This window comes from Streptomyces sp. NPDC054786, from assembly GCF_053611685.1.
The window spans coordinates 5,132-60,982 of record NZ_JBSHAW010000050.1 but is presented as its reverse complement, the minus strand read 5'-3'; the positions used below and the strand labels follow the sequence as shown (position 1 = coordinate 60,982).

Genomic DNA, 55,851 nt, shown 5'->3' with positions numbered 1-55,851 from the left:
CTCCAACACCATTTTTTGTTTCTGGGTGTGGGTTTTTTTTTTTTTTATACCCCACCCCGGGCCGCCCGGCCCCGCCGGGCCCCGGCCGCACGTCACAAGAAATCCCGCCGCGACGGCGCGGCACCCCAGCGGCGAGGGACCGGCGGAACGACCGGCCCCGCACCGCCACGTACGACGCGGCTACGGCCGCTGGCCCCGCTTCACCTGCGGCTTCGGCAGCCGCAGCCGCCGCATCTGCAGCGTCCGCATCACCGCGTACGGCTTCACGCCCTTGAGGTTCTCGTTCGGGAAGCGCTCCTGCAGCCGCTTGCCCAGACGGACCCAGATCAGGACCGAGTCGAGCACGATCAGCACGATGATCACGAGCCACAGCAGCAGCGCGATGCTCTGGATCGACGGCACCCGGATCATGGTGAGCACCAGGATCACCACGGCCATCGGCAGGAAGAATTCGGCGACACACCAGCGGGAGTCGACGAAGTCCCGTGCGAACCGGCGCACGGGTCCCTTGTCGCGCACCGGCAGATACCGCTCGTCGCCGCTGGCCATCGCCTCGCGCTGGCGGGCCATGTCGACACGGCGGGCCTCACGCTGGGCCTTCGACGCGTCCTTGCGGTTGGTCGGTGTATGCGCACGGGAGCGGCGCTGCGACTGCGCAGCGCTGCGTTTGGGCGTCGGGCGGCCCTTGGGGGCCTGCGGATCGCGGGGCTGCTGGGGCTGGTCCGCGGTCACCTTGGCGGTCGCGGCCTGCTCATCCTTCGAACGGCTTCGGAACACAAAACCCAAGGGTACGTGCTCGCCGCGGGTGAGCCACGGTCCGACGGGGCACGATCCGGCAACGGCGTCCGCGGCAACCGGCGCCTGACCGGGCCGGAACCCCTGCCCTAACAGGACAGAGCAGACATCGTGCCGCTTGTCCGGACTCTCCCTACTCCTTGCGCGGGAGAGGATGAGCTCCCGATCGTCCTGGAGGAGGAGCGCATCAGGGCGCGAACAGTGCGGTAATGGAACCAGGGCCCGTACTGTGGGGTCTGTAGATGTGCTGGAGCCTAAGCCCGAGGCGACTCGGTCAGAAGGGGGCGCGCGAGGCCCATGAGCGATGGTGTCATGAAGCGGATGGGGATGATCTTCCGCGCGAAGGCCAACAAGGCCCTGGACCGGGCCGAAGACCCGCGCGAGACCCTCGACTACTCGTACCAGAAGCAGCTGGAGCTGCTTCAGAAGGTACGCCGCGGAGTCGCCGACGTGGCGACCTCCCGCAAGCGTCTGGAGCTTCAGCTCAACCAGCTCCAGGGCCAGTCCGCCAAGCTGGAGGACCAGGGCCGCAAGGCGCTGGCGCTCGGCCGCGAGGACCTGGCCCGCGAGGCGCTGAGCCGGCGCAGCGCGCTGCAGCAGCAGGTCACCGACCTGGAGACGCAGCACCAGACGCTGCAGGGCGAGGAGGAGAAGCTCACGCTCGCCGCGCAGCGGCTGCAGGCCAAGGTCGACGCCTTCCGTACGAAGAAGGAGACGATCAAGGCCACGTACACGGCCGCCCAGGCGCAGACCCGGATCGGCGAGGCCTTCTCCGGCATCTCCGAGGAGATGGGCGACGTCGGCATGGCCATCCAGCGCGCGGAGGACAAGACCGCGCAGCTGCAGGCCAGGGCCGGTGCCCTCGACGAGCTGATGGCCTCCGGCGCGCTGGACGACCCGACCGGTATGGCAAAGGACGACATCACCGCCGAGCTGGACCGGCTCTCCGGTGGCAGCGATGTCGAGCTGGAGCTGCAGCGGATGAAGGCCGAGCTCGCGGGCGGCTCGGCCGACCAGCAGGCCATCGAGAGCGGTCAGAACGGCGAGGGCCGGTCCGCGCCGCAGCAGGACCGGCCGCGTTTCGACAAGCAGTGACGGTCGGGGGCGGATAGCCTCGCAGAGATCGTCGGACCGGACCAAGGGAGACCGTCGTGATCGTACGGATCATGGGGGAGGGCCAGGTGAAGCTGGACGATGCCCACTTCGCCGAGCTCAACAAGCTGGACGATGAGCTGCTCGCCGAGATGGAGAGCGGCGATGAAGCAGGCTTCCAGCGCACCCTCGGTGCCCTGCTGGACGCGGTGCGCCGGCTCGGTACACCGCTCCCCGACGATGCCCTCGAACCGTCCGAACTCATCCTGCCGTCTCCGGATGCGTCCCTCGACGAGGTCCGGGAGATGCTCAGCGACGACGGCCTCATCCCGGGCTGAGTCCTGGGCGGCCCGGTCCGGTCACTCCACTCCAGCGCACAGCGCCCCGGCCCCTTGGGGGACCGGGGCGCTACCGTTTGCTCTTGTGAGCCTCCTCGACCCCCGCCCGGACGCGCCCCGCGCCGGCCGCTTCCAGTGGCACCGGACGCATCCGCTCGCCTTCGACGCCCTCCTGGCGGTGGCCGTCTTCGCGTGCATCCTGTGCGGCGCGGTGGCCGACCCGCACGGCCCGCACGGACCGCGGTTCGGCGCTCACCACCTCTCCGCCACGACCGTGGTGCTGGCCGCGCTGGCCTGCGCCGCCCTGGTCCTGCGCCGTCGGCTGCCCCGTACGGTCCTGGCCGTCACCGGCTCGTGCACCATCGTCGAGCTGCTCGCCCGCTCCAGCGACCCGCGCGCCCCGGTGGCCGCCTCCGCGGTGATCGCCCTCTACAGCCTGGCCTCGCGCACCGACCGGCCCACCACCTGGCGGATCGGCGCGCTGACCGTCGTCGTCCTGACCGCCGCCGCGATGCTCTACGGCCCCCGCCCCTGGTACGCGCAGGAAAACATCGGCATCTTCGCCTGGACGGGCATGGCCGCGGCCGCCGGCGACGCGGTCCGCAGCCGCCGCGCCTTCGTGGCCGCCATCCGTGAGCGCGCCGAACGCGCCGAGCGCACCCGCGAGGAGGAGGCCCGGCGGCGGGTCGCCGAGGAGCGCCTGCGGATCGCCCGTGAGCTGCACGATGTCGTCGCCCACCACATCGCCCTGGTCAACGTCCAGGCCGGTGTCGCCTCGCACGTCATGGACAACCGTCCCGACCAGGCCAAGCAGGCGCTGGCGCATGTCCGCGAGGCGTCCCGCTCGGCGCTGGAGGAACTCCGCGCCACCGTCGGCCTGTTGCGGCAGTCCGACGACCCCAAGGCGCCGACCGAGCCCGCGCCGGGCCTCGGCGTCCTCGACCAGCTCGTCGACGGGTTCGTCCGCGCCGGGATCCCCGTCGATCTGGAGATCCCGCACACGCCCCGGCCGCTGCCCGCCTCCGTCGACCTCACCGCCTACCGCGTGGTCCAGGAAGCGCTGACCAACGTCCACAAGCACGCCGGCGAGGGGGCCCGCGCCACGGTGCGGATCCTGCACTCCGACACCGCGCTGACCGTGACCGTCCTGGACGACGGCGCGGGCCGGGCCGGCATTCCGCGGCAGAAGGGCGGCGACCGGCCGCCCGTCGAGCCGGGCGGGCCGGGCGAGCCGGAGGACAGCGGCGGCGGCCATGGCCTGATCGGGATGCGCGAGCGGGTCTTCGCCCTGCGCGGCACGGTGGTGACGGGCTCGCGCGCGGCCGGCGGCTTCCAGGTGCGGGTCACCCTTCCGCTGCAGACCGTCCGTACGGGGGAGTCGATATGACGATCAAGGTGCTGCTCGCCGACGACCAGGCACTGCTGCGCAGCGCCTTCAGGGTGCTGGTCGACTCGGAACCGGACATGCGGGTGGTGGGGGAGGCCTCCGACGGCGCCCAGGCGTACGAGCTGACCCGCGCGGAGCGTCCCGATGTCGTGCTGATGGACATCCGGATGCCCGGTGTGGACGGCCTGGCGGCCACCCGCATGATCACTGAGGACCCGGAGCTCACCGATGTCCGGGTGGTCATCCTGACGACCTTCGAGGTCGACGACTATGTGGTGCAGTCGCTGCGGAACGGGGCCAGCGGCTTCCTCGGCAAGGGCGCCGAGCCGGACGAGATGCTGGGCGCGATCCGGGTCGCTGCGGCCGGGGAGGCGCTGCTGTCGCCGGTCGCGACCAAGGGCCTGATCGCCAAGTTCCTTGCGCAGGGCGGCAGTACGGGGGACGGCGGGCCCGGCGGCCGGGGCGCCGAGCGGCTGGCGACGCTGACCGGCCGCGAACGTGAGGTGCTGACCCTGGTGGCCGGCGGGCTGTCCAACGACGAGATCGCCGAGCAGCTCGCGGTCAGCCCGCTCACCGTCAAGACGCATGTGAACCGCGCGATGGCCAAGCTGGGCGCCCGCGACCGGTCCCAGCTGGTGGTCATCGCCTACGAGTCGGGACTCGTACGCCCACGGGTGCAGTGAGGGTGGAGCATCCCGTACTCCCAACGCGGTACGGGCACCGGCCGGAAACCGACCTGCGAGCGAGGAAAACCGGCCAGGGCATGGCGGAAGGTGTAAGTGGGCCCGGAAAAGGCCCCGCCGACCGTTTCAGAACAGAAGAGAGACCCCACCCATGTCCTGGCTGTCCCGACTCAGCCTCGTACAACGGGGCCTGATAGCGCTGATGTCGATCGTGGCGATCGCCTTCGGCGCCATCGCGATCCCGCAGCTCAAGCAGCAGCTCCTGCCGTCCATCGAACTCCCGATGGTGTCCGTGCTGGCGCCGTATCAGGGCGCCTCCCCCGATGTCGTCGAGAAGCAGGTGATCGAGCCGCTGGAGGACGGTGTCCAGGCGGTCGACGGCATCAAGAGCGTCACCTCGACGTCGAGCGAGGGCTCGGGCGTCATCATGGCGCAGTTCGACTACGGCAATGACTCCAAGCGCCTGGTCGCCGATGTCCAGCAGGCCGTGAACCGGGCCCGCGCGAAGCTCCCCAAGGACGTCGACCCGCAGGTGGTGGCCGGCTCGACGGACGACATCCCCACCGTCGTCCTCGCCGTCTCCTCCCAGGACAAGGACCAGCAGACACTGGCCGACCAGCTGAACCGCAGCGTCGTGCCGGACCTGAAGAACATCGACGGCGTCAGCCAGGTCATGGTGGACGGCGTCCAGGACCGGATCGTCGCGGTCACCCCCGACGACAAGAAGCTCGCCGCCGCCGGGCTGACCTCCCAGGCGCTCGGCCAGGCGCTGGAGGCCGGCGGTACGTCGGTGCCCGCCGGTTCGTTCGCCGAGGGCGGGCAGAGCAAGACCGTCCAGGTCGGCGCGGGCTTCACCGCCGTCAAGCAGATCAGGGACCTGTCGATCGCGCCGTCCCCGGCAGCCGGTGACTCCGGTGCGGGTGCGAGCGCCGGCCGGCCGGCCGGGCCGGTCCGGCTCGGCGATGTCGCCACCGTCAAGGAGGAGTCGGCCACCCCGACCGCGATCACCCGCACCGACGGCAAGCCCAGCCTCGCTGTCCGGGTGACGATGGACCAGGACGGCAGCGCGGTCGCGATCTCCGACGCGGTCAAGGACAAGCTGACCAAGATCCGTCAGGACCTGGGCAAGGGCACCGACGTCACGGTCGCCTCCGACCAGGGCCCGGCGGTCTCCAAGTCGATAGAGTCGCTGACCACCGAGGGCCTGCTCGGCCTCGCCATGGCAGTCATCGTCATCCTCGTCTTCCTGCTGAGCCTGCGCTCGACGCTGGTCACCGCGGTCTCCATCCCGCTCTCGGTCGTCATCACCCTGATCGTGCTGTGGACCGGGGACCTCTCCCTGAACATGCTCACCCTCGGCGCCCTGACCATCGCGATCGGCCGCGTCGTCGACGACTCCATCGTCGTCCTGGAGAACATCAAGCGGCACCTGGGCTACGGCGAGGAGCGCCGCGAGGCCATCCTCTCCGCGGTCAAGGAGGTCTCCGGAGCGATCACCTCCTCCACCCTCACCACGGTCGCGGTCTTCCTGCCGATCGGCGTGGTCGGCGGCATGGTGGGCGCCCTCTTCGGCTCCTTCTCGCTGACGGTCACCGTCGCCCTGCTGTCCTCCCTGATCGTCTCCCTGACGGTCGTACCGGTCCTCTCGTTCTGGTTCCTGCGCGCCCCCGAGATCCCCGAGGGCACCACACCGGACGACCTGCGCCGCGCGGCCGAGGAGAAGGAGACCGCGAGCCCGCTGCAGCGCCTCTACGTCCCCGTCCTGCGGTTCGCGACCCGCCGCCGGGTCACCAGCGTGGTCATCGCCGTCGTCATCCTCCTCGGCACCTTCGGCATGGGCCCGCTCCTGAAGACCAACTTCTTCGACCAGGGCGACCAGGACACCCTCACCGTCAAGCAGGAGCTCAAGCCCGGCACCAGCCTGGGCGCGGCCGACAAGCAGGCCAAGAAGGTCGAGAAGCTGCTCGCGGCCGACGACGACATCGCCGACTACCAGGTCACCGTCGGCTCCTCCGGCTTCATGGCGGCCTTCGGCGGCGGCACCGGCGCCAACCAGGCCTCCTACCAGCTCAAGCTGAAGGACGCCGCGGACTCCGGCAAGGTCACCGATGACCTGCGGGCCGGTCTCGACAAGCTCGGCCCGTCCATCGGCGACACCACCGTCACCGCGGGCGGCGGCTTCGGCAGCCAGGACCTGAGCGTGGTCGTCAAGGCCGCCGACGGCGACGTCCTGAAGAAGGCCGGCGAGCAGGTCCGTAGGGCCGTCGCCGGCCTCGACGACGTCACCGACGTCCAGAGTGACCTCGCCCAGAGCGTGCCGCGGATCTCCGTGAAGCCCAACGACAAGGCGGCCGCGGCCGGTTACAACCAGACCACCCTCGGGGGCGCGGTCGCCCAGGCGGTCCGCGGCACCACCAGCGGCAAGGCCGTCCTGGACGACACCGAGCGCGACATCGTGATCAAGTCGGCCCACCCGGCCACCACCGTGGCCGAGTTGAAGAACCTGGCGATCCCGACCCCGGGGGGCCCGGCCAAGCTCAGCACGCTCGCCACCGTGCAGACCGTCCCCGGCCCGGTCCAGATGACCCGGATCGACGGGGCCCGTTCGGCGACCATCACCGCCAAGCCGACCGGCGACAACACCGGCGCGGTCAGCGCCACGCTGCAGAGCAAGATCAACGCCCTGAAGCTGCCCGAGGGTGCCACCGCCGAGATCGGCGGCGTCTCCCAGGACCAGACCGATGCGTTCTCCTCGCTGGGCCTGGCGATGCTGGCGGCCATCGCCATCGTCTTCATGCTCCTGGTCGGCACCTTCCGTTCCCTGATCCAGCCGCTGATCCTGCTCGTCTCGATCCCCTTCGCGGCGACCGGCGCGATCGGCCTGCTGGTCGCCACCGGCACCCCGCTGGGCGTCCCGGCGATGATCGGCATGCTGATGCTGATCGGCATCGTGGTCACCAACGCCATCGTGCTGATCGACCTGATCAACCAGTACCGGTCGCAGGGTTACGGCGTCGTCGAAGCGGTCGTCGAGGGCGGCCGCCACCGGCTGCGCCCCATCCTGATGACGGCGCTGGCCACGATCATGGCGCTGCTCCCGATGGCGCTGTCCATCACCGGCGACGGCGGCTTCATCTCCCAGCCGCTCGCCGTGGTCGTGATCGGCGGTCTGATCACCTCCACCCTGCTCACCCTCCTCCTCGTCCCGACGCTCTACGCGATGATCGAGCTCCGCAAGGAGCGCCGGGCGAAGAAGAAGGCCGCGAAGCGGGCCGGTAAGGCCGGCCCGCAGGCCGAGGAGACCGACCGCGCACCGGAGCCGGCGGGCGTCTGACGCCGACGATGCGCTGACGCGAACGATGCCCCCGCAAGCCTGCGGGGGCATCGTGCTGCCTGCTGCCTGCTGCCTGCTGCCTGCTGCCTGCTGCCCGTTGCCGGCCCTGCCGTTGCCGGCCCTGCCGGTGAGGACCGGCGCCCGGGGGTCCGGGCGGCGGGCCGGTGCACGTTCGGGGGTGCACCGCTCGCCGGTCGCGGTGGGTGGTGCGAGGGTGACCGTGCGTACGGAATCGACGAGAGGTGAGCATCGGTGCTGTGTGTCCCGGCCCGCTGGGCCGCCCCCGTAACCGCCGCCGGGCTGGCCCTCGCGCTGGCTCTCGCGGCGGCTCCGCCTGCCGCCGCCGGACCCGTCGTCGGCGTCCGGGTGGGCGTCACGGGCGGGGCCTACACCGGCAGTGTGGGCATCGTCAGAACGGCCGCGCGCACCGTCTTCGGCGGCTTCTACTGCGCGGCCAACGGCACCGACCCCACCCCGCTCACCGCCCTGGTCGACGCCGAGGAGCAGTACGGTCTCGGCGGGGTGCGGGCGTACTGGGACGCCACCAAAAAGGACTTCGTCGTCACCGACATCCATGGTGATGTCGCGGACAGCAAGAAGAAGTGGAACGCGTACGTGAACGAGAAGAAGATCACGACCGGGCCCTGCGCGACCGCGATCAAGGACACCGACAAGGTCCGCTGGACCCTGGAGGCCGCCAAGTAGACCTCCGGGTCACGTCGGGCAGACCGGCCGCCGCCCCCGCTCCGGGGCAGGCGGCCGTCGCGCTGCCGGCCGCCTGCCCGAGGGGCCTACGGCAGTGCCAGCATCCGCTCCAGCGCCAGCTTCGCGAAGCTCTCGGTCTCGTGGTCGACCTGGATGCGGTTGACGACCTTGCCGGCGGCGAGCGACTCCAGCGTCCACACCAGGTGCGGGAGGTCGATGCGGTTCATCGTCGAGCAGAAGCAGACCGTCTTGTCGAGGAAGACGATCTCCTTGTCCTCCGCGGCGTAGCGGTTGGCCAGCCGGCGGACCAGGTTCAGTTCGGTGCCGATGGCCCACTTCGAGCCGCGCGGGGCGGCCTCCAGCGCCTTGATGATGTACTCCGTCGAGCCGACGTAGTCCGCGGCCGCCACGACCTCGTGCTTGCACTCGGGGTGGACGAGGACGTTGACACCCGGAATGCGCTCCCGCACGTCGTTCACCGACTCCAGGGAGAAGCGGCCGTGCACCGAGCAGTGGCCGCGCCACAGGATCATCCTGGCGGCCCGCAGCTCCTCGGCGGTCAGGCCGCCGTTCGGCTTGTGCGGGTTGTAGACCACGCAGTCGTCCAGCGACAGACCCATGTCGCGGACGGCGGTGTTGCGGCCCAGGTGCTGGTCGGGCAGGAAGAGCACCTTGCCCGTCGCGGGGTCCACCTGCTCGAAGGCCCAGTCCAGCGCCCGCTGGGCGTTGGAGGACGTGCAGATCGTGCCACCGTGCTTGCCGGTGAAGGCCTTGATGTCGGCCGAGGAGTTCATGTACGAGACGGGGACGACCTGCTCGGCGATACCGGCCTCGGTCAGGACGTCCCAGCACTCGGCGACCTGCTCGGCGGTGGCCATATCGGCCATCGAGCAGCCGGCGGCCAGGTCGGGGAGGATGACCTGCTGGTCGTCGCCGGTGAGGATGTCCGCGGACTCCGCCATGAAGTGCACACCGCAGAAAACGATGTACTCGGCGTCCGGCCGGGCGGCGGCGTCCCGCGCGAGCTTGAAGGAGTCGCCGGTCACATCGGCGAACTCGATGACCTCGTCGCGCTGGTAGTGGTGCCCGAGGACGAAGACCTTGTCCCCGAGCTTCGCCTTGGCCGCGCGGGCGCGCTCGACGAGGTCGGGGTCCGACGGAGCCGGCAGATCGCCGGGGCACTCCACACCGCGCTCGCTCTTGGGGTCGGCCTCACGGCCGAGCAGGAGCAGGGCCAGCGGGGTCGGCTGGACGTCCAGGGGCTGGGCGGTGGTCACAACACGCACCCTCTCTTTTCTTCGAATGAGCGCGGCGCAGCCGCATCAGTGGAGCCGGTGCGTGCACCGGGAGCCTTTTCGTCTATTTGACGCTATCTATGATAGCTGCTTCACGTCACTTTGACGATGGCCATTGTGTCGATGTGACGCATCAGCACCGCCGTGTGTGGTCGGCCACCTGTTCCCGGCCGCCGATGTGCGAGCATGAGGAGAGAACGAGGCGAGAGGCTGCCTCCGGCAGCGTCCGGAAGGCTTCTCGGCAAATTGCGCCCAGCCGGAATTAATCCGGGACGTCTCCGGTTGCAGCTGGTTGCAACCGATGACAAGCGGTCCGTACAACCCGGGAGAGATGTAGATGAGCGTTCAGGACGAGACCACCGTCAGCGACGGCATCATCGTGTCCGACGCGGCCGCGTCGAAGGTCAAGAGCCTGCTGGAGCAAGAAGGCCGGGACGACCTCGCGCTGCGGGTGGCCGTTCAGCCCGGCGGCTGCTCCGGTCTGCGCTACCAGCTCTTCTTCGACGAGCGTTCGCTCGACGGCGATGTCGTCAAGGACTTCGACGGTGTCAAGGTCGTCACCGACCGGATGAGCGCCCCCTACCTGGGCGGTGCCTCCATCGACTTCGTCGACACGATCGAGAAGCAGGGCTTCACCATCGACAACCCGAACGCCACGGGCTCCTGCGCCTGCGGCGACTCCTTCAGCTAAGGAGCACGGGCAGCACGAACGAAAGGCGGCGCCCCCGACCGGGGGAGCGCCGCCTTTCTTTTTCGCGTCTGTGTGAGGCCCACCGCGGTGGGCCGTGTGCCGCCGGACCCCCACCGCGTCCGGTCACCGCTTGGGCACGGACTCACCGGTCGACACATCGACCACCTTCCGGCCGTCCAGCGGCTTCTGCAGCGTCACGGTCTTGGTGAACTCCTTGGCGATCTTCACGCAGACCTGGCCCGGCTTCTTGTCCTTGCCGACGACCTTGGTCTTCACGGTCGTGCCGGACTCCTCGGCGCTCACCGAGTAGACGCTGCACACACCGCCCCAGAAGTGCACCGTCAGCTTCTTGCCACCGTCGCCCACGTCGTACGACTCCAGGGCCATCGCCCCGGGCTTCCCGGACGGCTTCTGCGACGGCTTCCCGGTGCTCTGCGACGCGCCGCCGTCGTCCCGGTGGGCCAGATACTTCGGGTTCACCGCCGGGTGCGCGATCGTCGAGGTGGCGTCCGGGCCGCTGCCGGCGCCCGGCTGGCGCACCTTGTACAGCCACGACGGCACCAGCGTCTGGCCGCCGTCCACGTACTGCACCGAGAGCCCGAAGACCGCACCGGTCACCTCGGCCGGCTGCTGCGCCTTCGTCGGTGCCGGCTCGCACGGCGCGATCCCGTCGCCCTTGCCGCTCTTGTGGCCGGGCGTCGAGGGGCAGCCGGCCGGCTTGCGGCCCTCGCCCGAATTCAGCCGGTCCAGCGTCTTGTCGGCGCCCAGCACCGGATAGTCCGCGCCCTTGACCGGGTTCGCCAACTGGCCGCTGCCGCCGACCACCTGACCGTCCGAGCCGACCTGCAGATCGCTCTGCCAGCCGTACGTCGGCAGCCCGCCGAGCACCGGACTCGCGCTGACGATCCGCACCGCGCCGGACAGTCCGCTCGCATCGAGTTTGGCGTTCTCCTGGCCGAGCGCCTTCAGCGCCGGCCGCACCGCCTGCTCGGCCTTCTCCGGCGACACCGCGCCCTTGCCGCTGCTGTCGTCCTCGGTCGTGATGTCCCCGCCGCCGCGGTACGAAGGACAGCCGGGCCGGCCCGACGGCGCCGCGCCGTCGGCCTGGTCCTGGCCCTTGCCGCCCTTGGGGGAGGCGGGCAGCGCACAGTTCGTGCCGCCCGGCGTGCCGTACTGCGAGTACGTCCAGGCGCCCGAGCCGGACTTGTTCACCTGCAGGACGGGGCCACGGGCATCCCGCGTCGGCCCGCCGACCTTCCAGGAGGTGCCCTCCGAGCGGACCTTTCCGGACACATCCAGCGCCTTCGCGAGCCGTTCCACCGACTCGCGGCTTATCTCGCCCTTGGGGCGGTACACCGGCGCGGACGCCGGACCGCCGGGAAGCTTCTTCACCGCCCGGTACTTCGCACCCTGCGGGTTGGGCTCACCGGCAGCGATCGAGCCCCCGCCGGTGTAGCCGTCGAGCGCCAGTGGCGGCGGGGCGCCCTTGGCCGCGGACCCCGCACCGGAGCCCTCGCCGCTGGAGGCGGACGAGACCCAGTACGCCGCGCCGCCCCCGGCGAGAACTACCGCCGCGGCCATCGAGGCGACCACCACGGGGGTGCGCCGCCTGCGCTCCTTGGGGTTCGGGGTGTCGGTGGTGTCCTCGGTGTTCACCGCATCGCTCCTTCGGCTCCGCTGAACATCTGACGTCCATCCTCCGTGAGGTGGACGTCGATGGGACGGAGCGGGGGCGTATACGGTTCCCGCCGGGCGGCCGGTCAGTCGCCGTACTCGGACATTCCGTCCACGAGTGCGGCCGAGGAGGCGGGGACCTCGACGCCGTGCAGATCGGCCGCGCGCCCCGTCGCCGGCGCGGACCGCCGCCCGGCCTTCCAGCGACCGGACATCCGCGCACAGTCGCCGCGCAGCTCGTCGAGCGATTCGGGGTCCTGCGCGGTGGGTGAGACACCCTCGCGCGGTGTGACGGCTTTCACAGGCTTGGTCATAGGGGCACCGTACGCAGCCATGTAGCGAGGAGAAAGACCTACTATTGGGTAGTTTCAGCCATTCCAAGTGTCCGGGATGACCGGGTGGCGCGCGACCCCGACGGGTAGCGTTGCTACACGTCCGCCCGCCCCTACGCCTTCCGCAGGAGCAGACCCGTCGTGCGTATCGCAGTCACCGGATCCATCGCCACCGACCACCTGATGACCTTTCCCGGCCGTTTCGCCGAGCAGTTGGTCGCCGACCAACTGCATACGGTCTCCCTTTCGTTCCTGGTCGACCAGCTCGATGTCCGTCGCGGCGGCGTCGCCGCCAACATCTGCTTCGGCATGGGCCAGCTCGGCACCGCGCCGATCCTGGTCGGTGCCGCCGGCAACGACTTCGAGGAGTACCGCGCCTGGCTCGACCGCCACGGCGTCGACACCCGCTCCGTACGCATCTCCGAGGTCCTGCACACCGCGCGCTTCGTGTGCACCACGGACGCCGACCACAACCAGATCGGGTCCTTCTACACGGGCGCGATGAGCGAGGCCCGGCTGATCGAGCTGCAGTTCGTCTCCGAGCGGGTCGGCGGCCTGGACCTCGTACTGATCGGCGCGGACGACCCCGAGGCGATGATCCGGCACACCGAGGAGTGCCGCAGCCGCGGTATCCCCTTCGGCGCCGACTTCTCCCAGCAGATCGCCCGGATGGACGGCGACGCCATCCGCACTCTCCTGGAGGACGCCGCCTACCTCTTCTCCAACGAGTACGAGAAGGGCCTCATCGAGTCCAAGACCGGCTGGACCTCCGACGAGATCCTCGCCAAGGTCGGCACCCGCGTCACCACCCTCGGCGCCAGCGGCGTCCGCATCGAGCGGCTCGGCGAGCCGGCCATCGAGGTCGGGGTCCCGGAGGAGAACGCCAAGGCCGACCCCACCGGCGTCGGCGACGCCTTCCGCGCCGGCTTCCTGTCCGGCCTGGCCTGGGGCGTCGGCCTGGAGCGCGCCGCACAGATCGGCTGCATGCTGGCGACGCTGGTCATCGAGACCGTCGGCACCCAGGAGTACGAGCTGCACCGCAGCCACTTCATGGACCGCTTCACCAAGGCCTACGGCCACGAGGCCGCGGCCGAGGTCCAGCAGCACCTGGCCTGACCGGCCCCGTCAGGCGCGGCGCCGCACCACATAGGCGGCGCCGCGCTCGGCCGCCCGCTCGCCCACGTACTCCTGGTCCCGCATGGCGCACCAGGCGGGGATGTCCTGCCGGGCGGCCTCGTCGTCGGAGAGCACCGTCACCGTCCCTCCGACCGGCACGTCATTGATCACCTTCGCCAGCTCGATGACCGGGATCGGGCAGCGCTTGCCCAGCGAGTCGACGACCAGGCCGCCGGACCCGGCGGATCCGCCGGCGGATTCCCCGGCCTCCGGGGTGGCCGGTGCCCGGGTGGGGTGCGGCGCCTCGTCCGCCGTCGCCGGGGCGGCCCCGACTCCCGCTGCCGGTGCGGTTCCGGCCTCCGTCGCCGGGACCCCCAGCCGCTCCCGCACCGAGTGCACCACCTGTGGCAGCACCTCCAGGAAGCGCTCCACCTCCGCCTCGGCCGTGCCGTACGGCAGCGAGACCCGCACATTCCCCTCGGACAGCACGCCCATCGCGCGCAGCACATGGCTCGGCGTCAGGGTGCTGGACGTACACGACGACCCGGACGACACCGAGAAGCCGGCCCGGTCGAGCTCGTGCAGCAGCGCCTCTCCGTCGACATAGAGACAGGAGAAGGTGACGAGATGGGGGAGGCGGTGCGCCGGATCGCCGACCACCTCCACGTCCGGGACCAGCTCCGGCACCCGTGTCCGGATCCGGTCCACCAGCCGCCGCAGCCGCGCCGCTTCGTCCCCCGTCTCCGGGCCCGCCCGCAGCGCACGCAGGGACGCCGCGGCGGCGACGACCGCGGGGATGTTCTCGAACCCCGCACTGCGGCCCGACTCCCGCTCGTCCCGCGGCCCCTGGGGTGCGAACCGGGTCCCCTTGCGGACGGCGAGCAGCCCCACACCGGGCGGGCCGCCCCACTTGTGGGCGCTCGCGGTCAGCAGCGACCAGGCACCGGGCACCGGCCCCCACGGCAGCGACTGCGCGGCGTCCACCAGGAGGGGGACCTCCGCCTCCTGGCAGAGCACGGCCACCTCCTCGACCGGCTGTTCGGTTCCCACCTCGTGGTTGGCGGACTGGAGACAGACCAGCGCGGTGTCCGGCCCGAGCGCGGCGGCGACCTCGTCGGCCGCCACCCGGCCCGTACGGTCCACGGCCAGCTCCCCGCGGCTGCCGCCGGCCGCCTCGTGGACCTCGGCGGCATGCAGGACGGCGGAGTGCTCCACGGCCGAGTGCAGCATCCGGCGGCCGGCGCGCCGGCGGGCCGCCAGCGCGCCGGAGACTCCCGAGTGCACCGCCTGCGTCCCCGAAGGGGTGAAAACCAATTCGTCCGGGCGGCAGCCCACGGCCTCGGCCGCGGCCTCCCGTGCGGCGTCCAGCAGCAGCCGGGCGCGCCGCCCCTCCCGGTAGAGGCGGGCCGGGTCGGCCCAGCCTTCGTCGAGCGAGGCGAGCAGGGCCTCGCGGGCGACGGGATGCAGGGGGGCGGCCGACGCCGCGTCGAAATAGGGCACGTACGAGACGTTAGTCCTCCGGCCCGACACCGGGGGCGCCCCTCGGCCCCACCGTGCGGCGCCACGGGGCTCCGGGCTCCGGCCGGCGGGTGGGCACGCGCCCGGACGGCGGCGCGCGAGCAGTGCCGGGCACGGCGTCAGATGCCTGGTGGAAGCGGGTATTCGGGGGGTCGTCGGGCGCCTCCCGGGGGCCCTGACCACCCCTTAGGGGTGCGCCGCGGCGCGTTGGGCACCCTCCCCGCGCGACCCCAAATAGCGTCCAGTAGGGTTTGGTCCGCATAAACATCCAAACCCCTGCCCGTGCCAGGGCCGGCGACCGACCAGCGAGACGGCCGCAGCCGGTCTCGCGGGCGAGACTCTCGGGAAGGCGCTACGTGAGTCCCAACGGCTCCGACCGCTCGTCGCGGCGCCCGATGCGGCGGAAGCTGCCGCAGGTGCTTGCTGCGGGCCTGGTCCTGGCGACCGCTACTGGTTGCACATATAAGGACTTTCCCCGCCTCGGTATGCCAACGCCCGTCACCGACGAGGCGCCGCGGATCCTCTCTCTTTGGCAGGGCTCCTGGGCCGCCGCCCTCGCAACGGGCGTGCTGGTCTGGGGCCTGATCATCTGGAGCGTGATCTTCCACCGCCGTAGCAGGACCAAGGTGGAGGTCCCCGCGCAGACGCGGTACAACATGCCGATCGAGGCGTTGTACACGATCGTCCCGTTCATCATCATCGCGGTGCTTTTCTACTTCACCGCGCGTGACGAGAGCGCAATCCTCAAGACTTCGAAGAAGCCGGACCACATCGTCAATGTGGTGGGCTTCCAGTGGAGCTGGGCGTTCAACTACCTGGAGGACGTGGACGGCGACAAGTCGACCTCGAACATCAACTCCAGTGAACTGTCCGCGATCCCGGACAAGTGGAAGAAGGGCGCTCCGGCCGGTGCCGACGGCGTCTACGACTCGGGCGTCCCGGGTGAGCGCAACCCGCAGACCGGCAACCCGGGCCCGACCCTGTGGCTGCCCAAGGGCGAGACGGTCCAGTTCGTGCTGACCTCTCGTGACGTCATCCACTCCTTCTGGGTGGTGCCCTTCCTGATGAAGCAGGACGTCATCCCGGGCCACACCAACGTCTTCGAGGTGACCCCCAACAAGGAGGGCACCTTCATGGGCAAGTGCGCCGAGCTTTGCGGTGTCGACCACTCCCGGATGCTCTTCAACGTCAAGGTCGTCTCCCCCGAGCGGTACCGGGAGCACCTGAAGGACCTGGCGAAGAAGGGCCAGACCGGATACCTGCCGTCGGGCATCAAGCAGACGGATCACGCCAGGAATGCGGAGACCAAGAACCAGTGAGCATCCTCAACGAACCTCAGGGTGCCGCCGCCGATACGGCTCCGGCAGCACCGCCCGTACGCAAGAAGCAACCCGGCATCGCCGTGGTGAACTGGCTGACGACCACTGACCACAAGACGATCGGCACGATGTACCTGGTCACGTCGTTCGCGTTCTTCTGCGTCGGCGGACTGATGGCGCTGCTCATGCGCGCCGAGCTGGCCCGTCCCGGCACGCAGATCATGTCGAACGAGCAGTTCAACCAGGCGTTCACGATGCACGGCACGATCATGCTGCTGATGTTCGCGACGCCGCTGTTCGCCGGCTTCGCGAACTGGATCATGCCGCTGCAGATCGGCGCGCCCGATGTGGCGTTCCCGCGGCTGAACATGTTCGCCTACTGGCTCTACCTCTTCGGCTCGCTGATCGCGGTGGCCGGCTTCCTCACCCCGCAGGGTGCGGCGGACTTCGGCTGGTTCGCGTACTCGCCGCTCTCGGACGCGGTGCGTTCGCCGGGCGTCGGCGCGGACATGTGGATCATGGGTCTGGCCTTCTCGGGCTTCGGCACGATCCTCGGTTCGGTCAACTTCATCACGACGATCATCTGCATGCGGGCGCCCGGCATGACGATGTTCCGGATGCCGATCTTCACCTGGAACGTGCTGCTGACCGGTGTGCTGGTCCTGCTGGCCTTCCCGGTGCTGGCGGCGGCGCTGTTCGCGCTGGAGGCGGACCGTAAATTCGGTGCGCATGTCTTCGATGCGGCAAATGGCGGGGCGTTGCTCTGGCAGCATCTCTTCTGGTTCTTCGGCCATCCAGAGGTGTACATCATCGCGCTGCCGTTCTTCGGCATCATTTCCGAGGTCATTCCGGTGTTCTCCCGGAAGCCGATGTTCGGTTACATCGGGCTGATTGCGGCGACGGTTTCGATTGCCGGTCTTTCGGTCACGGTGTGGGCGCACCACATGTATGTGACGGGCGGCGTGTTGTTGCCGTTCTTCTCGTTCATGACGTTCTTGATCGCAGTGCCGACCGGTGTGAAGTTCTTCAACTGGATCGGCACGATGTGGAAGGGCTCGCTGTCCTTCGAGACGCCGATGCTGTGGACGATCGGCTTCCTGATCACCTTCACCTTCGGTGGTCTGACCGGTGTCATCCTGGCGTCGCCGCCGATGGACTTCCACGTCTCCGACTCGTACTTCGTCGTGGCGCACTTCCACTACGTGGTCTTCGGTACGGTCGTCTTCGCGATGTTCGCCGGCTTCCACTTCTGGTGGCCGAAGTTCACCGGCAAGATGCTGGACGAGCGGCTCGGCAAGATCACCTTCTGGACACTGTTCGTGGGCTTCCACGGCACCTTCCTCGTCCAGCACTGGCTGGGTGCCGAGGGCATGCCGCGGCGTTACGCGGACTACCTCGCGGCCGACGGATTCACGGCGCTGAACACCATCTCGACGATCAGCTCGTTCCTGCTGGGCCTGTCGATCCTGCCGTTCCTCTACAACGTCTGGAAGACGGCGAAGTACGGCGAGAAGGTCGAGGTCGACGACCCGTGGGGCTACGGCCGCTCGCTGGAGTGGGCGACGTCCTGCCCGCCGCCGCGGCACAACTTCCTCACCCTGCCGCGCATTCGCTCCGAATCCCCGGCGTTCGACCTGCACCACCCGGAGATCGCAGCCCTCGATGCGCTGCACAACGGCCGCGCCTCCGAGGACGACAAGGCCCTCGCCGGCGGCAAGGAGGCGGGCAAGTGAAGATCCAGGGCAAGATGTTCATCTGGCTCTCCGTCTTCGTCCTCGCCATGGCGATCGTCTATGGCGTCTGGTCGAAGGAGCCCGCGGGTACCACCGCACTGTTCCTTGCCTTCGGGCTGTGCATCATGGTCGGCTACTACCTGGCCTTCACGGCCCGGCGGGTCGACGCCGGCGCACAGGACAACGAGAACGCCGAGGTCTCGGACGACGCCGGTGAGCTGGGCTTCTTCAGCCCGCACAGCTGGCAGCCGCTGTCCCTGGCCATCGGTGGCGCGCTCGCCTTCCTGGGCGTCGTCTTCGGCTGGTGGCTGCTGTACTTCTCCCTCCCGGTGATCTTCGTCGGCCTCTTCGGCTGGGTCTTCGAGTACTACCGCGGCGAGAACCGCACGCAGTAACCACGGCGCATCTGCCGTACGGCGGGCCCGGACACCTCAACAGGTGTCCGGGCCCGCCTCGTTTGGAGGCGCGGGACAGACCCGTTTGCAGTCCCTCAGCGCGCTGAGACAGGTGATTCTTCATATTTTTGGGGCATGAGTCACAGACCTCGAACCCGGACGGTGCTGAGCTGCGGCCTCCTGCTCGTGCCCCTTGCGGTGAGCGCCACCGCGTGCGGGGGCTCGGATTCGGAAGCGCTCTCCGCCAACCCCTACGACGCGGCCGACCAGATCTCGGCCAATACCCCCGACGGCAACAAGAAAGCGGACCCTGACAAGCCGCTTGAGGTCTCCGTCAAGGGGGACGACGCGCGGATCACCGACGTGACCGCCACCGATGCCACCGGCCGCTTCGTGCGCGGCGAGCTGAGCGCCGACGGCAGGCACTGGCGCACCACGGTGCCACTGGCCGCCGGCAGCCGCTACACGGTGCGGGTGAGCACCGAGGAGGAGGACGGTTCGCCCGGCCGTAAGACCCTGGTGGTCAACACCCAGGGCGCCGACGGCCAGTTGACCGCCACCTTCGGCCCGAAGGCGGGCGAGTACGGCGTCGGCCAGCCGGTCACCGCCGAGCTGAGCCAGCCGATCAAGGACCAGAAGGCCCGGGCCATCGTCGAGAGCGCCCTCAAGGTCGACTCGATGCCGCGGGTCCAGGGCGCCTGGCACTGGGTCGACGACAAGAAACTGCACTTCCGCCCCAAGGAGTACTGGCCCGCGCACGCCACCATCTCGGTGCACAGCAACCTGGCGGGCCTGAAGGTCGCCAAGGGGCTCTACGGAGGCTCGTCCAAGCCGGTGAAGCTCACCACCGGCGACCGGGTGGAGGCCATCACGGACGCGGCGACGCACCAGATGACGGTGCTGCGCAACGGGGAGTCGATCAACACCATCCCCGTGACCACCGGCAAGCCCGGCTTCTCCACCCGCAACGGCGTCAAGGTCGTCCTCGGCAAGGAGAGCTTCGTACGGATGCGCAGCTCGACCGTCGGCATCGCCGCCGGGAGCGGGGACTCCTACGATCTGCCGGTCTACTGGGCCACCCGGGTGACCTGGAGCGGTGAGTACGTCCACGCCGCACCCTGGTCCGTCGGATCACAGGGCGCGGCGAACGTCAGCCACGGCTGTACGGGCATGTCCACCAGCAACGCCCAGTGGTTCTTCAACACCGTGCGGGTCGGGGACATCGTCAAGGTCGTCAACAGCGGCGGCGACACCATGACGCCGTTCGACAACGGCTTCGGAGACTGGAACATGCCCTGGCAGGAATGGCGCGACGGCAGCGCGCTGAAGAGCAAGGCCTCCAGCACCACAGGAGCCGCCGACCGCGCCCAGAACCCCGCCGACGACGCCCGGCTGCGCCCGAAATTCTGAGCGTCGCCCAGCGGGCCGCTCAGGCCTGTACGAGGTTCCTGCGGCGCAGCAGGCCGGCCAGGGCGTCGGCGAAGGCCACCGGGTCCAGCGGATGCGTCACCGCGGCATCCGCACGGCTCCAGGTGGCCAGCCAGGCGTCCTGGGGGCGGCCGATCAGCAGCAGCACCGGCGGACACCGGAAGATCTCGTCCTTGATCTGCCGGCAGACGCCCATCCCGCCCGCGGGCGCCGTCTCGCCGTCCAGCACACAGACGTCGATGCCGCCCTGCTCCAGGGCCGTGAGGACGGCGGGCGCGGTGGCGCACTCCAGGATCTCGATCTGCGGGGCATCGGCGGCGGGGCGCCGTCCGGCCGCCAGCCGGACCTGCTCGCGGGTGTTGGCGTTGTCGCTGTAGACCAGCACCGTGGCAGTCGCCTGCATCGTTCCTCCACGCTTCGTAGCGGCACAGCATCGGGTGAGGCGGATGCTACTCCCGCAGCGCGGGCCCGCAGGAGGGGTTGAGCGGATCCAAGATCTGCCCGACGGGCCGTCAGGAGCGGCTCCGGCGCGGCCGGCGCGCGTCGGTGCCCCCGATCGGTCCCCCCTTCGGGCGACCGCCGAAATGGGCCGTACGAGCAGGGCATACGCCCTTGACACACCGAACGGCACCCCCCGGAGTGAGGGCGGGATAAGCGACCGACATAATGTCGGTCGTGGCGACAGCAACGACAGTAGAAACCGGGCACGCGCACCCGTCGGTCAATCGGCCGAACCTCACCAGCGTCGGAACCATCATCTGGCTGAGTTCCGAGCTGATGTTCTTCGCGGCCCTCTTCGCGATGTACTTCACCCTTCGTTCGGTGACCGGATCCGAGTATTGGAAGGAATCCGCCAGTGCGCTGAATCTTCCGTTCTCCGCGACCAACACCACGATCCTGGTGCTCAGCTCTCTGACCTGCCAGCTCGGCGTTTTCGCGGCCGAGCGCGGCGATGTCAAGAAGCTCCGGGCCTGGTTCGTGGTCACCTTCATCATGGGTGCGATCTTCATCGGCGGTCAGGTCTTCGAGTACACGGAGCTGGTCAAGCACGAGGGCCTGTCGCTCTCGTCCGGCCCGTACGGCTCGGTGTTCTACCTGACCACCGGCTTCCACGGAATGCATGTGACGGGCGGTCTGATCGCCTTCCTGCTGGTCCTGGGCAGGACATACGCGGCCAAGAGGTTCACCCACACGCAGGCCACCGCGGCCATCGTCGTGTCCTACTACTGGCACTTCGTCGATGTCGTCTGGATCGGCCTCTTCGCCACGATCTACCTGATCCGGTAACCGGTACCGGGCCTGACTGCCGGGCCCGCATTTCAGACAGACATAGCCAAAGCATCGACGCAGAAGATCCTGACACCGGGGTAATCCGTGAAAAAGCTCTCCGCACGACGGCGCCATCCGCTGGCGGCGCTCGTCGTCCTACTCTTCGCGCTGGCGGTCACTGGGGGGCTGTACGCCGCGTTCGCGCCGGCGGACAAGGCTCAGGCCGATGACACCGCCCAGTCTCTTGCCGTCAAGGAGGGCAAGAAGCTCTTCGCCGTGGGCTGCGCCAGCTGCCACGGCACCGGCGGTCAGGGCACCTCCGACGGCCCGAGCCTGGTCGGCGTGGGCGCCGCAGCCGTCGACTTCCAGGTGGGCACCGGCCGTATGCCCGCCCAGCAGCCCGGCGCCCAGGTGCCGAAGAAGAAGAACATCTACAACAACGCCCAGATCGATCAGCTCGCGGCCTACGTCGCGTCGCTGGGCCCCGGCCCGAGCGTGCCGTCCAAGGAGCAGTACAGCCCCGAAGGCGCCAACATCGGCAAGGGCGGCGAGCTGTTCCGCACCAACTGCGCGCAGTGCCACAACTTCACCGGCAAGGGCGGCGCCCTGACCGACGGCAAGTTCGCACCGACGCTCGAGGGTGTGGACCCGAAGCACATCTACGAGGCCATGGAGACCGGCCCGCAGAACATGCCCTCCTTCGGCGACGGCTCGCTGGCGAAGGAGAACAAGAAGGACATCATCGCGTACCTCGACGCCGTCAACGGCGATGAATCCGAGAGCCCCGGCGGCCTCGACCTCGGCGGTCTCGGCCCGGTCAGCGAGGGTCTCTTCGGCTACATCTTCGGCCTGGGCGCGCTGATCGCGGTCGCCATCTGGGTCGCAGCCCGGACTACGAAGGCCAAGAAGTCATGAGCGAGACTGGACGACACGAAGACGTGCCAGAAGAAACACTTCCCGGTGAGCGGGAGACGGCTCACGAAGGCGCGGTGGCCACGGCGGAGAACCCGTTCGCCGACCCGGGCCTGCCGGCCCACGAGCACCGGGCCCAGGACATCGACGAGCAGGCCGCGAGGCGCTCCGAGCGCACCGTGGCCCTCCTCTTCCTGGTGTCGATGGTGGCCACGGTCGCCTTCATCGCCTCGTACGTGGCGATCCCGATCGACAAGATCGTCTACATCTGGCCGATCGGTCACATCAGCGCGCTGAACTTCGCGCTCGGTCTGACGCTCGGCGCGGCGCTCTTCTGCATCGGCGCCGGTGCGGTCCACTGGGCCCGCACGCTGATGTCGGACGAGGAGGTCGCCGACGAGCGCCACCCGATCGAGGCTTCGCCCGAGGTCAAGGCCAAGGTGATGGCGGACTTCGCGGAGGGCGCGAAGGAGTCGCAGTTCGGCCGCCGCAAGCTGATCCGCAACACGATGTTCGGCGCGCTGGCCCTGGTGCCGCTCTCCGGCGTCGTCCTGCTGCGTGACCTCGGGCCGCTGCCCGGGACCAAGCTGCGCACCACGAACTGGAAGAAGGGCGTCCGGCTCGTCAACCAGTCCACCAACCTCCCGCTGCGTCCCGAGGACATCGCGGTCGGCTCCCTGACGTTCGCCAAGCCCGAGGGCCTGGAGGAGAACGACGAGGAGTTCGCCGAGAAGATCGCCAAGGACGCCCTGATGCTCGTGCGGATCCAGCCGCAGGACATCAAGGACAAGCACGAACTCTCCTGGTCGCACGAGGGCATCGTGGCGTACTCGAAGATCTGCACCCACGTGGGTTGCCCGATCAGCCTGTACGAGCAGCAGACCCACCACGTGCTCTGCCCCTGCCACCAGTCGACGTTCGACCTCTCTGACGGTGGCCGGGTGATCTTCGGTCCGGCCGGACACGCCCTGCCGCAGCTGCACATCACGGAGAAGGACGGCTTCCTGGAGGCCGCAACCGGCTTCGCGGAGCCCGTCGGCCCGAGCTTCTGGGAGCGCGGATGAGTAACGAGACAACCGCGACCACCACCCGCCGTGGCCCCGCGCCACGGGGCGAGCGGATCGCGGACTGGGCGGACGGTCGGCTGGGCATCTACAGCCTCGCCAAGTCCAACATGCGCAAGATCTTCCCGGACCACTGGTCCTTCATGCTGGGTGAGGTCGCGCTCTACAGCTTCATCATCATCATCCTGACCGGTGTCTATCTGACGCTGTTCTTCCACCCGAGCATGGCCGAGGTGACCTATCACGGTTCCTATGTGCCCATGCAGGGGATCCGGATGACGCAGGCCTTCGAGTCGACGCTGGACATCAGCTTCGACGTCCGGGGCGGGCTGCTTATAAGGCAGATCCACCACTGGGCCGCGCTGGTGTTCCTGGCCGCGATGATGGTCCACATGATGCGGGTGTTCTTCACCGGCGCCTTCCGCAAGCCGCGCGAGGTCAACTGGCTGTTCGGCTTCCTGCTGTTCGTGCTGGGCATGTTCACCGGCTTCACCGGCTACTCGCTCCCCGACGACCTGCTCTCCGGTACCGGTGTGCGGTTCATCGAGGGCGTCGTCCTGGCGATGCCGCTGGTCGGTTCGTACCTGCAGTTCTTCATCTTCGGCGGGGAGTTCCCGGGGCACGACATCATCCCGCGGTTCTTCACGGTGCACGTCCTGCTGCTGCCGGGCATCATGCTCGGCCTGCTGGTGGCGCACCTGATCCTGGTCTTCTACCACAAGCACACCCAGTTCCCGGGTGCCGGCAAGACCAACAACAACGTCGTGGGCATGCCGCTGCTGCCGGTCTACATGGCCAAGGCCGGAGGCTTCTTCTTCCTGGTCTTCGGTGTGATCGCCGCGATCGCCGCGATCGCCAGCATCAACCCGGTGTGGGCGATCGGCCCCTACCGGCCCGACCAGGTGTCCACCGGCGCCCAGCCCGACTGGTACATGGGCTTCGCCGAGGGTCTGGTGCGTGTCATGCCGGGCTGGGAGTGGAACTTCTGGGGCCACACCGTCAACTTCGGTGTGCTGATCCCGATCATCATCTTCCCGCTGGTCCTGGTCGCGATCGCGGTCTACCCGTTCGTCGAGTCCTGGGTCAGGGGTGACAAGCGCGAGCACCACATCCTGGACCGCCCGCGCAACGTCCCGACCCGTACCGGCTTCGGTGTCGCCTGGCTGATCGCGTACTTCGTGATGCTGATCGGTGGCGGCAACGACCTGTGGGCCACGCACTTCCACCTGTCGATCAACTCGATCACCTGGTTCGTCCGGATCGCGTTCTTCGTCGGGCCGGTGCTGGGCTTCATCGCCACCAAGCGGTTCTGCCTGGGTCTGCAGCGGCGCGACAGGGACAAGGTGCTGCACGGACGCGAGTCCGGCATCATCAAGCGCCTGCCGCACGGTGAGTTCATCGAGGTCCACGAGCCGCTCGACCAGGAGCAGCTGCACGTGCTCACGCAGCACGAGCAGCCCACTCCGGTCGAGCTCGGCCCGGAGGTCGACGAGAACGGTGTGGCACGCAAGCTGTCGCTCTCGCAGAAGCTGCGCGCCCGGCTCTCGCGGAACTTCTACGGCGAGGACAACGTCATCCCGAAGCCCACGGTGGAGGAGTACAAGGAGATCACCAGCGGCCACGGCCACCACTGATCACCGCGGCGCCTCGTAGCGCACCGTAGGTAGCACGCCACCCAGAGGGCCCCGTCCTTCCCCGCGCTCGGCCTCGGCCGAGCAGGGGAGACCCCAATCCGGACGGGGCCCTCCGGCGTGCCGTCGTCTCGATAGGGTGACGGCATAAGCAGGAGACGAACCAGGAGTGTGGACCATGAACGTTGTGACCCCGGTGGGCGGCGACAGCGTGGCGGCCCACACCTGGCCGGGCGTCCTCAACGCCCTGCTCGACGGCCATGACCTCGCCGCGGACGACACCGCATGGGCGATGGACAAGATCATGCGGGGCGAGGCCACCGACGCCCAGATCGCCGGCTTCGCGGTGGCGCTGCGGGCCAAGGGCGAGACCGTCGCGGAGATCTCCGGACTGGTGCGCACGATGTATGCGCACGCCCGGCTGATCGAGGTGCCCGGGCCGAGCGTGGACATCGTCGGCACCGGCGGCGACGGCGCCAAGACCGTCAACATCTCCACGATGTCCTCGATCGTGGTGGCCGGCACCGGCGCCAAGGTCGTCAAGCACGGCAACCGCGCCGCGTCCTCGGCCAGCGGCGCCTCCGACGTGCTGGAGAAGCTCGGCGTCAATCTCGACCTCACCCCGCAGCGGGTCACCGAGGTCGCCCAGGAAGCGGGCATCACCTTCTGCTTCGCGGTGACGTTCCACCCCTCGCTGCGGCACGTCGCCAACGCCCGGGGCCAGCTCGGCATCCGTACGACGTTCAATGCGCTGGGCCCGCTGACCAACCCCGCGAGGGTCCGCGCCCAGGCGACCGGAGTCGCCGACGCCCGGATGGCGCCGATCCTGGCCGGGGTGCTCGCCGAGCGCGGCTCGTCGGCGCTGGTCTTCCGGGGCGATGACGGCCTGGACGAGCTGACCACGACCGCGACCTCCCGGGTCTGGATCGTCCGGGACGGCACGGTGCGCGAGGAGGCCTTCGACCCGCGGGACGTGGGGATCCCGCTGGTGCCGGTGGAGGCGCTGCGCGGCGCGGACGCGTCGTACAACGCGGAGGTGGCCCGCCGGCTGCTGGACGGGGAGACCGGTCCGGTGCGCGATGCGGTGCTGCTGAACTCCGCGGCGGCGCTGGTCGCGCTGGAGCCGACCGACGCCCCACTGGCGGAACAGATCCGGGCCGGTATCGACAGGGCCGCCGCCGCGATCGACTCGGGTGCGGCGCTTCAGGCGCTGGAGCGCTGGGTGGCCGCCAGCAACACATGAGCGCGCGGTGACGCGGAGTGTGACGCAAGCCCCGGTCCGGTATACGGACCGGGGCTTGCGCGCTGTTGCCGGTGTGGCATGATTCTGCGCAGGTCACGAGTGACAGCGATGCAGGCCCCGGCCCGCTGTCCGGCAACCCTCCTTCCGTGGCGGGGTGCCCCGGGTGATGACCAGGCCGCAGGCAGCGAGGTCTGCGGCAAGCGCGGATCCCTCGCCAGGGATCCTGGTCCCCGAGGGAGAACTTCCGTGAATCAGCGAATGCGATAGGGCTCGACGGCCCCTTTTTCGCACCCCTTTTCCTTTTCCGCTGCGGCGCCGTGCCGTGCGCTCCTGCGCCCCGCCCGCAGCGAATTCGCTTACCTCTTACGGGAGTTCGCCATGTCTGTTTCCGCCGTTGCCGCCGACCGCTCCGTGTGTGCCCCGCTGCCGGTTCTCGGCCGGGACGTGCTCGTTCCGCTCGTGACCGGCGGCGAGGTCGACTACGCCGCGCTGGACTACGCCGCCAGCGCGCCCGCGCTGCAGCGGGTCTGGGACGACGTGGCGGCCTACGCCCCGTACTACGGCAGCGTGCACCGCGGCGCCGGGTACCTCTCGCAGCTGTCCACCGACCTCTTCGAGAACAGCCGCCGGACGATCGCGGAGTTCCTGGGCTGCGGATCCGAGGACCAGGTGGTCTTCACCCGCTCCACCACCGACTCGCTGAACCTGCTCGCCGCCGTACTCCCGCAGGCCACCCGGGTGTTCGTCTTCGAGACCGAGCATCATGCCTCGCTGCTCCCGTGGGAGCAGCGCGCGGATGTCGCGGTGACCTACCTCAACGCGCCGCGCACCCCGCAGCAGGCGGTGGACACCCTGGAGAAGGCGCTGGCCGAGCGGGAGCCCTACGGCCCGGCGCTGGTCTGTGTGACCGGTGCGTCGAATGTGACCGGTGAGCTGTGGCCGGTGCGGGAGCTGGCGACCGCCGCACATGCGCACGGTGCGCGGATCGTGCTGGACGCGGCGCAGCTCGCCCCGCACCACCCCGTGGACATCGCGGAGCTGGACGTCGACTGGATCGCCTTCTCCGGGCACAAGCTGTACGCGCCGTTCGGCGCCGGTGTATTGGCCGGCCGCGCGGACTGGCTGCAGGACGCCGAACCGTATCTGGCCGGCGGCGGCGCCAGCCGCAAGGTCTCCCGGCGGACGGACGGCGGCGTGGACGTCGAGTGGCACACCACCGCCGCCCGGCACGAGGCCGGTTCGCCGAACGTCATCGGCGCCTATGCGATCGCCTCGGCCTGCCGGGCGCTGACCGAGGCCGGATTCGAGGGCCTGGTCGCCCGTGAGCAGGAGCTGATCGCCCGGGTGCGGGAAGGGCTGGCCGAGGTGCCCGAGGTGAACGTGCTCTCGCTCTTCGGCGAGGACGCGGCGCGGGTGGGCGTCCTGTCCTTCGTCGTCGAGGGCTGGAACAGCTCGCACTTCGCGGCGGCGCTGTCGGCGGAGTACGGCATCGGCGTCCGCGACGGCCTGTTCTGCGCGCACCCGCTCGTACGGACCCTGCTGGGCAGCGAGCCGCAGGAGCCGGGGGAGTGCGGGGCCCCGGAGGCGGCGCCCGGTGAGCGGTCGCTGAACGCCATCCGGGTCAGCTTCGGTGCCGGGACGCCCGACGAGCACGTCGAGCGGTTCGTCCGGGCGGTCAAGGAGCTGGTGGCGGACGGTGCGCGCTGGAACTACCGCACGGAGGACGGGCGTTGTGTGCCCGCCGTTTAATCCGTTGTCGGCCCTCTCGCCGTAGCGGTTGTTCGCCGTTGCGCCTGCGGCGGGCGGGGTCCGCTGCGCGGGGCTGTGGGTGCGGTGACGGGCCTGCGGGGCCTGGTGTGTGGACTGCTGCGCTTTACGTCCACACACCAGGCCCCTCCGGCCCGCCCCCTCCCGTGAGTGGATGGGTGAAACGTGGGTGGGGGCGGGCGTTCGGCCCGCGGGTTCACGTGCGAGACGCAAGGCGCACCGGACCACCTACCGGCACCCCCACCAGCCTTTTCTCCACCCCTCAACGGGAGGGGACGCGCCGCAGGACGAAGTCCGGAGGAGCGGCACCGCACCCGACAGCCCCGCGCAGCGACCCCAGCCCGCCGCAGGCGCAACGGTGACGAACCCCAACGGCGGCAAGCCGACAACGTGGGGTGCAAAGCACAGCGCAGCGGAGAGGCGCAACGGCGAACAACCACCACGGCGGGACAGCCGAAAACGTGGGATAAGGAAGGGCTACGCGTCGAGCCCAATCGCGAAGGCAGCCTCAAGGTCGTGCTGGGAGTACGTACGGAAGGCGATGTGCGTCTCCGTGGCGGCGACGCCGGGCACCTTGCTGATCCGGCCCGGGATGACGTCGGCGAGGTCGTCGTGGGCGGCGACCCGCACCATCGCGATCAGATCGTGGGCTCCGGTGACCGAGTAGACCTCGCTGACACCCTCCAGCGCGGCGATCTTCGCGGCGATCTCCGGGATCTGGTCCACGTTGGTCTTGATGAGCACGATCGACGTGATCACGGCTGGCTCTCTCCCTCGGTTGCCCGGTCATCTCCCCCGGTGGCCCCCACACTATCCCTCCCGTATCGGGCCCAGGCGTACAGGAAGCCGAGCGCGAAGCCGACGACATGGGCGAGGTAGGCGACGCCGGGACCGCGGGGGTCGTCCTGCGCGGCCTGCCACTGAAGGAAGAACCAGAACAGCAGCACGATCCAGGCGGGGAAGCGCAGCGGCAGGAAGAACAGGAACGGGAAGACGCTGGTGACCCGGGCCGTGGGGAACAGAAAGAGGAAGGCGCCCAGTACGCCGGAGATCGAGCCGGAGGCGCCCACCAGCGTCTGGCCCGAGGCGGCGTGTGCGGCCGCGTAGCCGAGCAGCGCCAGGTAGCCGATGATGAGGTAAAAGGCGGCGAACGGCCACCTGCCCATACGTGCCTCGGTCATCCCGCCGAAGACGTACAGGAAGAGCACGTTGCCGAGCAGATGCAGCCAGCTGCCGTGCACGAACAACGCGGTGAGCGGGGTGATCAGCGCCCGTACCGAACCGCTCCACAGATCCAGCGGGATCACGCCCCACCGCTCGAAATACGCGGTCTGGGCCTTCAGCAGGGCATCGCCGGTGCCGTATATCCGGTTCAGGCCGGAGGCGGGGCCGACCACGAAGACCGCACAGCACAGGCCGATCAGCACATTCGTCATCCGCGAGAACACCGCGGCCAGTGACTGGGTGGGGTGCGGAGGGCGGGGGAGGAGGCCGGACGAGCGGGGAGAGCGGGGTGAGGGGGCCGGCACCGTCATGAGGTGATCATGACCCAATGCGGGCAATCGGGACAGAGTGCCTCGCCGCGTCCCGGCACCTGGGCGGGCCCGCACCGGCCCCCCATCAGGCCGTAGGGTTACAGGCAGTACTTTGCGTACTTCCGCGATCCGACGGCGCACCGCGTGAACCGCGCAGCAGCACGAGACGACGAGCACGAAAGAGGACGACACGATGGCTGTTCCCCTGCCGACGGACGGAACCCGGTGGCGCTGCACCCTGTGCGGCAACCTCACGCGTTTCGATGTGACCCGCCGGTCGAAGGTCGTGGAGTACGTCCACCTGGACCTGGCCGGGGCGCCGACGGTGGAGGAGCGCGAGGTCCTCAGTGAGAGCATCGAGTCCGTGCGCTGCCGCTGGTGCAACGCGGTCGACCAGATCGAGCTGGTCGACCGCCCGGGCGCGAACGCCTGAGATCGGAGCGATGCAGCCGTGGTGGACCGTCCAGAAGGGGAGCCGGGGGCCCAGCGTGACGACGCACCCGAGGGTGCGGCCGACGAAGTGCTCGACCGTCCGCTGCCCGAGGGCGTACGGCGCCGTGTCGTGGCGCTCACCGCGGAGTCGTTCGGCGCACTGACCCTCGCCGAACTTCCGCCCCCACTGCGGCAGTACGCCCGGTTCACCCCGACTCGTCGGGCCAAATTCGCCGGAAATGCGATGGCCGCAGCGCTGGAGAGCGATGCGGTCTTCCGGCAGCGGATCGCGGGCAAGCTGCGTGAGGCGCAGTCTGAGCTCGCCGACGCGCTGGAGCACGGCACTCCGCCCGCGGCCGCCGATCCGCTCGATGTCGCGGCGGCCGCCTATGTGCTGCGCCCCGAAGGCTGGGTCAAGCTCGTCGCGGCGGCCGGCGAGGAGGCGCAGCGGGCGCGCGCCGAGCGGGCCGGCGAGGAGGCCGAACGGGAGCTGGCCAGGCTGCGCGAGGAGCTGGGGCAGGCGCGCGGCGAGGCCCGTACGGAGGCCGACCGGATCCGGGTGGACCTGGATGCCGTCCGCAAGGAGAACGAGTCGCTGCGGCGCAAGCTGCGCAGCGCACTGAGCGACGTCAAGCGCGGTGAGGCCGCGGTGCGCAAGGCCGAGCGCGCCATGGCGGACGTCCGGGACCGGGCGGCCACGGAGAAGACCGCGGCGGACAGCGAAGTGCGCCGGCTCAAGGCCCGGATCGCGGAGGCCGAGGCGGCGCTGGAGGCCAGCCGGCGCTCCACCCGCGAGGGCCGCAGCGTCGAGGACATGCGGCTGCGGCTGCTGCTGGACACGGTCCTGGACGCCGCGCAGGGGCTGCGCCGCGAGCTGGCACTGCCGCCCGCCAGCGTCCACCCGGCGGACACCGTCGAGGCGGTCGCACCGGGCCGGATGACGCCGAAGGACATTGCGACCCGGGCGCTGTCGGAGATGGATCCGGCGCTGCTCGACCAGCTTCTGGCGCTGCCGCAGGCGCATTTGGTGGTGGATGGCTACAACGTCACCAAAACCGGCTATCCGACCATGCCGCTCGACAAGCAGCGGCTGCGGCTGCTGGGCGGTCTCGCGGTGCTGGCGGCCCAGACCGGTGCGGAGATGACCTGTGTCTTCGACGGGGCGGAGCTGGCGGCGCCGGTACTGCTCGCGCCGCCGCGCGGGGTCCGGGTCCTTTTCAGCAAACCGGGCGTAACGGCCGATGAGTTGATTCGTCAGCTGGTTCGGGCCGAACCACCCGGCCGTCCGGTCGTGGTGGTCTCCACGGACCGGGAAGTGGCCGACGGTGTGGCGAGGGCCGGGGCGCGGCCGGTCGCATCGGCCTTGCTTCTCAAACGACTTGCGCGGACCTGACGCGTCGCCGCCCGGAGCGTCGGAACACGGGAAATCGCGGGTAATCCGTCTCTGAGCGTCAGTTGATGCTCACTGGCTGTGTGATGTTGGTAAAAGATGGGGCTGGTGGCGCAGATTTTTCCCCTGAGGATTTGAAGCGATCACAGCTCGGTTACTAAGGTCAGGCCCGAACCTTCATGCAGATGATTATCCAACCGGGATGAACAGGTGAAGGTACCGCCGAGTCCGCGGCGTTCACGCGGAGCCGGGGTCTCACCCCCCCACTTCCCGGTAGGCGGCTGGAGGAAGAAGGAGCTCGCCCCCGTGGCGTCCCACCGTCGACCCAAGCAGCCGAGCCGTACTCGCGTGACCGTGCTCACCGCCACCGCCGCGGCGGCCGTCGCCCTTTCGTCCCAGGCCGCCCAGGCCGCCCCTCATCAGTCGAAGAAGGACGTCAAGTCCGAGGTCGACAAGCTCTACTCGCAGGCGGAGCAGGCCACCGAGAAGTACGACGGGGTCAAGGAGCAGCAGGACAAGCTCCAGAAGGAGGTCGACGACCTCCAGGACAAGGTCGCCCGTGGCCAGGGTGAGCTCAACCAGATGCGCAAGGGCCTGGGCGCCGTCGCCTCCGGCCAGTACCGCAGCGGCAGCATCGACCCGTCGGTCCAGCTGTTCCTCTCCGGTGACCCGGACACCTACCTCGAAAAGGCCGCCACGCTCGACCAGTTGAGCGGCAAGCAGGCCGACCAGCTGAAGACCATCGCGGACAAGCAGCGCCGGCTGGCCCAGGAGCGCTCGGAGGCCACGAGCAAGATCCAGGACCTCTCCGAGACCCGTAAGGCGCTCGGTGACAAGAAGGACGAGATCAAGGGCAAGCTGGGCAAGGCGCAGCAGCTGCTCAACCAGATGACCGCCAAGGAGCGGGCGGCCATGCAGGCCGAGGAGAACCGCGCCAACCGCAGCAACCAGCGGGTCAACCTCGGCGATGACGTGCCGGCTTCGCAGCGCGGTGCGGCCGCCCTGGCCGCCGCACAGTCCAAGATAGGTTCGCCGTACGTCTGGGGCGCCACCGGCCCGTCCTCCTTCGACTGCTCGGGTCTGACCTCCTGGGCCTACCAGCAGGCCGGCCAGTCGCTGCCGCGTACCTCGCAGGCGCAGGCCAACGCCGGTACCCGGATCGGCTCGCAGAGCGCCCTCAAGCCCGGCGATCTGGTGCTCTTCTACGGCGACCTGCACCACATCGGTCTCTATGCGGGCAACGGCCAGGTGCTGCACGCGCCGAAGCCCGGCGCCGCCGTGCGCTACGAGCCGATCGGCAACATGCCGTTCGCGTTCGGCGTGCGGGTCTGAAAAGCCTCACAACCCTCTCAACCTGCCGCCCGAACGGGCGAATTGCGGCCTCGGCCGCTGACTTGCCGCCCCGCCGGTGACCTGCACAGTCACCGGCGGGGCGGCTTTTTGCGTACGAAAAGGCCGCTTTGGCCGGATCGCACCGGCGCCGTTACTGTCTGCCCTCGCAGCATCCGGTTCACCGACCGCCCTCCCGGGGCGGCAGGGGCTGCACACGGAAGGAGTGCGGCTCTCGTGGCGTCCCACCGCCGTACCTCGCAGCACGGCCCGACCACCCTCGCCGGGGTCACCGTGGTCTCGGCCGCCCTGGCGACCGCGGCCGCCGCGCTGTCGGCCCCGCAGGCCTCCGCCGACCCCACCCCCGTCAGCCGCACGGCCGTCGGCCGCGATACGGCGACCGCGCGGGTCGACCACCTCTACGAGCAGGCGGAGCGGGCCACCGAGAAGTTCAACGGCGCGGGCGCACGGACCAAGAAGCTGCGCGACCAGGTGGCGGCCCTGCAGGACCGCACCGCCCGCGCCCAGGAGCGGGTCAACCGGATGCGCGGCAGGCTGGGCGCGCTGGCCGCCGCCCAGTACCGGGCCGGCGGGATGGACCCCACCGTCAAGCTGATGCTCTCCGAACGGCCCGACAGCTACCTGGAGAAGGCCTCCGCCCTCGACCGGCTCGGGACCCGCCAGGCCGGCGAGCTGCACGGGCTGAGAGCCGCACAGCGCTCCCTGGAGCAGCAGCGCAGGGAGACCGCCGGGAAGCTGGCGGAGCTGGAGGCCGGCCGCAAGGAGGTCGCGCGCCACAAGAAGGACGTCCAGCACAAGCTGGCCACCGCGCGGCGGCTGCTGGACGCGCTCCCCAGGGACGCCAGGGAGGCCTACGCCCGGGCCTCCAGGAGCGACGGGCGCCATGAGGCGGTCCCGGACCTGCGGGGAGCCGTACCGGCCTCAGGACGGGCCGCCGCGGCTGTCGCCGCGGTGCGCGCCGCGGTCGGCTCGCCGTACGCGTGGGGAGGCAACGGGCCCTCGGCCTTCGACTGCTCCGGACTCACCCAATGGGCCTACGGCCGGGCCGGCGTCTCCATCCCGCGTACCTCGCAGGCTCAGCGCGGCGCCGGCCGGCAGGTGCCCCTCAGCCGGATGCAGCCCGGTGACCTGGTCATCTACCGCTCGGACGCCAGCCACGTCGGGATGTACGTCGGCAATGGCCAAGTGGTCCACGCGCCCTATCCCGGCGCACGGGTCCGCTACGACCCCGTCGGGATGCTGCCGATCTCGTCCGTCACCAGGCCCTGAGGCGGAGCGCAGCGTTTTTGCCCCGGCCGGGGCGGATCTACGATCGTCCGCATGTCACACCAGTGGGCGGGACGGCGGCCGTCGCGGGCCGGGGCGGCGGGCTGCGCCGCCCTGCTCCTCGCGCTGCTCGCCCCGCTGGCCGGCTGTGCGCCCGCGACCTCCACACCGGCCCGCTACCCGGACGTCCAGCGGATGCTCGACACCCGTGCGCGGGCCGTCCAGCGGCGGGACGCGGTGGGCTTCCTCGCCTCCGTCGACCCGCGGGCCGGCGGCTACCGGGACCGACAGCGCACGATGTTCGCCCATCTGGCAGCCGTGCCACTGGCCGACTGGCACTACGACCTCGACTCGACCGGCGCCTTCCCGCTCGCGGCCGGCGAATCCGACACACACCTGGCCGCGAAGGTGCGGCTGCGCTACCGCATCAAGGGCTACGACACCTCGCCGGTGCACGCCGTCCAGTACCTCACCCTGACCCGGCGCCACGGCCACTGGCTGATCTCCTCCGACACCGAGGGCGCGGCGGCGGGCCGGAGCGGCACCCGCCAGCTGTGGGACCAGGGCCCGGTGCGGCTGGTCCGCGGCCAGCACAGCCTGATCCTGGGCGGCGCCGGGCATCTGGCGCGGCTGAAGGATCTGGCGCGCCGGGTGGACCGGGCGGTGCCCGCGGTCTCGGCTGCCTGGAAGGGGAAGTGGTCGAAGAAGGTCGTGGTCGAGTCGCCGGACTCGGTCGAGCGGATGGCGCAGCTGATGGGCAGCGACGATGCGTCCGGCTATGCCGGGATCGCGGCGGTCACCACGGGCGAGGCGGGCGTCTCGACGAGCACGCCGGCGGACCGCGTGATCATCAACCCCGATGCCTACGAGGAGCTCAACGACCTGGGCCGCAGGGTGGTCCTCACCCACGAGACCACCCATGTCGCCACCCGCACGGCCACCACGGCAGCGACCCCGCTGTGGCTCTCGGAGGGCTTCGCCGACTGGGTCGCCTACCGGGGCGGCCGCCGCAAGGCCGCCACCACCGCCCCGGAACTCACCCGCGCGGTCGCCCGGGGCAAGGCCCCCGCCCGTCTGCCGACCGACGAGGACTTCGGCTTCAAGGCCGGCGCCGACCGGCTGGCCAAGGCCTACGAGGGCAGCTGGCTGGCCTGCCGGATGATCGCCGACAAGTGGGGCGAGGCCAAACTGATCGCCTTCTACCGGGCGGCCGGCAAGAGCGCGATACGGGTCTCGTCGGGGAGCGCGGGGGCGCCGATGGAGGCGGCCACGGCGGTCGCCGCGGGCTCCCGTCCGGCCTCACGGGCCGGCGCCGGTCGTCGGCCGCCGGCCCACGCCGACCGGACGGACCGCGCCCTGCGCTCCCAACTGGGCGTCGGACTCGCGGAGTTCACCCGGCAGTGGCGGGCGTATGTGAAGGCACAGCTGCGGCGGTGAGGGCGGGCGGCGGGCCGGCTGGGCGGTCCGTCCGTGCGGAGGCGCGGACTGCCGTTGCGCCGCCTGCGGGCACAGCCGCGGCGGCGCGGGGCCGGGCTCAGGGGCCCGATGACGGCGACCCGTCCGTGGGTGCCTGCGGGGCGGAGCTCGTGAGCTGTGGGGGAGCCGCGGTGGTCTCGCCGACCGGCCGGCGCGCGCTGACCACGCCGACGGGGCCCGTACGCCCCTGACCGCCGCCGCGCGTCGAGACCCACAGCCGGCGGCAGGCGAGCAGCGAGGCGGCGACCAGCAGGCCGTTGCGCGCGGCCAGCAGCACGACCGCCTGGAGGTCGCTCGCCACGATGTGCGCGAACCAGACGGGGAACTCCAGCAGCGTGATCCCGGTGGCCGGCAGGACCAGCAGCGCCGGCAGCGCCTGCCGGCTGGCGCGTACGGTCATGCACACCGCGGCGAGCCCCACCAGCCAGAGCATGTACTGCGGGCTGATGACGCGGCTGGTGGTCGTGAACAGCAGGGTGGCGGTGAAGGCGGCGTCGCACAGCGTCGCGGGGCCGAACTCCCGGGCGCGCACCCGCCACAGGAACAGCCAGCCCGCGGCGGCGAGGCTCAGGGTGAGCGCCAGGGTGCTGACGAACGGGACGCCCGGCCCGAGGAACTCCAGCGAGCCGTAGTGCAGCAGGACCTGTCCGTCCCACCCGTACTGCCGGGCGACATGGAAGACCAGCGCGCCGAGCGACTCGACCTCCGTGCCGCGGTCGCGCTGGAAGGTGAGGAAGGCCAGCGCGCCCGGTGCCGCGACCATGCAGAGCAGGGTCAGCCCGGCCGCGATGCCGGCCGCGCTCCCCCACAGGGCGCGTGCCCGGCGGCCGCGCACCGCCGCCCCCGTCAGCAGCAGTACGGGCCAGGCCTTCAGCAGCGCACCGAAAGCGACCAGGGCGCCCGCTACCCGCGGCCGGCGGGCGGCCGCGAACAGCGCGGCGGCGGCGACCGCGGCGACCATCAGGTCGTAGCGGGCGTACGCGGTCGGGCCCAGCAGCGCCACGCCCGCGATCCACACCCAGGCCCCCGCCGGGCGATGGCCGGGCCGCCGGCCGGCCCGCAGGAACAGCGCCAGCGCCGCCGCGTCCGTGACCAGGATCAGGGTGAAGAACGCCGGGGCGTAGTCGAGGAACGGCAGCAGGCCGGGGGAGAGGATCGCGAGCGCGGCGGCCGGTGGGTACTGCCAGGTCACATCCGCCAGCGGGAAGGTGCCGGTCTTCAGGATCTCGAACCAGCCGTGGTAGATCACCGAGACATCGGTGGTGACATCCGGCCCCGGCAGCACCAGCACCCTCAGGACGCACAGCAGGACCAGGGCCCGGGTCACGGCCCACGCCGCGACCGGGAGCCACACCCCGCGCGCTCTGCTGATGCTGCTCATCGTCACCTCGTCGCTCCTCGGCCGTTGGCCGCCTGTGCCGCCGTTGCCCGCCTGCGCTGTCCGGGCCGCCGGTGGCCCCGCGCGCACGGGGCCCTGCCGACCGCTCCCGCCCGCGCTGTCCGCATGATGCCGGTGGCGGCTGGTCACGACCGTAGACGAGGGACGGGCGGGGCGGGGCGGGCCGCCCCCGGCTGTCCGCCGACCGGTACTGTCGGGCCGGAACCGCCGAGACCGACCGCCGAGAGACCATCGTGCACAAGACCTTGATCGTCACGAACGACTTCCCGCCCCGGCCCGGCGGCATCCAGGCCTTCCTGCACAGCATGGCGCTGCGCCTGGACCCCTCCCAGGTCGTCGTCTACGCCTCGACCTGGAAGCGCACCGCGGAGGGGCGCGCGGCCACCGCCGCCTTCGACGCCGAGCAGCCGTTCCCGGTGGTACGCGACCGTACGACGATGCTGCTGCCCACCCCGAGGGTGACCCGGCGGGCCACCGGGCTGCTGCGTGAACACGGCTGCTCCTCCGTGTGGTTCGGCGCGGCGGCGCCGCTCGGGCTGATGGCGCCCGCGCTGCGCTCGGCCGGTGCGCGCCGCATCGTGGCGACCACGCACGGCCACGAGGCGGGCTGGGCGCAGCTGCCGGCCGCCCGCCGGCTGCTGCGCCGGATCGGTGAAGGCACCGACACGCTCACCTACCTCGGCGAGTACACCCGCTCGCGGATCGCCGGTGCGCTCACCCCGGAAGCCGCCGGACGGATGGTCCAACTCCCGCCCGGCGTGGACGAGAAGACCTTCCACCCCGGCTCGGGGGGCGATGCCGTACGGGCCGCGCTCGGGCTCACCGGCCGGCCGGTGGTGGTGTGTGTCTCGCGGCTCGTCCCGCGCAAGGGCCAGGACACCCTGATCGAGGCGATGCCGGCCATCGTGTCCGCGGTGCCCGATGCCGTCCTGCTGATCGTCGGCGGCGGCCCGTACGAGAAGGAGCTGCGCGCACTGGCCCTGGAGAAGGGTGTCGGGGACTCGGTGCGCTTCACCGGCGCGGTCCCGTGGGAGGAGCTGCCGGCCCACTTCGGCGCCGGCGACGTCTTCGCGATGCCCTGCCGCACCCGCCGTGGCGGGCTGGACGTCGAGGGCCTCGGCATCGTCTACCTGGAGGCCTCCGCCACCGGACTCCCCGTGGTGGCGGGCGACTCGGGCGGCGCCCCCGACGCCGTCCTCGACGGCGAGACGGGCTGGGTCGTCCCCGGCGGCTCCCCGGCCCCCACCGCTGACCGCATCGTCACCCTGCTCCGGGACCCCGCCCTGCGCCGCACCATGGGCGCACGCGGCCGCGCCTGGGTGGAGGAGAAGTGGCGCTGGGACCTGCTGGCGGAACGGCTCAAGGAACTGCTGTAGGGACCGCCCGCGGCCGGCGCAACGGCCCGGCACCGCGGGCCCGTGACTCCGCTCCGCGCGAGCCGACCGCGTCCGGGGGAAACGACAATCCGCCGCCGTGGCGCGCAGCCACGACGGCGGATCCCGGCGGTACCGAACCGGCTCGGGGGCGGTGTGGGCCCCTATGCGCGGTAGATCGCCTCGATCTCCTCCGCGAAGTCCTTCGCCACCACGTTCCGCTTGAGCTTCAGCGACGGCGTGACATGGCCCGACTCCTCGGTGAACTGGGTCGGCAGGATACGGAACTTACGTACCGACTCGGCCTTGGAGACGGCCGCGTTGCCGTCGTCGACGGCGCGCTGGACGGCGGCCAGCAGCTCCGGGTCCCCGGTGACCTGAGACGGCGTCACATCGGCGGGGTAGCCGTGCTCCTCGGCCCAGCGGGGCAGGAATTCCTCGTCGAGGGTGACCAGCGCGCCGATGAACGGCCGGCCGTCGCCGACGACCATGCACTCGGCGATCAGGGCATGCGCCCGGATACGGTCCTCGATCACGGCGGGGGCGACGTTCTTGCCGCCCGCGGTGACCAGTATTTCCTTCTTGCGGCCGGTGATGGCGAGGTAGCCGTCCTCGTCGAGGGTGCCGATGTCGCCCGTGTGGAACCAGCCGTCGGACAGCGCCTCCTTGGTGGCCGACGGGTTGTTCCAGTACTCGGTGAAGAGATGCTCGCCGTGCAGCAGCACCTCGCCGTCGTCGGCGATCCGCACGACCGAGCCGGGCAGCGGCTGGCCCACGGTACCGATCTTCTGCCGGTCCCAGGGGTTGAAGGCGGTGGCCGCACAGGACTCCGTCAGGCCGTAGCCCTCCAGGGCGGTGAAGCCGATGCCGCGGTAGAAGTGGCCGAGGCGGTCACCGAGCGGGGCGCCGCCGGAGATGGCATGGGTGGCGCGGCCGCCGAGGACGGCACGCAGCTTGCTGTAGACCAGCCGGTCGAAGACCTTGTACTTCAGCTTCAGTGCGAACGCCGGGCCCTCCGGGGTGTCCAGCGCGCGGCTGTAGGCGATCGCGATGTCCGCCGCCTTGTCGAAGACCTTGCCCTTGCCGTCCGCCTGCGCCTTGGCCCGCGCCGAGTTGTAGACCTTCTCGAAGACCCGGGGCACGCCCAGGACCAGCGTCGGGCGGAAGGAGGCGAGGTCCTCGGTGAGGTTCGTGATGTCGGGGGCGTGGCCCAGCTTGATGGGCGCCATCACCGCGGCGATCTGCACCAGCCGGCCGAAGACATGCGCGATGGGGAGGAAGAGGAGCACCGAGGAGTCACCGGTACGGAACAGCGGACGCAGCCGTTCGACGATGTTGCCGCACTCGGCGAAGAAGCTGCGGTGGCTGAGCACACAGCCCTTGGGGCGGCCGGTGGTGCCGGAGGTGTAGACGATGGTGGCCGGCGAGTCCGCGTCGGCGAGCGCGCTGCGCGCATCCACCTCGTTGTCGGAGATGCCGGAGCCCGCGGCCCGCAGCCGGGCGATGGCGTCCCGCTCGATCTGCCAGATGTTCTCCAGATCCGGCAGCCGGTCGCGGACCGACTCGACGGTCGCCTCGTGGGTGGGGGACTCCACCAGGCAGGCCACCGCGCCGGAGTCGCCGAGAATCCACTGGATCTGTTCGGCCGAACTGGTCTCGTATACGGGGACGGTGATGGCGCCGGCGCTCCAGATGGCGAAATCCAGCAGCGTCCACTCGTAGCGCGTGCGCGACATCAGGCCGACCCGGTCACCGGGCTGGACTCCGGAAGCGATCAGGCCTTTGGCGGCGGCGCGGACCTCGGCGAGGAAGGTGGCGGCGGTGACGTCCTGCCACCCGCCGTTCACCTTGCGTCCCATGACGGCAACATCCGGGTGCTGCGCGGCATTTCGGCGGATAAGATCCGTCAGATTGCCGTCCGCGGGGACCTCGTACAGGGCCGGAAGGCTGAACTCGCGCAAGACTGCTGCTCCTCAAAAGCGCCGGCGCCACGACGCTGTGTGTACACCGGCGGCGGTCCATGGTCATGCAAGGGGGATTGGACTGCCCGGACGTTACCCATGGGTATTGCTTTTGGGATAGGGGGGAACGGCCAGATGTTCGATGCGTCACACGCTGCGGGACACGCCATGGGGACTTGTCCCGCGCAGACTAGACCAGCGGGTCGGTGACCCGAAAGTAACCCCAGGTCCCAGGACCCCTCCCCGCGCCCGCCCGAGCGATTTAGGGTGACGCCATGCGTGTGCATGTGGTCAGTGACGTACACGGCAACAGCCGGGACCTCGCGGCGGCCGGAACCGGCGCCGACGCCCTGCTCTGCCTCGGTGACCTGGTCCTCTTCCTTGACTACGCCGACCATTCGCGCGGCATCTTCCCCGACCTCTTCGGCGTCGAGATGGCCGACGCGCTGGTCGAACTGCGCACCGCCCGCCGCTTCGAGGAGGCCCGCGCACTGGGCCGCCGGCTGTGGGGCGAACTGGACCGTACGGGCGTGAGCCGGGAGTCGGTCATCGAGGGCGCGGTCCGCAAGCAGTACGCCGAACTCTTCGCGGCCTTCCCCACCCCCACGTACGCCACCTACGGCAACGTCGACATCCCGCGCCTGTGGCCCGAGTACGCCGCGCCCGGCACCACCGTTCTGGACGGCCAGCGGGTGGAGCTCGGCGGCCGGGTCTTCGGGTTCGTCGGCGGCGGGCTGACCACACCGATGCGCACCCCGTACGAGATCAGCGACGAGGAGTACGCCGCCAAGATCGAGGCGGTCGGCGAGGTGGACGTGCTGTGCACCCATATCCCGCCCGACGTCCCCGAGCTCTGCTACGACACCGTCGCCCGCCGCTTCGAGCGCGGCAGCGCGGCCCTGCTGCACGCGATCCGCACCACCCGGCCGCGCTACGCCCTCTTCGGCCATGTGCACCAGCCGCTCGCCCGCCGGGTCCGGATCGACGGCACGGAATGCATCAATGTCGGCCATTTCAATGCGACCGGGACGCCCTATGTCATGGAGTGGTGAGCCAGGACGTCTCTGGTCGTGAGCCCGGTGGTGAGTGGCCGGCGGCCGTCCCGACCGGTCGCGCCGGGCCTGCTGGTGTCCGCCCGCGTTCCCCCGCGCGGTAGCCTTCAGCAGCAGAGACACAGCGTAAACAGGGTCTCCCCTGCTCCAACGGAGCCGAGAGCTTGGGGAAGAGTCGGCGGACCGGCATGAATCGGCATGGAGGAGTCACGGCGATGGCCGAACACACCAGCTCGAGCATCACGATCGAGGCGGCACCCGCCGAAGTGATGGGAGTGATCGCCGACTTTGACCGCTATCCGGAATGGACCGGCGAGGTCAAAGAGGCAGAGGTGCTTGCCAAGGACGACCGCGGCCGCGCCGAGCAGGTACGCCTGCTGCTGGACGCCGGAGCGATCAAGGACGACCACACCCTCGCCTACACCTGGACCGGCGACAACGAGGTCAGCTGGTCCCTGGTCAAGTCCCAGATGCTGCGCGCCCTGGACGGTTCCTACCGCCTCGCCGCGCAGGGCAACGGCGCGCGCACCGAGGTGACGTACCAGCTCACCGTCGACGTCAAGATCCCGATGCTCGGAATGATCAAGCGCAAGGCGGAGAAGGTCATCATCGACCGGGCGCTGGCCGGGCTGAAGAAGCGCGTCGAGAGCGGTCCCGCCGATCACGCCGCCGGGCCCGCCGACGCGGCCGAGTCCGCCGACGAGGCCAAGAAGCTCTGAGCGTGCGCATCGTCCTCGTCACGGGCCCCGGCGGCGCGGGCCGCACCACGCTGGCTGCCGCGACCGCCCTGGCCGGCGCCCGCCGGGGCGCGCGGGCACTCCTGCTCACCACCGGGAGCAGCGCCCCGGAAACGGTGCTCGGCACCCCCCTGGGGGCCGACGCCCCCACCCCGATAGCGCCGGGCCTGCACGCCCTGCGCATCGACCCCGGCGACCGCTTCCGCCAGGAATTCCTCGCCTTCCAGGACCGGGCCGGCGCGGCCCTCGACCTGCTCGGCGCCAGCCCCCTGGACGAGGACGAACTCACCGAACTCCCCGGCTCCGAGGACTTCGCGCTGCTGCACGCGCTGCGCGCCGAACACGCCTCGGGCGACTGGGACATGGTCGTCGTCGACATGCCCTCGGCCGCCGAAGCGATCCGGCTGCTCGCCCTGCCGGCCCAGGTACGCCGCTATCTGCGCCGGCTGCTGCCGCCCGAGCGCCAGGCGGCCCGCGCGCTGCGTCCGGTGCTCGCCCAGCTCGCCGGCGTCCCGATGCCGGCCCAGAAGCTCTACGACGCCGCCGAGCGCTGGGAGCGCGAACTCGCTGCCGTCCAGCGGGCGATCGACGACCCCGGCACGTCCGTACGCCTGGTCACCGACGCCGGCCCGGTCGCCGCCGCCAACCTGCGCACCATCCGCGCCGGCCTGGCACTGCACGGCCGGCGCACCGACGGTGTGATCGTCAACCGGCTGCTGCCCACCGGCTCGGCGGACCCCTTCCTCGCCGCGCTCTCCGGCAGCCAGCAGACGGCCCTCAAGGCGCTGCGCGAGGAGTTCCCCGACGTCCCGGTCCACGAGGTGCCGCACCTGGGCCGCGACCCGCAGGGCGTCGACGAGCTGGACGAGTTGATCGACGGACCGACCGGCGAGATCGGCGCGGACGGACCCGTCGACGGGCCCCGCCCCGACCCCTGGACCGTCGAGGACCGGCTGGCCGCCGACGGCCTCCTCATCTGGCGGGTGCCGCTGCCCGGCGCCGAACGCAAGGGTCTCGGCCTGGTGCGCCGCGGCGACGAGATCGTGGTCACCGTCGGCCGCTTCCGGCGGATCCGCACGCTCCCCTCCGTGCTGCGTCGTTGCACCGTCTCCGGCGCCGGACTGCACGACGGCGCCCTGGAGATCCGCTTCACGCCGGATCCGGAGCTGTGGCCCAAGAGCGACTGAACGCGGTACCACCGTTCGGGTACCGTCGAGAGTGGGCCCGGCTCTGACGCGCCCGTCCCGCACCCTTCGCCGTCCCGCCTCGCCGCAGGAGTCACGGAGTTCCTCATGAGTGATGCCACCGAGCGCCCCGCCGACCGCGGGGCCGAGCCCGACGCCGACGCCTGGGAGACGGCCTGTGCCGAGGACCTCGCGGCCGAGAAGACCCGGCACCGGGCCGCCCATGGCCCGCAGCCGGGCAGCGCGGCGGAGGAGCTGCGCAAGCTCGCCGACGCGGTGACCGACAAGCTCGCCGGCATCCAGCTGCCCGGCGCACTGGGCGGAATCGCCGCGCAGGGAGCCGTCAACCAGCTCTTCAAGCAGGCCAAGGCCGCCGTCGAGCCGGTCATCGAGCGCAACCCCGACCTCTTCGACCACCTCGCCGCGGCCGGCTCCGAACTGCTCGCCGCCTACCGCTCCGCGGTCGAGAGCAGCGAGCGCCGCTGGACCCGCGACGACCTCGACGAGGGGCCCGACGGCCGCCGCGGCGACGATCCGCGCGACGACGACGGCCCCACCGGCACCGAGCGGATCGATCTCGACTGAGCCCCCACGGCCCCGCACCACGGGGGAGGCCGCCCACGTCCGACGCCTGAAGGGCACGGTCGCCGCCGCCACCTCCGGTACGGTGGGTCCTGGCGGGGTTCGAGCGAAAAACTGAGGGACACATGGGACTCACCATCGGCGTCGACATCGGCGGCACGAAGATCGCGGCCGGCGTGGTCGACGAAGAGGGCTCGATCCTTGAGACGTGCAAGGTTCCGACTCCGCATGCCACCGACGCGCTGACCGAGGCCATTGCGGACGCGGTGCGTACCGTCGGGGCAGGCCATCATGTCGAGGCCGTCGGCATCGGTGCCGCCGGCTATGTCGACGAGAAGCGAGCCACGGTCCTGTTCGCACCGAACATCGACTGGCGGCACGAACCGCTCAAGGACAAGGTCGAGCAGCGCGTCGGCCTCCCCGTGGTGGTCGAGAACGACGCCAACGCCGCGGCCTGGGGCGAGTACAAGTTCGGCGCCGGCCAGGGGCACAGCGACGTCATCTGCATCACGCTCGGCACCGGCCTGGGCGGCGGCATCATCATCGGCAACAAGCTGCGCCGCGGCCGCTTCGGCGTCGCCGCCGAATTCGGGCACATCCGGGTCGTGCCCGACGGCCTGCTCTGCGGCTGCGGCAGCCAGGGCTGCTGGGAGCAGTACGCCTCCGGCCGTGCCCTGCTGCGCTACGCCCGCCAGCGGGCCTTCGCCACCCCCGAGAACGCCGAGATCCTGCTGGCGCTCGGCGACGGCACCTCCGAGGGCATCGAGGGCCGGCACGTCAGCGAGGCCGCCCGCCAGGGCGACGCGGTCGCCATCGACTCGTTCCGCGAACTGGCCCGTTGGGCCGGCGCCGGTCTCGCCGACCTCGCCTCGCTCTTCGACCCGTCGGCCTTCATCGTCGGCGGCGGCGTCTCGGACGAGGGCGAACTGGTCCTGGGACCGATCCGCAAGTCCTTCCGCCGCTGGCTGGTCGGCAACCAGTGGCGGCCGCACGCCCAGGTACTCGCCGCCCAGCTCGGCGGCAAGGCCGGTCTGGTCGGCGCGGCCGACCTGGCGCGCCAGGGCTGACCGCCCGAGGGCCGTCAGCGCCCGCTCATCGGTACGGCACCGTCCGTCGCGTCCCCCAGGGATGCGGCGGACGGTGCTCTATCTTGGCCGCGTGACGATCCCGGTGAGAGGACCCGCCGCCTTGATCCCGCTTCCCGACTCCCGTACCGAGCCCGACGGTACGGCCGTGATCCGGGTACTCAGCTACAACATCCGCTCGATGCGCGACGACCGGGCGGCGCTGGCCAGGGTCATCCAGGCCTGTGCCCCCGATCTCGTGCTGGTGCAGGAGGCGCCGCGGTTCTTCCGCTGGCGCAAGGCCGCCGAGCGGCTGGCCCGCGCGGCCGGGCTGGTGTACGTCACCGGCGGCGGCACGACCGCGGGCCCGATGATCCTGTCCACCCTGCGCGCCCATGTGGAGCGCACGGAGGACGTACTGCTGCCCCGCAACCCCGGACTGCACCAGCGCGGTTTCGCGACCGCCGTGGTCCGGATCGGCGGGGCCCGGCTCGGTGTGCTCAGCTGCCACCTCAGCCTCGCCGCCGGGGAGCGTGCCGAGCAGGCCGGGCTGCTGCTGGAGCGGCTGGCCGCCCTGGACGTGCCGTACGCCGTGGCCGGGGGTGACCTCAACGAGCGGCCGGAAGGCCCTGGCTTCCGGCGGCTGGCGGGAGCGCTCACCGATGCCTGGGCGGCCGAGCCGTGGGGCGGGGAGCTCACCTCCACGCCCCGTGACCCGCATCAGCGGATCGACGCGATCTTCGCCACGAAGGGCGTGGAGGTCCTCGGCTGCGGTGTGCCGCGCGGGCTGGCGGGGGTGCGGGAGAGCGACCTCACGGCCGCGACGGACCATCTGCCGGTACTGGCTGCCCTGCGGGTGCCGGCCTGCGGCTGACTCACACCACCGCGCCGCTGCCCGGCAGGTCGTTGTCGTCCTCGTCGTCGTTCTTCATCCGGGCCACCAGGGTGGCGAAGCCGCCGAGGAAGCCGCCGATGCCCAGGACCGTGCTCCACCACGTCATCGGCTGCTGCAGCAGCACCATGGTCACCAGCAGCACCGGACCGCCGATCACCGCGATCCAGGCGAACTTGGTGGTGACATCGGCCTGCGGCAGCGGGGGCGGCTCGGGCGGGGTGAAGTGGCCCTCGTCGCTCTCGTCGAAGTCGTCGTCGGACGCCTCCGAGGGGGTCCAGTTGCGGGGGCCGACACCCGGCGCGAAGACGACAAAGCTGCCCGGACGGGCGGTGTCGCCCTTGCCGTCCTTGGCCTCGTCCGCTTCGGCGCCTGCCTCGGCACCTGCCTCGGCACCTTCCCCGGCGCCTTGCTCGGTGTCCTCCTCGGCGTCCTTCGTGCCGTCGTTCCCGGCCGGCTCGTCCGTGCCGTCGACGCGGTCTCCCGCCGGGGGGAACGACGGCTGGTCGCCGTAGCCCGCCACGATCTCGGCCCAGGCGGCCTCTTCGTCCAGCGGGTCCCGGGGGTCGCGGGGGCTACGCTCCGCCACTGGCCGCCGTCCCCTCCTGAGCCGCGTCCGCCCGCGCGTGCGGCGCGAGCCGGGTGATGAAGGCGAAGGTGTCCCGGAAGATCTGCTCCGCGTCGTGGTCGAGCGTGGCGACGTGGTAGCTGCGCTCCAGCAGCGTCTGCCGGACGTCCGTCGAGGACACCCGGCTCAGGATGCGCTCGGAGTCCACCGGCGGGACGACATGGTCCTGCGGGCTGGTCATCACCAGCAACGGCTGGGTGACACCGGGGAGTTCGGAGTCGACCTGCTGGAAGAAGCGGCGCACCGAATACGCCGCGTGCAGCGGCACCCGGTCATAGCCGATCTCCTCGGCGCCGGGCTTGGCGATATCGCTCGTCAGCCCCTTGGTCGTCCGTACGAGATGGCGCAGCACCGGCAGCAGCGGCCCGGCCGCGTCATGCACCTTGTTGGCGGGGTTGACCACGGCCACCCCGCTGATGGCGTCGCCGTGTTTGGCGGCCAGCCGCAGCGCCAGCGCGCCGCCCATCGACAGGCCGCAGACGAAGACCGTGCCGCAGCGCTCGGTCAGCGCCCGCAGCTCGCGGTCGACCTCGGCGTACCAGTCCTGCCAGGTCGTGATCTGCAGGTCCTGCCAGCGGGTGCCGTGACCGGGCAGCAGCGGCAGACTGACCGTGAGCCCCTGTTCGGCCAGGTATTCGGCCCAGGGGCGTACGGACTGGGGGGAGCCCGTGAAGCCGTGGCACACAAGGACGCCGACCTCTCCGCCGTCACGGCGGAACGGCTCGGCTCCGGGAAGGAGCGGCACCGGGGGACTCCGATCGATGAGGGGGCCTGGCGAGTTACCTCAGGGTACGCAAAGTGACGGCGGGCGGATAGGTCCGGCGACGGCCGCGGACGAGCGCGCCACCGGGGCAGGTTAAGGTCTTTGCGTCACACACAGGAGGCAGTCGGTTGATCTACGGCGCAATGAAGTTTTCCATCGGCGGGTCGCTGAAGCTTGCCTTCAGGCCCTGGGTGGAAGGCATCGAGAACATCCCCGCCGAGGGCCCGGCGATCCTCGCGAGCAACCACCTGTCCTTCTCGGACTCCTTCTTCCTGCCCGCGGTACTCGACCGCAAGGTCACCTTCATCGCGAAGTCCGAGTACTTCACCTCCCCGGGGGTCAAGGGCAAGCTGACGGCCGCGTTCTTCAAGGGCGTGGGCCAGCTGCCGGTGGACCGCTCGGGCGGCCGGGGCGCGGGCGAGGCGGCGATCAAGAGCGGTATCGAGGTGCTGGAACGCGGTGAGCTGTTCGGCATCTACCCGGAGGGCACCCGCTCCCCGGACGGCCGGCTCTACCGCGGGAAGCCGGGCGGTCTGGCACGGGTGGCGCTGGCCACCGGGGCGCCGGTCATCCCCGTAGCGATGATCGACACCGAGAAGGTGCAGCCGCCGGGCAAGGTCGTGCCGAAGATGATCCGGCCGGGCATCCGCATCGGCAAGCCGCTCGACTTCACCCGCTATCAGGGCATGGAGGGCGACCGCTTCATCCTGCGGTCGGTCACCGACGAGGTCATGTACGAGATCATGAAGCTGTCCGGCCAGGAGTACGTCGACATCTACGCGACCGCGGCCAAGCGGCAGCTGGCCGAGGCGGCGAAGGCCGAGGCGGCACAGGCCGAGGCGAAGAGGAAGGCCGAGGCGGAGCGGGCCAAGAAGGCGGCCGCCGAATAGCACGACAGGGCCGAGACCGGGCGTGAGCGCGCCCGGCGAGGGGGACGGCGATGACGGACACGGATACGGACATACGAACGGTGAGCGCCGCCATGGCCGCCAGACGCCATGGCAAGCGCCCCCCGAAGGTGCTGCGGATGTCCGTCGAGCTCCCGCTGTGGCGCGCGCTCACCGGCTACCGGATCCTCACCCTCGTCTACACCCTGTGCCTGGTCGCGCTCTCCTACCGGCAGTACGAGCATCCGCTGGGTGCCGCCGCCTACATGGGCGTTCTCACCGTCTGGATGGGGCTGACCTGGCGCTGCACCACCTCGGCGGAGCGCTGCACCCGGCAGTTCCTGGTCGCCGACCTCGGCTTCGCGGTCGGCGGCATCCTGCTCACGCTGGTGGTCGACAGCCACGCCCGCATCATGGACGGCGGGCCGACGCTGCCGTCCATCTGGACGGCGGGCGCCGTCCTGGGTTTCGCGATCAAGGGCGGCTGGCGCTGGGCCGCGGTGGGCTCCACCGTCGTGGCGGTGGCCAATCTCGTCGAGCGCCAGGAGCTGGCCCGCGACACCGTCCACAACGTGGTGCTGGTGTGGGTGGCCAGCGTCGGCCTCGGCTATGTCGTCGAGGTGGCCCGCTCCAGCGAGCGCACCCTCGCCCGCGCCCTGCAGATCGAGGCCGCCACCCGGGAACGGGAGCGGCTGGCCCGCGACATCCACGACAGCGTGCTGCAGGTGCTGGCGATGGTGCAGCGGCGCGGCGCCGAGATCGGCGGCGAGGCGACCGAACTGGGACGGATGGCCGGTGAGCAGGAGGTTGCGCTGCGGACCCTGGTCGCCGGCGGGCTGGTGTCGCCGCCCGGGATCCGGCCCGGCGGTGCGGTGCCCACGGTGCCGCACCCGGCCGGCGAGCCCACAGGGGAGGGCGCGGCGGCGCCTGCCACGGCCGCATCGGCGCCGGCCGGCGCCGGACCGTGCGACGTCCGGGCACTGCTGGCGCCGTACGCGGGCGCCGGTGTCACCTTCTCCGAGCCCGGTGCCCCGGTCGCGCTGCCGCCCGCCGCGGCGGCCGAACTCGCGGCCGCTGTCAGTGCCGCGTTGGACAATGTACGGGTGCATGCGGGGGCTGGAGCCCACGCATGGATCCTGGTGGAGGACGAACCGCACGCGGTGATCGTGACGGTCCGCGACGACGGCCCCGGCATCCCCGAGGGCCGGCTCGCGGACGCCGAGCGCGAGGGCCGTTTGGGGGTGGCCCTGTCGATCCGCGGCCGGCTGCGGGACCTGGGCGGCGGCGCGGAGTGGATCTCGGTCTCCGGACAGGGCACGGAAGTGGAGTTGACGGTCCCCAAGGGCGGTGCGCCCGAGGGCGGAAAACGGGGGAAGGCCGGGAAGTGAGCAAGCAGGGGCTGAAGGTCATGGTGGTCGACGACCACCCCATGTGGCGGGACGCGGTCGCACGGGATCTGGCGGAGGCCGGGTGCGAGGTGGTCGCGACGGCCGGCGACGGTCTCCAGGCGGTGCGCAGGGCGCAGGCCGCGGGGCCCGATGTGCTGGTCCTGGACCTCAATCTGCCGGGGCTGCCCGGCGTGCGGGTGTGCAAGGAGCTGGTCGGCGCCAATCCGGCGCTGCGGGTGCTGGTGCTGTCCGCGAGCGGTGAGCATGCCGATGTCCTGGAGGCGGTCAAGTCCGGGGCGACCGGCTATCTGCTGAAGTCGGCGAGCACCGAGGAACTGCTGGACGCGGTGCGGCGCACGGCCGCCGGCGATGCGGTGTTCACGCCGGGCCTGGCCGGTCTGGTGCTCGGCGAGTACCGCAGGCTGGCGACCGAGCCGGCCCCGACGACGTCGGACGAGCCGGGCGCGCCGCAGTTGACGGACCGGGAGACCGAGGTGCTGCGCCTGGTCGCCAAGGGGCTCTCGTACAAGCAGATCGCCGAGCGGCTGGTCATCTCGCACCGCACGGTGCAGAACCACGTCCAGAACACCCTCGGCAAGCTCCAGTTGCACAACCGTGTGGAGCTGGTGCGGTATGCGATAGAGCGCGGCCTCGACGAGGCGTGACCGGCGCGCTCACCGGCCGGATCCGCTCGTACGGGTGAACGCCCCGGCCAACTCCCCGGTAAATCACCGACATCCCCGTTTGTCCCATCCCGGAGTGACCCAGATCACCATTAGCGTGACCGGGGTCGGCTCATACACGGCCGTACGCGGCCACTGACGGGATGTAGGTGAAGCAGCGATGCGGGTCGGAGTACTGACCGGCGGCGGCGACTGCCCGGGTCTGAACGCAGTGATCAGAAGCATCGTCCGCAAGGGCACCCAGGAGTACGGATACGACTTCGTCGGCTTCCGGGACGGCTGGCGCGGGCCGTTGGAAGGCGACCTGATGCCGCTGGACATCCCGGCGGTGCGCGGCATTCTGCCCCGTGGCGGCACCATCCTCGGCTCCTCGCGGACCAACCCCTTCAAGGAGAACGACGGCGTCCGCCGGATCAAGGAGACGCTCGCCAAGGAGGAGGTCGAGGCACTGATCGCCATCGGCGGCGAGGACACCCTCGGCGTCGCCGCCCGGCTCTCCGGCGAACACGCGATCCCCTGTGTCGGCGTCCCCAAGACCATCGACAACGACCTCTCGGCCACGGACTACACCTTCGGCTTCGACACCGCCGTCGGCGTCGCCACCGAAGCCATCGACCGGCTGCACACCACCGCCGAATCCCATATGCGGGTGCTGGTCGTCGAGGTGATGGGTCGGCACGCCGGCTGGATCGCGCTGCACTCCGGCCTCGCCGGCGGGGCGAACGTCATCCTCATCCCGGAGCAGCGCTTCGACATCGAGCAGGTCTGCCGGTGGATCGACTCCCGCTTCAAGGTCCGCTACGCCCCGATCGTGGTCGTCGCCGAGGGCGCGATGCCCAAGGACGGCCAGATGGTGCTCAAGGACGACTCCACCGATTCCTTCGGCCATGTCCGGCTGTCCGGTGTGGGGGAGTGGCTGGCCAAGGAGATCGAGGCACGTACGGGCAAGGAGGCGCGCACGACGGTCCTCGGGCACACCCAGCGCGGCGGTACGCCCAGCGCCTTCGACCGCTGGCTGGCCACCCGCTTCGGGCTGCACGCCATTGACGCGGTGCGCGACGGCGACTTCGGAAAGATGGTCGCGCTGCGCGGTACGGACATCGTCCGGGTGCCGATCGCGGAGGCGACCGCACAGCTGAAGACCGTCGATCCGGCGCTCTATGCCGAGGTCGGCGTGTTCTTCGGCTGAGCGGGGCCCCTGTCCTGCCCTTTCCGTACCCCGCAGCCCCACGGTGCCGTCCGCCACTCCGGGCGGCACCGCCGAGCGATGGGCCGTATATTCGCCCTACGGTCCATCGCGACATATCCGGCCTATCGCTCGTGGGCGGGAGAATCCGATCCGGCGGAAGAACCCTGGAGAGCTTGTGCAGATCGTCGCCTTCGGCGTCCAGGCTGATGAGCGCCCGCTCCTGGAGAAGGCCTTCGCCGGCCCTCACCAGGTCCGCAGCCTGGATGTCTTCCTCAACCGTGACACCGCCCCCATCGCGCACGGCTACGAGATCGTCAGCTCCAGCGTGAACGCCGATCTGGGCGCGGACGTCCTGCAGGTCCTCGCGGCCGGCGGGACGAAGATGATCGCCCAGCGCTCCACGGGCTTCAACAACATCGATCTGCAGGCCGCGGCCGACCTCGGCATGAGCATCGGACGGGTCGCCGCCTACTCGCCCTACGCGGTCGCCGAATTCGCCTGGGCCCTCGCCCTGGCCATCAACCGGCGGATCGTCCGGGCCACGAACCGCACCCGTAATTTCGACTTCCGGCTGGACGGCCTGATGGGCCGCGATCTGCGCGGGCGCACGGTGGGCGTGCTCGGCACCGGCAGGATCGGCGAGGCGTTCACCCGCATCGCCCACGGCTTCGGCATGCACCTCCTGGGCTGGGACCTCACCGAAAACCCGAACTGCCTCGCTCTCGGCATGAAGTACGTCTCCCGGGAGCGGCTGTTCGCCGAGGCGGATCTGATCACCCTGCATGTCCCGCTGGTGGAGGACACCCGGCAGCTGATCGACGCGGCCGCGCTGGCCGCGATGAAGGACGACGCGATCCTGATCAACTCCAGCCGCGGCGGACTCGTCGACACCGTGGCCCTCGTCGAGGCGCTCAAGGCCGGCCGGCTCACCGGCGTCGGCCTGGACGTCTACGAGGAGGAGGCCCGGTTCTTCTTCTTCGACAAGTCCCTGGACATCATCAGCGACGACACCCTCGCCCGCCTGATGACCTTCGGGAATGTGCTGATCACCTCGCACCAGGCGTACTTCACCGAGGAGGCGGTGAGCCAGATCATCGAGGCCACCGTGGCCAATGTCGAGGACTACCTGGCCCACCGCACCAACGAGAACATGCTGGTCACACGAGGACAGCTGCCAACAGCTGCGCGGTGACCGAGGCGCCGTCCAGGGTCAGCACCGACTCGGGGTGGAACTGCACGCCGGCAAAGCCCGGACCGCGCAGCGCATGGACCTCGCCGGACCCCGCGTCCCGGCTCAACTCGACCCGGTGCATGGCGAGTTCGGCCGCCGTGGTGTCGTCGCAGCGGGCCGTGAAGGTGTTGTAGAAGCCGACCGTCTCCTCGCGTCCGAAGAAGTCGATCCGCTCCTGTGCGCCTTGGTAGGGCACCTCCTTGCGGACGATCTCCAGCCCCAGCTCGGCGGCGAGCAGTTCATGCCCGAGGCAGACCCCCAGCAGACCGTCGCGGTGGCCGGCGACCAGCTCGGCGGTCAGCGAGCGCAGAAAACGCATCTTGGGGTCGGCGGCGTCCGACGGGTCGCCCGGCCCCGGGCCCAGCACGACCGGGCCCCGGTGCGCGCGGGCGGCCTCGCGCAGCCCCGGCTCGTCGAAGCGGCGCACGGTCACCGTCAGCCCCGAGGTGCGCAGCAGATGCGCCAGCATCGCGGTGAAGGTGTCCTCCGCGTCGATGACCAGCGCGTGCCCGCTCAGCTCGGCGGTCGGCGCGGTGGTCTGCATCCGCAGCCAGAAGGGCGCCAGGTCGGTGCGGCGGGCGTCCAGCGCGGCCCGCACCCGCGGGTCGTCGGCCAGCCGCGGCGGCGCCTCCCCGGCCGCCGTGCGCGCGGGCGCCGGCCGCACCCCCAGCGCGCTCAGCACCCCCGCGGCCTTGGCATGCGTCTCGGCGACCTCGCTGTGCGGGTCGGAGGCGCGCACGAGGGTGGCGCCGACCGGCACCCGCAGCCGGCCCTCGGCGGAGATGTCGGCGGTACGGATCAGGATCGGCGAGTCCAGCGTCTGCGCGCCGCCCGCGTCCCGGCCGATCAGCGCCAGCGCCCCCGCGTAGTAGCCGCGGCTTCGCCCGTCCGGGCCCACCGGCTCGTGCCGCTCGATCACGCGGCAGGCGTTCTGCACCGGCGACCCGGTGACCGTCGCCGCGAACATCGTCTCCTTGAGCACCTCGCGCACATCGAGGGTGGACCGCCCGCGCAGCTCGTACTCGGTGTGCGCGAGGTGCGCCATCTCCTTGAGCCGGGGCCCGATCACCACCCCGCCCTTGTCCCCGACGGTGCACATCATCTTCAGCTCCTCGTCCACCACCATGGACAGCTCCTCGACCTCCTTGCGGTCGCCGAGGAACGTCAGCAGGCTCTCGGCGGTGGGGCCGCCCTCCGGGTAGCGGTAGGTGCCGCTGATCGGATTCATCACGACCGTCCCCCCGGACATCCGGACATGCACCTCGGGGCTGGCGCCGACCAAGGTGCGCACCCCGGGGCGGTGCACCACATACGTCCAGTACGCCCCGCGCTCACCGGCCAGCAGCCGCCGGAACAGCGCCAGCGCATCGGCCGCAGCGAAGTCCGCGATCTCGCCCTCGAACGTCCGGCGGATGACGAAGTTCGCGCCCTCGCCGCTGCCGATCTCGTCCCGTACCACCCGCCCGACGATCCCGGCGTAGGCGTCGTCGTCCACATCGAACGCCCCGTCCGTCACCCGCACCTCCTGCACGGGCAGCGCCGCCAGCAGCTCGTCCAGAGGCAGTTCGGCGCTCTCGCGGGGGCGCAGCACGGCCAGCGGCGTCCCGTCGTCATGGGCCCGGAAGCCGCGCTCGCGGATCTGCCGGAACGGGATCAGCGCGAGCGCATCGGTCACCGGCGCGTCCGGCACCCCCTCACCCAGCGGGATGTCGGCCAGCCGCCCGACCTCGTCGACCTCACCGATCAGCACCTCGACGAGGGGGGCACCTCCCGCTCGAGCGAAGCCGAGAGTGGGGGAGGCCGCCTCCCGCCCGGGGGAGCGTCGGTGCAGCAGGGCGAAAGGCGGGCAGGCGGGGTCGAGCAGCCGTCGGACGAGTGCGGCGGCGTCGGTGCGGGCGGGGGGCTCGCGGTGCATGACGGGGTTCCTTCCAGGGAGAGGAGGAACGGCCGCCGGAAAGGCTGAAGGCCGCCCCTCGGGCGGCCTTCGCGAAGTGTGTGAGGTGCGCGCGAATCAGTGGGCCGCCGGATGAGCGGTCCACCACCAGTTGCTGTTGATCGCCGGTCGCGTACACATGAGGGGCACCCTACCGGACCGTCCGAGTGCAGTGCGTCTCAAAGTCCGGATGCCTGGACGGACAGCCTCGCGGGACCCCGTAATGTGGGAGGTGTGACCGTGAACGCTGAAACCCACGCCGGTGGCAACACCTGGCGAGACCTGCCCGCGGCGCAGCAGCCCGACTGGCCGGACCAAGAGGCTCTGCGCGATGTGATCGCGGAGCTCGAGTCCTATCCGCCGCTCGTCTTCGCGGGCGAGTGCGACCAGCTGCGCGAGCGCCTGGGAGCGGTCGCCCGTGGTGAGGCGTTCCTGCTCCAGGGCGGCGACTGCGCGGAGGCCTTCGACGCCGTATCCGCCGAGCACATCCGCAACAAGCTCAAGACGCTTCTCCAGATGGGCGCCGTCCTGACCTACGCCGGGTCCGTCCCGGTGGTCAAGGTCGGCCGGATCGCCGGCCAGTACAGCAAGCCGCGCTCCAAGCCCACCGAGACCCGCGACGGGGTGACGCTGCCGACCTACCGCGGCGACTCCGTCAACGGCTTCGAGTTCACCGAGGCGGCCCGGATCCCGGACCCCGAGCGGCTCAAGCGGATGTACCACGCCTCCGCGGCGACCCTCAACCTCGTGCGCGCCTTCACCACGGGCGGCTACGCCGACCTGCGTCAGGTGCACGCCTGGAACCAGGACTTCGTGAAGTCCTCGCCCTCCGGACAGCGCTACGAGGCGCTGGCCCGCGAGATCGACCGCGCGATGAACTTCATGAACGCCTGCGGGGTGGACCCGGAGGAGTTCCGCACGGTCGAGTTCTACGCCTCCCACGAGGCGCTGGTCCTCGACTACGAGTCCTCCCTGACCCGGGTCGACTCGCGCACCGGCAACCTCTACGACGTCTCCGGCCACATGGTCTGGATCGGCGAGCGCACCCGTCAGCTGGACGGTGCGCACCTCGAGTTCGCCTCGCGCATCCGCAACCCCATCGGCGTCAAGCTCGGCCCGACGACCACCCCCGAGGACGCCCTGACGCTCATCGAGCGTCTCGACCCGGAGCGGGAGCCGGGCCGGCTGACCTTCATCACCCGCATGGGAGCGGACAAGGTCCGCGACAAGCTCCCCGAGCTGGTCGAGAAGGTCACCGCCTCCGGCGCGCAGGTCGCCTGGATCTGTGACCCGATGCACGGCAACACCTTCGAGGCGGCCTCCGGTCACAAGACCCGGCGTTTCGACGACGTGCTGGACGAGGTCAAGGGCTTCTTCGAGGTCCACAAGAGCCTCGGTACGCACCCGGGCGGCATCCACGTCGAGCTGACCGGTGACGATGTCACCGAGTGCGTGGGCGGCGGCGATGAGATCTTCGTCGACGATCTGCACCAGCGCTACGAGACCGCCTGCGACCCGCGGCTCAACCGCAGCCAGTCGCTCGACCTGGCCTTCCTGGTGGCGGAGATGTACCGCGATCAGTGAGGCGGTAGGCCGCTGACCTGCGCTGACGGGCAGGGGCAAGACGAGAGTGGGGGGGGGGGGCCGGTGTAAGCGGCCCCCACCGGTGTGGCGGCCCCGCCCCGGCGCGGAAAGTAAGTGTGTCGAACAACAAAATAAACCGGAATTGATAGGT

Annotated in this window: 49 protein-coding genes and 1 riboswitch; of the genes, 36 read left to right on the top strand and 13 right to left on the bottom strand. The window is 70.7% G+C overall.

What is annotated here, in order from left to right:
• Positions 1-180: 180 nt before the first annotated feature.
• Positions 181-777, bottom strand: a complete 597-nt coding sequence (locus ACWGI6_RS32855; RefSeq protein ID WP_453270885.1) for a DUF3043 domain-containing protein — start codon at positions 775-777, stop codon at positions 181-183.
• 315 nt (positions 778-1,092) lie between these two features.
• Between ACWGI6_RS32855 and ACWGI6_RS32850 the strand changes: the two genes are divergently transcribed.
• The 6 genes from ACWGI6_RS32850 to ACWGI6_RS32825 all read left to right on the top strand — a co-directional run bounded on the left by ACWGI6_RS32850 (position 1,093) and on the right by ACWGI6_RS32825 (position 8,334).
• Positions 1,093-1,890 carry a PspA/IM30 family protein gene (locus ACWGI6_RS32850; protein WP_453270884.1) on the top strand — a complete coding sequence of 266 codons (798 nt, stop codon included), beginning with the start codon at positions 1,093-1,095 and terminating at the stop codon, positions 1,888-1,890.
• Between the two features lie 56 nt (positions 1,891-1,946).
• Entirely contained in the window at positions 1,947-2,225 is a 279-nt protein-coding gene (gene pspAA / locus ACWGI6_RS32845; RefSeq protein WP_453270883.1) for a PspA-associated protein PspAA, read from the top strand.
• A gap of 85 nt (positions 2,226-2,310) precedes the next feature.
• Positions 2,311-3,612, top strand: a complete 1,302-nt coding sequence (locus ACWGI6_RS32840) for a sensor histidine kinase (RefSeq protein WP_453270882.1) — start codon at positions 2,311-2,313, stop codon at positions 3,610-3,612.
• The gene (locus ACWGI6_RS32835) at positions 3,609-4,295 is read left to right on the top strand and encodes a response regulator (RefSeq protein WP_393910015.1); all 687 of its coding nucleotides are present in this window, start codon (positions 3,609-3,611) and stop codon (positions 4,293-4,295) included. The genes ACWGI6_RS32840 and ACWGI6_RS32835 overlap by 4 nt, the downstream gene beginning before the upstream one ends.
• Before the next feature lie 151 nt (positions 4,296-4,446).
• A complete protein-coding gene (locus tag ACWGI6_RS32830; protein WP_453270881.1) occupies positions 4,447-7,629 on the top strand; it encodes an efflux RND transporter permease subunit in 3,183 nt (1,060 codons plus the stop codon).
• Positions 7,630-7,881: 252 nt separating this feature from the next.
• Positions 7,882-8,334 carry a DUF4430 domain-containing protein gene (locus ACWGI6_RS32825; protein WP_453270880.1) on the top strand — a complete coding sequence of 151 codons (453 nt, stop codon included), beginning with the start codon at positions 7,882-7,884 and terminating at the stop codon, positions 8,332-8,334.
• Positions 8,335-8,420: 86 nt separating this feature from the next.
• Here the strand turns inward: ACWGI6_RS32825 and nadA are convergent, their stop codons facing one another.
• Entirely contained in the window at positions 8,421-9,620 is a 1,200-nt protein-coding gene (gene nadA / locus ACWGI6_RS32820) for a quinolinate synthase NadA (protein ID WP_453270879.1), read from the bottom strand.
• Between the two features lie 346 nt (positions 9,621-9,966).
• Between nadA and ACWGI6_RS32815 the strand changes: the two genes are divergently transcribed.
• Positions 9,967-10,320: a HesB/IscA family protein gene (locus tag ACWGI6_RS32815; RefSeq protein WP_393910011.1), complete on the top strand. Its 354-nt coding sequence runs from the start codon at positions 9,967-9,969 to the stop codon at positions 10,318-10,320.
• 123 nt (positions 10,321-10,443) lie between these two features.
• On the opposite strand, the gene ACWGI6_RS32810 is transcribed toward ACWGI6_RS32815, so the two are convergent.
• Positions 10,444-11,976 carry a hypothetical protein gene (locus ACWGI6_RS32810; RefSeq protein ID WP_453270878.1) on the bottom strand — a complete coding sequence of 511 codons (1,533 nt, stop codon included), beginning with the start codon at positions 11,974-11,976 and terminating at the stop codon, positions 10,444-10,446.
• Positions 11,977-12,080: 104 nt separating this feature from the next.
• Positions 12,081-12,308 carry a hypothetical protein gene (locus ACWGI6_RS32805; protein WP_453270877.1) on the bottom strand — a complete coding sequence of 76 codons (228 nt, stop codon included), beginning with the start codon at positions 12,306-12,308 and terminating at the stop codon, positions 12,081-12,083.
• A 159-nt stretch (positions 12,309-12,467) separates the two neighbouring features.
• Here ACWGI6_RS32805 and ACWGI6_RS32800 point away from each other — a divergent pair, with 159 nt between their 5' ends.
• On the top strand, positions 12,468-13,442 hold the full coding sequence (locus ACWGI6_RS32800) for a carbohydrate kinase family protein (RefSeq protein ID WP_453270876.1): 975 nt from the start codon (positions 12,468-12,470) through the stop codon (positions 13,440-13,442).
• A 9-nt stretch (positions 13,443-13,451) separates the two neighbouring features.
• On the opposite strand, the gene ACWGI6_RS32795 is transcribed toward ACWGI6_RS32800, so the two are convergent.
• Complete coding sequence (locus ACWGI6_RS32795) at positions 13,452-14,942, bottom strand: aminotransferase class V-fold PLP-dependent enzyme (protein ID WP_453270875.1); 1,491 nt, start codon at positions 14,940-14,942, stop codon at positions 13,452-13,454.
• Positions 14,943-15,316: 374 nt separating this feature from the next.
• Between ACWGI6_RS32795 and ctaC the strand changes: the two genes are divergently transcribed.
• The 4 genes from ctaC (at position 15,317) to ACWGI6_RS32775 (ending at position 19,817) form a co-directional block, all read left to right on the top strand.
• On the top strand, positions 15,317-16,279 hold the full coding sequence (gene ctaC, locus ACWGI6_RS32790) for an aa3-type cytochrome oxidase subunit II (RefSeq protein ID WP_393910006.1): 963 nt from the start codon (positions 15,317-15,319) through the stop codon (positions 16,277-16,279).
• Positions 16,276-18,012 (top strand): aa3-type cytochrome oxidase subunit I, encoded by a 1,737-nt coding sequence (gene ctaD, locus ACWGI6_RS32785; protein ID WP_453270874.1) that lies wholly within the window; start codon positions 16,276-16,278, stop codon positions 18,010-18,012. The genes ctaC and ctaD overlap by 4 nt, the downstream gene beginning before the upstream one ends.
• Positions 18,009-18,407, top strand: coding sequence for a cytochrome c oxidase subunit 4 (locus ACWGI6_RS32780; protein ID WP_393910281.1), 399 nt, complete (start codon positions 18,009-18,011; stop codon positions 18,405-18,407). The genes ctaD and ACWGI6_RS32780 overlap by 4 nt, the downstream gene beginning before the upstream one ends.
• A 135-nt stretch (positions 18,408-18,542) precedes the next feature.
• Positions 18,543-19,817 (top strand): Ig-like domain-containing protein, encoded by a 1,275-nt coding sequence (locus ACWGI6_RS32775; RefSeq protein ID WP_453270873.1) that lies wholly within the window; start codon positions 18,543-18,545, stop codon positions 19,815-19,817.
• Positions 19,818-19,836: 19 nt separating this feature from the next.
• Here the strand turns inward: ACWGI6_RS32775 and ACWGI6_RS32770 are convergent, their stop codons facing one another.
• A complete protein-coding gene (locus tag ACWGI6_RS32770; RefSeq protein WP_362614685.1) occupies positions 19,837-20,238 on the bottom strand; it encodes a DNA-binding transcriptional response regulator in 402 nt (133 codons plus the stop codon).
• 263 nt (positions 20,239-20,501) lie between these two features.
• Here ACWGI6_RS32770 and ctaE point away from each other — a divergent pair, with 263 nt between their 5' ends.
• From ctaE to ACWGI6_RS32740, 6 genes are all read left to right on the top strand, one after another.
• Positions 20,502-21,122: an aa3-type cytochrome oxidase subunit III gene (gene ctaE, locus ACWGI6_RS32765; protein ID WP_393910279.1), complete on the top strand. Its 621-nt coding sequence runs from the start codon at positions 20,502-20,504 to the stop codon at positions 21,120-21,122.
• 87 nt (positions 21,123-21,209) lie between these two features.
• Positions 21,210-22,019, top strand: coding sequence for a cytochrome bc1 complex diheme cytochrome c subunit (qcrC, locus tag ACWGI6_RS32760; RefSeq protein ID WP_393910278.1), 810 nt, complete (start codon positions 21,210-21,212; stop codon positions 22,017-22,019).
• On the top strand, positions 22,016-23,080 hold the full coding sequence (qcrA, locus tag ACWGI6_RS32755; protein ID WP_393910277.1) for a cytochrome bc1 complex Rieske iron-sulfur subunit: 1,065 nt from the start codon (positions 22,016-22,018) through the stop codon (positions 23,078-23,080). Before qcrC ends, qcrA begins: the two co-directional genes overlap by 4 nt.
• Complete coding sequence (gene qcrB, locus ACWGI6_RS32750) at positions 23,077-24,714, top strand: cytochrome bc1 complex cytochrome b subunit (RefSeq protein WP_453270872.1); 1,638 nt, start codon at positions 23,077-23,079, stop codon at positions 24,712-24,714. Before qcrA ends, qcrB begins: the two co-directional genes overlap by 4 nt.
• 175 nt (positions 24,715-24,889) lie before the next feature.
• Complete coding sequence (trpD, locus tag ACWGI6_RS32745; RefSeq protein ID WP_453270871.1) at positions 24,890-25,954, top strand: anthranilate phosphoribosyltransferase; 1,065 nt, start codon at positions 24,890-24,892, stop codon at positions 25,952-25,954.
• A 91-nt stretch (positions 25,955-26,045) separates the two neighbouring features.
• Positions 26,046-26,163: riboswitch (SAM riboswitch) on the top strand.
• A 169-nt stretch (positions 26,164-26,332) separates the two neighbouring features.
• Positions 26,333-27,703, top strand: coding sequence for an aminotransferase class V-fold PLP-dependent enzyme (locus tag ACWGI6_RS32740; RefSeq protein WP_453270870.1), 1,371 nt, complete (start codon positions 26,333-26,335; stop codon positions 27,701-27,703).
• A gap of 495 nt (positions 27,704-28,198) precedes the next feature.
• On the opposite strand, the gene ACWGI6_RS32735 is transcribed toward ACWGI6_RS32740, so the two are convergent.
• Together ACWGI6_RS32735 and ACWGI6_RS32730 are read right to left on the bottom strand one after the other, a co-directional pair.
• Complete coding sequence (locus ACWGI6_RS32735) at positions 28,199-28,480, bottom strand: Lrp/AsnC ligand binding domain-containing protein (RefSeq protein WP_393910273.1); 282 nt, start codon at positions 28,478-28,480, stop codon at positions 28,199-28,201.
• Entirely contained in the window at positions 28,477-29,157 is a 681-nt protein-coding gene (locus tag ACWGI6_RS32730; RefSeq protein ID WP_453270890.1) for a rhomboid family intramembrane serine protease, read from the bottom strand. The genes ACWGI6_RS32735 and ACWGI6_RS32730 overlap by 4 nt, the downstream gene beginning before the upstream one ends.
• Positions 29,158-29,449: 292 nt before the next feature.
• On the opposite strand from ACWGI6_RS32730, the gene ACWGI6_RS32725 reads away from it, so the two are divergent.
• The 5 genes from ACWGI6_RS32725 (at position 29,450) to ACWGI6_RS32705 (ending at position 35,131) form a co-directional block, all read left to right on the top strand.
• Positions 29,450-29,689 carry a hypothetical protein gene (locus ACWGI6_RS32725; RefSeq protein WP_030086623.1) on the top strand — a complete coding sequence of 80 codons (240 nt, stop codon included), beginning with the start codon at positions 29,450-29,452 and terminating at the stop codon, positions 29,687-29,689.
• Between the two features lie 18 nt (positions 29,690-29,707).
• The gene (locus ACWGI6_RS32720; RefSeq protein ID WP_453270869.1) at positions 29,708-31,081 is read left to right on the top strand and encodes an NYN domain-containing protein; all 1,374 of its coding nucleotides are present in this window, start codon (positions 29,708-29,710) and stop codon (positions 31,079-31,081) included.
• Positions 31,082-31,384: 303 nt separating this feature from the next.
• Positions 31,385-32,410, top strand: coding sequence for an NlpC/P60 family protein (locus tag ACWGI6_RS32715; protein WP_453270868.1), 1,026 nt, complete (start codon positions 31,385-31,387; stop codon positions 32,408-32,410).
• Positions 32,411-32,644: 234 nt separating this feature from the next.
• The gene (locus ACWGI6_RS32710) at positions 32,645-33,697 is read left to right on the top strand and encodes an NlpC/P60 family protein (protein WP_453270867.1); all 1,053 of its coding nucleotides are present in this window, start codon (positions 32,645-32,647) and stop codon (positions 33,695-33,697) included.
• Between the two features lie 51 nt (positions 33,698-33,748).
• Positions 33,749-35,131 (top strand): hypothetical protein, encoded by a 1,383-nt coding sequence (locus ACWGI6_RS32705; protein WP_453270866.1) that lies wholly within the window; start codon positions 33,749-33,751, stop codon positions 35,129-35,131.
• A gap of 97 nt (positions 35,132-35,228) precedes the next feature.
• On the opposite strand, the gene ACWGI6_RS32700 is transcribed toward ACWGI6_RS32705, so the two are convergent.
• Entirely contained in the window at positions 35,229-36,551 is a 1,323-nt protein-coding gene (locus ACWGI6_RS32700) for a glycosyltransferase 87 family protein (RefSeq protein ID WP_453270889.1), read from the bottom strand.
• A gap of 251 nt (positions 36,552-36,802) precedes the next feature.
• Here ACWGI6_RS32700 and ACWGI6_RS32695 point away from each other — a divergent pair, with 251 nt between their 5' ends.
• Positions 36,803-37,945 carry a glycosyltransferase family 4 protein gene (locus tag ACWGI6_RS32695; protein WP_453270865.1) on the top strand — a complete coding sequence of 381 codons (1,143 nt, stop codon included), beginning with the start codon at positions 36,803-36,805 and terminating at the stop codon, positions 37,943-37,945.
• 161 nt (positions 37,946-38,106) lie between these two features.
• On the opposite strand, the gene ACWGI6_RS32690 is transcribed toward ACWGI6_RS32695, so the two are convergent.
• The gene (locus ACWGI6_RS32690; protein WP_453270864.1) at positions 38,107-39,903 is read right to left on the bottom strand and encodes an AMP-dependent synthetase/ligase; all 1,797 of its coding nucleotides are present in this window, start codon (positions 39,901-39,903) and stop codon (positions 38,107-38,109) included.
• A 275-nt stretch (positions 39,904-40,178) separates the two neighbouring features.
• On the opposite strand from ACWGI6_RS32690, the gene ACWGI6_RS32685 reads away from it, so the two are divergent.
• The 6 genes from ACWGI6_RS32685 to ACWGI6_RS32660 all read left to right on the top strand — a co-directional run bounded on the left by ACWGI6_RS32685 (position 40,179) and on the right by ACWGI6_RS32660 (position 45,396).
• The gene (locus ACWGI6_RS32685; protein ID WP_453270863.1) at positions 40,179-40,955 is read left to right on the top strand and encodes a metallophosphoesterase family protein; all 777 of its coding nucleotides are present in this window, start codon (positions 40,179-40,181) and stop codon (positions 40,953-40,955) included.
• Between the two features lie 215 nt (positions 40,956-41,170).
• Entirely contained in the window at positions 41,171-41,674 is a 504-nt protein-coding gene (locus tag ACWGI6_RS32680; protein ID WP_393910265.1) for an SRPBCC family protein, read from the top strand.
• Between the two features lie 2 nt (positions 41,675-41,676).
• Positions 41,677-42,879 carry an ArsA family ATPase gene (locus ACWGI6_RS32675; RefSeq protein ID WP_453270862.1) on the top strand — a complete coding sequence of 401 codons (1,203 nt, stop codon included), beginning with the start codon at positions 41,677-41,679 and terminating at the stop codon, positions 42,877-42,879.
• 105 nt (positions 42,880-42,984) lie between these two features.
• On the top strand, positions 42,985-43,461 hold the full coding sequence (locus ACWGI6_RS32670; protein ID WP_393910263.1) for a DUF5304 domain-containing protein: 477 nt from the start codon (positions 42,985-42,987) through the stop codon (positions 43,459-43,461).
• A 122-nt stretch (positions 43,462-43,583) separates the two neighbouring features.
• Positions 43,584-44,525 carry an ROK family glucokinase gene (locus ACWGI6_RS32665; protein ID WP_453270861.1) on the top strand — a complete coding sequence of 314 codons (942 nt, stop codon included), beginning with the start codon at positions 43,584-43,586 and terminating at the stop codon, positions 44,523-44,525.
• Positions 44,526-44,646: 121 nt separating this feature from the next.
• Complete coding sequence (locus ACWGI6_RS32660; protein WP_453270888.1) at positions 44,647-45,396, top strand: endonuclease/exonuclease/phosphatase family protein; 750 nt, start codon at positions 44,647-44,649, stop codon at positions 45,394-45,396.
• Between the two features lies 1 nt (position 45,397).
• On the opposite strand, the gene ACWGI6_RS32655 is transcribed toward ACWGI6_RS32660, so the two are convergent.
• Both ACWGI6_RS32655 and ACWGI6_RS32650 read right to left on the bottom strand, forming a co-directional pair.
• A complete protein-coding gene (locus tag ACWGI6_RS32655; RefSeq protein ID WP_453270860.1) occupies positions 45,398-46,003 on the bottom strand; it encodes a hypothetical protein in 606 nt (201 codons plus the stop codon).
• Positions 45,990-46,787: an alpha/beta hydrolase gene (locus ACWGI6_RS32650; RefSeq protein WP_453270859.1), complete on the bottom strand. Its 798-nt coding sequence runs from the start codon at positions 46,785-46,787 to the stop codon at positions 45,990-45,992. Before ACWGI6_RS32650 ends, ACWGI6_RS32655 begins: the two co-directional genes overlap by 14 nt.
• Positions 46,788-46,948: 161 nt before the next feature.
• On the opposite strand from ACWGI6_RS32650, the gene ACWGI6_RS32645 reads away from it, so the two are divergent.
• The 5 genes from ACWGI6_RS32645 (at position 46,949) to ACWGI6_RS32625 (ending at position 52,144) form a co-directional block, all read left to right on the top strand.
• Entirely contained in the window at positions 46,949-47,695 is a 747-nt protein-coding gene (locus ACWGI6_RS32645) for a lysophospholipid acyltransferase family protein (RefSeq protein WP_393910259.1), read from the top strand.
• A gap of 92 nt (positions 47,696-47,787) precedes the next feature.
• Entirely contained in the window at positions 47,788-49,080 is a 1,293-nt protein-coding gene (macS, locus tag ACWGI6_RS32640; protein ID WP_453270887.1) for a MacS family sensor histidine kinase, read from the top strand.
• Between the two features lie 20 nt (positions 49,081-49,100).
• Entirely contained in the window at positions 49,101-49,745 is a 645-nt protein-coding gene (locus tag ACWGI6_RS32635) for a response regulator (RefSeq protein ID WP_453270886.1), read from the top strand.
• A 178-nt stretch (positions 49,746-49,923) separates the two neighbouring features.
• A complete protein-coding gene (locus ACWGI6_RS32630; RefSeq protein WP_453270858.1) occupies positions 49,924-50,952 on the top strand; it encodes a 6-phosphofructokinase in 1,029 nt (342 codons plus the stop codon).
• A gap of 175 nt (positions 50,953-51,127) precedes the next feature.
• Positions 51,128-52,144: a 2-hydroxyacid dehydrogenase gene (locus ACWGI6_RS32625; protein ID WP_453270857.1), complete on the top strand. Its 1,017-nt coding sequence runs from the start codon at positions 51,128-51,130 to the stop codon at positions 52,142-52,144.
• On the opposite strand, the gene ACWGI6_RS32620 is transcribed toward ACWGI6_RS32625, so the two are convergent.
• The gene (locus tag ACWGI6_RS32620) at positions 52,110-54,098 is read right to left on the bottom strand and encodes an anthranilate synthase family protein (RefSeq protein ID WP_453270856.1); all 1,989 of its coding nucleotides are present in this window, start codon (positions 54,096-54,098) and stop codon (positions 52,110-52,112) included. The two genes, ACWGI6_RS32625 and ACWGI6_RS32620, sit on opposite strands and share 35 nt — an antisense overlap.
• A gap of 252 nt (positions 54,099-54,350) precedes the next feature.
• On the opposite strand from ACWGI6_RS32620, the gene ACWGI6_RS32615 reads away from it, so the two are divergent.
• On the top strand, positions 54,351-55,700 hold the full coding sequence (locus ACWGI6_RS32615; protein WP_393910255.1) for a class II 3-deoxy-7-phosphoheptulonate synthase: 1,350 nt from the start codon (positions 54,351-54,353) through the stop codon (positions 55,698-55,700).
• Positions 55,701-55,851 lie beyond the last annotated feature (151 nt).

Bases quoted from the DNA above. Each gene is read 5' to 3' on its own strand.
- ACWGI6_RS32705 (WP_453270866.1), top strand. From the start codon at position 33,749: ATGTCACACCAGTGGGCGGGACGGCGGCCGTCGCGGGCCGGGGCGGCG.
- ACWGI6_RS32725 (WP_030086623.1), top strand. From the start codon at position 29,450: ATGGCTGTTCCCCTGCCGACGGACGGAACCCGGTGGCGCTGCACCCTG.
- ACWGI6_RS32685 (WP_453270863.1), top strand. From the start codon at position 40,179: ATGCGTGTGCATGTGGTCAGTGACGTACACGGCAACAGCCGGGACCTC.
- ACWGI6_RS32815 (WP_393910011.1), top strand. From the start codon at position 9,967: ATGAGCGTTCAGGACGAGACCACCGTCAGCGACGGCATCATCGTGTCC.
- ACWGI6_RS32730 (WP_453270890.1), bottom strand. From the start codon at position 29,157: ATGACGAATGTGCTGATCGGCCTGTGCTGTGCGGTCTTCGTGGTCGGC.
- qcrA (WP_393910277.1), top strand. From the start codon at position 22,016: ATGAGCGAGACTGGACGACACGAAGACGTGCCAGAAGAAACACTTCCC.
- ACWGI6_RS32740 (WP_453270870.1), top strand. From the start codon at position 26,333: ATGTCTGTTTCCGCCGTTGCCGCCGACCGCTCCGTGTGTGCCCCGCTG.
- ACWGI6_RS32680 (WP_393910265.1), top strand. From the start codon at position 41,171: ATGGCCGAACACACCAGCTCGAGCATCACGATCGAGGCGGCACCCGCC.
- ACWGI6_RS32830 (WP_453270881.1), top strand. From the start codon at position 4,447: ATGTCCTGGCTGTCCCGACTCAGCCTCGTACAACGGGGCCTGATAGCG.
- qcrB (WP_453270872.1), top strand. From the start codon at position 23,077: ATGAGTAACGAGACAACCGCGACCACCACCCGCCGTGGCCCCGCGCCA.
- ACWGI6_RS32805 (WP_453270877.1), bottom strand. From the start codon at position 12,308: ATGACCAAGCCTGTGAAAGCCGTCACACCGCGCGAGGGTGTCTCACCC.
- ACWGI6_RS32700 (WP_453270889.1), bottom strand. From the start codon at position 36,551: ATGAGCAGCATCAGCAGAGCGCGCGGGGTGTGGCTCCCGGTCGCGGCG.
- ACWGI6_RS32620 (WP_453270856.1), bottom strand. From the start codon at position 54,098: ATGCACCGCGAGCCCCCCGCCCGCACCGACGCCGCCGCACTCGTCCGA.
- ACWGI6_RS32770 (WP_362614685.1), bottom strand. From the start codon at position 20,238: ATGCAGGCGACTGCCACGGTGCTGGTCTACAGCGACAACGCCAACACC.
- ACWGI6_RS32665 (WP_453270861.1), top strand. From the start codon at position 43,584: ATGGGACTCACCATCGGCGTCGACATCGGCGGCACGAAGATCGCGGCC.
- ACWGI6_RS32835 (WP_393910015.1), top strand. From the start codon at position 3,609: ATGACGATCAAGGTGCTGCTCGCCGACGACCAGGCACTGCTGCGCAGC.
- trpD (WP_453270871.1), top strand. From the start codon at position 24,890: ATGAACGTTGTGACCCCGGTGGGCGGCGACAGCGTGGCGGCCCACACC.
- ACWGI6_RS32850 (WP_453270884.1), top strand. From the start codon at position 1,093: ATGAGCGATGGTGTCATGAAGCGGATGGGGATGATCTTCCGCGCGAAG.
- ACWGI6_RS32630 (WP_453270858.1), top strand. From the start codon at position 49,924: ATGCGGGTCGGAGTACTGACCGGCGGCGGCGACTGCCCGGGTCTGAAC.
- ACWGI6_RS32645 (WP_393910259.1), top strand. From the start codon at position 46,949: ATGAAGTTTTCCATCGGCGGGTCGCTGAAGCTTGCCTTCAGGCCCTGG.
- ctaE (WP_393910279.1), top strand. From the start codon at position 20,502: ATGTCGGTCGTGGCGACAGCAACGACAGTAGAAACCGGGCACGCGCAC.
- ACWGI6_RS32775 (WP_453270873.1), top strand. From the start codon at position 18,543: ATGAGTCACAGACCTCGAACCCGGACGGTGCTGAGCTGCGGCCTCCTG.
- ACWGI6_RS32635 (WP_453270886.1), top strand. From the start codon at position 49,101: ATGGTGGTCGACGACCACCCCATGTGGCGGGACGCGGTCGCACGGGAT.
- ACWGI6_RS32670 (WP_393910263.1), top strand. From the start codon at position 42,985: ATGAGTGATGCCACCGAGCGCCCCGCCGACCGCGGGGCCGAGCCCGAC.
- macS (WP_453270887.1), top strand. From the start codon at position 47,788: ATGGCCGCCAGACGCCATGGCAAGCGCCCCCCGAAGGTGCTGCGGATG.